At 69.9% G+C, this 57,671-nt stretch carries 48 protein-coding genes and 1 pseudogene (1 of these 49 running past the window's edge); 24 read left to right on the top strand and 25 right to left on the bottom strand.

Annotation, left to right across the window (positions count from 1 at the left end; genetic code table 11):
• From ACIBK0_RS36525 to ACIBK0_RS36515, 3 genes are all read left to right on the top strand, one after another.
• Positions 1-360, top strand: the 3' end of a protein-coding gene (locus ACIBK0_RS36525; protein WP_399089409.1) for a LacI family DNA-binding transcriptional regulator. 672 nt of this gene lie to the left of the window's left edge; only the last 360 of its 1,032 coding nucleotides appear in the window; its start codon lies beyond the left edge, outside the window; the stop codon is at positions 358-360.
• A gap of 710 nt (positions 361-1,070) precedes the next feature.
• Positions 1,071-1,424 (top strand): VOC family protein, encoded by a 354-nt coding sequence (locus ACIBK0_RS36520; RefSeq protein ID WP_399089406.1) that lies wholly within the window; start codon positions 1,071-1,073, stop codon positions 1,422-1,424.
• Between the two features lie 82 nt (positions 1,425-1,506).
• Positions 1,507-1,899, top strand: a complete 393-nt coding sequence (locus ACIBK0_RS36515) for a MarR family winged helix-turn-helix transcriptional regulator (protein ID WP_399089403.1) — start codon at positions 1,507-1,509, stop codon at positions 1,897-1,899.
• 9 nt (positions 1,900-1,908) lie between these two features.
• Here the strand turns inward: ACIBK0_RS36515 and pqqB are convergent, their stop codons facing one another.
• The 5 genes from pqqB to ACIBK0_RS36490 form a co-directional block, all read right to left on the bottom strand.
• Positions 1,909-2,817: a pyrroloquinoline quinone biosynthesis protein PqqB gene (pqqB, locus tag ACIBK0_RS36510; protein ID WP_399089400.1), complete on the bottom strand. Its 909-nt coding sequence runs from the start codon at positions 2,815-2,817 to the stop codon at positions 1,909-1,911.
• A gap of 60 nt (positions 2,818-2,877) precedes the next feature.
• Positions 2,878-4,005 (bottom strand): hypothetical protein, encoded by a 1,128-nt coding sequence (locus ACIBK0_RS36505; protein ID WP_399089397.1) that lies wholly within the window; start codon positions 4,003-4,005, stop codon positions 2,878-2,880.
• A 497-nt stretch (positions 4,006-4,502) separates the two neighbouring features.
• Positions 4,503-4,922, bottom strand: a complete 420-nt coding sequence (locus ACIBK0_RS36500; RefSeq protein WP_399089394.1) for an SseB family protein — start codon at positions 4,920-4,922, stop codon at positions 4,503-4,505.
• Positions 4,923-5,029: 107 nt separating this feature from the next.
• Positions 5,030-6,271 (bottom strand): acyl-CoA dehydrogenase family protein, encoded by a 1,242-nt coding sequence (locus ACIBK0_RS36495; protein WP_399089391.1) that lies wholly within the window; start codon positions 6,269-6,271, stop codon positions 5,030-5,032.
• Between the two features lie 594 nt (positions 6,272-6,865).
• Positions 6,866-7,465 carry a 2'-5' RNA ligase family protein gene (locus tag ACIBK0_RS36490; RefSeq protein WP_399089388.1) on the bottom strand — a complete coding sequence of 200 codons (600 nt, stop codon included), beginning with the start codon at positions 7,463-7,465 and terminating at the stop codon, positions 6,866-6,868.
• Positions 7,466-7,877: 412 nt separating this feature from the next.
• On the opposite strand from ACIBK0_RS36490, the gene ACIBK0_RS36485 reads away from it, so the two are divergent.
• Positions 7,878-8,066: a hypothetical protein gene (locus ACIBK0_RS36485; RefSeq protein ID WP_399089385.1), complete on the top strand. Its 189-nt coding sequence runs from the start codon at positions 7,878-7,880 to the stop codon at positions 8,064-8,066.
• Entirely contained in the window at positions 8,063-8,899 is an 837-nt protein-coding gene (locus tag ACIBK0_RS36480) for a hypothetical protein (protein ID WP_399089382.1), read from the top strand. The genes ACIBK0_RS36485 and ACIBK0_RS36480 overlap by 4 nt, the downstream gene beginning before the upstream one ends.
• 159 nt (positions 8,900-9,058) lie before the next feature.
• Here the strand turns inward: ACIBK0_RS36480 and ACIBK0_RS36475 are convergent, their stop codons facing one another.
• The 3 genes and pseudogenes from ACIBK0_RS36475 to ACIBK0_RS36465 form a co-directional block, all read right to left on the bottom strand.
• The gene (locus ACIBK0_RS36475) at positions 9,059-9,397 is read right to left on the bottom strand and encodes a DUF6348 family protein (RefSeq protein ID WP_399089379.1); all 339 of its coding nucleotides are present in this window, start codon (positions 9,395-9,397) and stop codon (positions 9,059-9,061) included.
• Between the two features lie 263 nt (positions 9,398-9,660).
• The gene (locus tag ACIBK0_RS36470; RefSeq protein WP_399089376.1) at positions 9,661-10,428 is read right to left on the bottom strand and encodes a class I SAM-dependent methyltransferase; all 768 of its coding nucleotides are present in this window, start codon (positions 10,426-10,428) and stop codon (positions 9,661-9,663) included.
• A gap of 159 nt (positions 10,429-10,587) precedes the next feature.
• A pseudogene (locus ACIBK0_RS36465) lies at positions 10,588-11,864 on the bottom strand (alpha-amylase family glycosyl hydrolase); the annotation flags it as partial.
• Positions 11,865-12,024: 160 nt separating this feature from the next.
• Here ACIBK0_RS36465 and ACIBK0_RS36460 point away from each other — a divergent pair.
• Positions 12,025-13,290 (top strand): alpha-L-fucosidase, encoded by a 1,266-nt coding sequence (locus tag ACIBK0_RS36460; protein WP_399089373.1) that lies wholly within the window; start codon positions 12,025-12,027, stop codon positions 13,288-13,290.
• Between the two features lie 336 nt (positions 13,291-13,626).
• Here the strand turns inward: ACIBK0_RS36460 and ACIBK0_RS36455 are convergent, their stop codons facing one another.
• Genes ACIBK0_RS36455 through ACIBK0_RS36445 form a run of 3 tightly spaced genes read right to left on the bottom strand, consistent with a single transcriptional unit; the run spans position 13,627 to position 16,426 of the window.
• Positions 13,627-14,334 (bottom strand): GntR family transcriptional regulator, encoded by a 708-nt coding sequence (locus ACIBK0_RS36455; protein ID WP_399089370.1) that lies wholly within the window; start codon positions 14,332-14,334, stop codon positions 13,627-13,629.
• Positions 14,331-14,924 carry a cysteine hydrolase family protein gene (locus ACIBK0_RS36450; protein ID WP_399089367.1) on the bottom strand — a complete coding sequence of 198 codons (594 nt, stop codon included), beginning with the start codon at positions 14,922-14,924 and terminating at the stop codon, positions 14,331-14,333. Before ACIBK0_RS36450 ends, ACIBK0_RS36455 begins: the two co-directional genes overlap by 4 nt.
• Complete coding sequence (locus ACIBK0_RS36445) at positions 14,921-16,426, bottom strand: purine-cytosine permease family protein (protein WP_399089363.1); 1,506 nt, start codon at positions 16,424-16,426, stop codon at positions 14,921-14,923. Before ACIBK0_RS36445 ends, ACIBK0_RS36450 begins: the two co-directional genes overlap by 4 nt.
• Positions 16,427-16,617: 191 nt before the next feature.
• Between ACIBK0_RS36445 and ACIBK0_RS36440 the strand changes: the two genes are divergently transcribed.
• Genes ACIBK0_RS36440 through ACIBK0_RS36425 form a run of 4 tightly spaced genes read left to right on the top strand, consistent with a single transcriptional unit; the run spans position 16,618 to position 19,734 of the window.
• Complete coding sequence (locus ACIBK0_RS36440) at positions 16,618-17,637, top strand: permease (RefSeq protein WP_399089360.1); 1,020 nt, start codon at positions 16,618-16,620, stop codon at positions 17,635-17,637.
• The gene (locus ACIBK0_RS36435; protein ID WP_399089357.1) at positions 17,634-18,422 is read left to right on the top strand and encodes a TIGR03943 family putative permease subunit; all 789 of its coding nucleotides are present in this window, start codon (positions 17,634-17,636) and stop codon (positions 18,420-18,422) included. Before ACIBK0_RS36440 ends, ACIBK0_RS36435 begins: the two co-directional genes overlap by 4 nt.
• 53 nt (positions 18,423-18,475) lie before the next feature.
• Positions 18,476-19,546, top strand: coding sequence for a GTPase-associated protein 1-related protein (locus tag ACIBK0_RS36430; RefSeq protein WP_399089354.1), 1,071 nt, complete (start codon positions 18,476-18,478; stop codon positions 19,544-19,546).
• Between the two features lie 14 nt (positions 19,547-19,560).
• Entirely contained in the window at positions 19,561-19,734 is a 174-nt protein-coding gene (locus ACIBK0_RS36425; protein ID WP_399089351.1) for a CsbD family protein, read from the top strand.
• 91 nt (positions 19,735-19,825) lie between these two features.
• On the opposite strand, the gene ACIBK0_RS36420 is transcribed toward ACIBK0_RS36425, so the two are convergent.
• On the bottom strand, positions 19,826-20,164 hold the full coding sequence (locus tag ACIBK0_RS36420) for a hypothetical protein (RefSeq protein WP_399089348.1): 339 nt from the start codon (positions 20,162-20,164) through the stop codon (positions 19,826-19,828).
• 374 nt (positions 20,165-20,538) lie between these two features.
• On the opposite strand from ACIBK0_RS36420, the gene ACIBK0_RS36415 reads away from it, so the two are divergent.
• Positions 20,539-21,243, top strand: a complete 705-nt coding sequence (locus ACIBK0_RS36415) for a GAF and ANTAR domain-containing protein (RefSeq protein ID WP_399089345.1) — start codon at positions 20,539-20,541, stop codon at positions 21,241-21,243.
• Between the two features lie 351 nt (positions 21,244-21,594).
• Here the strand turns inward: ACIBK0_RS36415 and ACIBK0_RS36410 are convergent, their stop codons facing one another.
• From ACIBK0_RS36410 to ACIBK0_RS36395, 4 genes are all read right to left on the bottom strand, one after another.
• The gene (locus ACIBK0_RS36410) at positions 21,595-22,974 is read right to left on the bottom strand and encodes a diacylglycerol/lipid kinase family protein (RefSeq protein ID WP_399089342.1); all 1,380 of its coding nucleotides are present in this window, start codon (positions 22,972-22,974) and stop codon (positions 21,595-21,597) included.
• Between the two features lie 36 nt (positions 22,975-23,010).
• Positions 23,011-23,439: a hypothetical protein gene (locus ACIBK0_RS36405; protein ID WP_399089339.1), complete on the bottom strand. Its 429-nt coding sequence runs from the start codon at positions 23,437-23,439 to the stop codon at positions 23,011-23,013.
• 33 nt (positions 23,440-23,472) lie between these two features.
• Positions 23,473-23,943 (bottom strand): SHOCT domain-containing protein, encoded by a 471-nt coding sequence (locus tag ACIBK0_RS36400; RefSeq protein ID WP_399089336.1) that lies wholly within the window; start codon positions 23,941-23,943, stop codon positions 23,473-23,475.
• A 137-nt stretch (positions 23,944-24,080) separates the two neighbouring features.
• Positions 24,081-24,743 carry an HdeD family acid-resistance protein gene (locus ACIBK0_RS36395; protein WP_399089333.1) on the bottom strand — a complete coding sequence of 221 codons (663 nt, stop codon included), beginning with the start codon at positions 24,741-24,743 and terminating at the stop codon, positions 24,081-24,083.
• A gap of 201 nt (positions 24,744-24,944) precedes the next feature.
• On the opposite strand from ACIBK0_RS36395, the gene ACIBK0_RS36390 reads away from it, so the two are divergent.
• Together ACIBK0_RS36390 and ACIBK0_RS36385 are read left to right on the top strand one after the other, a co-directional pair.
• Positions 24,945-25,532: a potassium channel family protein gene (locus tag ACIBK0_RS36390; protein WP_399089330.1), complete on the top strand. Its 588-nt coding sequence runs from the start codon at positions 24,945-24,947 to the stop codon at positions 25,530-25,532.
• A gap of 38 nt (positions 25,533-25,570) precedes the next feature.
• Complete coding sequence (locus ACIBK0_RS36385; protein WP_399089327.1) at positions 25,571-26,983, top strand: DUF2252 domain-containing protein; 1,413 nt, start codon at positions 25,571-25,573, stop codon at positions 26,981-26,983.
• Between the two features lie 8 nt (positions 26,984-26,991).
• Here the strand turns inward: ACIBK0_RS36385 and ACIBK0_RS36380 are convergent, their stop codons facing one another.
• The 4 genes from ACIBK0_RS36380 to ACIBK0_RS36365 all read right to left on the bottom strand — a co-directional run bounded on the left by ACIBK0_RS36380 (position 26,992) and on the right by ACIBK0_RS36365 (position 32,369).
• Complete coding sequence (locus ACIBK0_RS36380) at positions 26,992-27,189, bottom strand: hypothetical protein (RefSeq protein WP_399089324.1); 198 nt, start codon at positions 27,187-27,189, stop codon at positions 26,992-26,994.
• A gap of 130 nt (positions 27,190-27,319) precedes the next feature.
• Entirely contained in the window at positions 27,320-27,838 is a 519-nt protein-coding gene (locus ACIBK0_RS36375) for a hypothetical protein (protein ID WP_399089321.1), read from the bottom strand.
• 17 nt (positions 27,839-27,855) lie between these two features.
• On the bottom strand, positions 27,856-29,481 hold the full coding sequence (locus ACIBK0_RS36370; protein ID WP_399089318.1) for an MFS transporter: 1,626 nt from the start codon (positions 29,479-29,481) through the stop codon (positions 27,856-27,858).
• A 188-nt stretch (positions 29,482-29,669) separates the two neighbouring features.
• On the bottom strand, positions 29,670-32,369 hold the full coding sequence (locus ACIBK0_RS36365) for a LuxR C-terminal-related transcriptional regulator (RefSeq protein ID WP_399089315.1): 2,700 nt from the start codon (positions 32,367-32,369) through the stop codon (positions 29,670-29,672).
• A gap of 420 nt (positions 32,370-32,789) precedes the next feature.
• Here ACIBK0_RS36365 and ACIBK0_RS36360 point away from each other — a divergent pair, with 420 nt between their 5' ends.
• The 8 genes from ACIBK0_RS36360 to sbnA all read left to right on the top strand — a co-directional run bounded on the left by ACIBK0_RS36360 (position 32,790) and on the right by sbnA (position 48,729).
• Positions 32,790-34,898, top strand: coding sequence for a SpoIIE family protein phosphatase (locus ACIBK0_RS36360; RefSeq protein WP_399089312.1), 2,109 nt, complete (start codon positions 32,790-32,792; stop codon positions 34,896-34,898).
• 258 nt (positions 34,899-35,156) lie between these two features.
• Entirely contained in the window at positions 35,157-36,713 is a 1,557-nt protein-coding gene (locus ACIBK0_RS36355; protein ID WP_399089309.1) for a M1 family metallopeptidase, read from the top strand.
• A 228-nt stretch (positions 36,714-36,941) separates the two neighbouring features.
• The gene (locus tag ACIBK0_RS36350; protein ID WP_399089307.1) at positions 36,942-38,936 is read left to right on the top strand and encodes an N-acetylmuramoyl-L-alanine amidase; all 1,995 of its coding nucleotides are present in this window, start codon (positions 36,942-36,944) and stop codon (positions 38,934-38,936) included.
• 428 nt (positions 38,937-39,364) lie between these two features.
• On the top strand, positions 39,365-41,935 hold the full coding sequence (locus tag ACIBK0_RS36345) for a Pls/PosA family non-ribosomal peptide synthetase (protein WP_399089304.1): 2,571 nt from the start codon (positions 39,365-39,367) through the stop codon (positions 41,933-41,935).
• 110 nt (positions 41,936-42,045) lie between these two features.
• Positions 42,046-45,330: an amino acid adenylation domain-containing protein gene (locus tag ACIBK0_RS36340; RefSeq protein WP_399089643.1), complete on the top strand. Its 3,285-nt coding sequence runs from the start codon at positions 42,046-42,048 to the stop codon at positions 45,328-45,330.
• A 23-nt stretch (positions 45,331-45,353) separates the two neighbouring features.
• Positions 45,354-46,358: a TauD/TfdA family dioxygenase gene (locus ACIBK0_RS36335; protein WP_399089301.1), complete on the top strand. Its 1,005-nt coding sequence runs from the start codon at positions 45,354-45,356 to the stop codon at positions 46,356-46,358.
• A complete protein-coding gene (sbnB, locus tag ACIBK0_RS36330; protein ID WP_399089298.1) occupies positions 46,355-47,425 on the top strand; it encodes a 2,3-diaminopropionate biosynthesis protein SbnB in 1,071 nt (356 codons plus the stop codon). The genes ACIBK0_RS36335 and sbnB overlap by 4 nt, the downstream gene beginning before the upstream one ends.
• A gap of 218 nt (positions 47,426-47,643) precedes the next feature.
• A complete protein-coding gene (gene sbnA, locus ACIBK0_RS36325) occupies positions 47,644-48,729 on the top strand; it encodes a 2,3-diaminopropionate biosynthesis protein SbnA (protein WP_399089295.1) in 1,086 nt (361 codons plus the stop codon).
• A 149-nt stretch (positions 48,730-48,878) separates the two neighbouring features.
• Here sbnA and glpK read toward each other — a convergent pair whose 3' ends face one another.
• The gene (gene glpK, locus ACIBK0_RS36320; protein ID WP_399089292.1) at positions 48,879-50,393 is read right to left on the bottom strand and encodes a glycerol kinase GlpK; all 1,515 of its coding nucleotides are present in this window, start codon (positions 50,391-50,393) and stop codon (positions 48,879-48,881) included.
• Between the two features lie 39 nt (positions 50,394-50,432).
• On the bottom strand, positions 50,433-51,200 hold the full coding sequence (locus ACIBK0_RS36315) for an IclR family transcriptional regulator (RefSeq protein ID WP_399089289.1): 768 nt from the start codon (positions 51,198-51,200) through the stop codon (positions 50,433-50,435).
• 218 nt (positions 51,201-51,418) lie between these two features.
• On the opposite strand from ACIBK0_RS36315, the gene ACIBK0_RS36310 reads away from it, so the two are divergent.
• On the top strand, positions 51,419-51,823 hold the full coding sequence (locus ACIBK0_RS36310) for an ATP-binding protein (protein WP_399089286.1): 405 nt from the start codon (positions 51,419-51,421) through the stop codon (positions 51,821-51,823).
• Between the two features lie 80 nt (positions 51,824-51,903).
• Here ACIBK0_RS36310 and ACIBK0_RS36305 read toward each other — a convergent pair whose 3' ends face one another.
• A complete protein-coding gene (locus ACIBK0_RS36305) occupies positions 51,904-52,464 on the bottom strand; it encodes an FABP family protein (protein ID WP_399089283.1) in 561 nt (186 codons plus the stop codon).
• Positions 52,465-52,849: 385 nt separating this feature from the next.
• On the opposite strand from ACIBK0_RS36305, the gene ACIBK0_RS36300 reads away from it, so the two are divergent.
• Both ACIBK0_RS36300 and ACIBK0_RS36295 read left to right on the top strand, forming a co-directional pair.
• On the top strand, positions 52,850-53,437 hold the full coding sequence (locus ACIBK0_RS36300) for an RNA polymerase sigma factor (RefSeq protein WP_399089640.1): 588 nt from the start codon (positions 52,850-52,852) through the stop codon (positions 53,435-53,437).
• Entirely contained in the window at positions 53,427-54,182 is a 756-nt protein-coding gene (locus ACIBK0_RS36295) for a hypothetical protein (protein WP_399089280.1), read from the top strand. The genes ACIBK0_RS36300 and ACIBK0_RS36295 overlap by 11 nt, the downstream gene beginning before the upstream one ends.
• Positions 54,183-54,399: 217 nt before the next feature.
• Here the strand turns inward: ACIBK0_RS36295 and ACIBK0_RS36290 are convergent, their stop codons facing one another.
• Both ACIBK0_RS36290 and ACIBK0_RS36285 read right to left on the bottom strand, forming a co-directional pair.
• Entirely contained in the window at positions 54,400-55,311 is a 912-nt protein-coding gene (locus tag ACIBK0_RS36290) for a serine/threonine-protein kinase (protein WP_399089277.1), read from the bottom strand.
• A complete protein-coding gene (locus ACIBK0_RS36285; protein WP_399089274.1) occupies positions 55,308-57,170 on the bottom strand; it encodes an ABC transporter ATP-binding protein in 1,863 nt (620 codons plus the stop codon). The genes ACIBK0_RS36290 and ACIBK0_RS36285 overlap by 4 nt, the downstream gene beginning before the upstream one ends.
• Positions 57,171-57,671 lie beyond the last annotated feature (501 nt).

Here is a 57,671-nt window from a genome sequence, read left to right as displayed (position 1 = left end):
GCCGACGACCGCCTCGTCGTCTCCGGCGACTACAGCCGGGCGAGCGGCGAGGCAGGCGGCGAGCAACTCCTTGAGCGGGTCCCGGACATGGACGCCGTGTTCGTCGCCTCGGACCTGATGGCACAGGGTGTGCTGGCCGCACTGCACAGGGCCGGTCGCCGGGTTCCCGAGGACGTGGCCGTCGGCGGCTTCGACGACTCCCCCGCCGCGACCGCGTCCACGCCGGCCCTCACCACGATCCGCCAGCCCTGGGACCGCATCAGCGCCGAGATGGTGCGGGTGCTACTCGCCCAGATAGGGGGCGAGGACCCGGCGGCGGTGATCCTGCCGACGGAGCTGGTGCGGCGCGAGTCGACCTGACGGGCTCGGGGCGCGCCCTGCCACGGCAGGCTCAACCAGGGCGCGCCCGGCCGCGACCGACGGAGTCCGGTGCGCCCGTGGCCGAAAGACTCCGGCGCGCCCGGCCCGTGGCCACCTCACCCTGTGCGTCCGGCCCATGACCGAAGGATTCCCGTGCTCCCGGCCCATGGCCGAAAGAGTCCCGTGCTCCCGGCCCGTGGCTCGGACTTCGCGGCGCCGGGCCCGTGGCCGCCGCGCTCAGGGCGCGGTGGCCACAGCCAGGAACATCGGCTGTGCCCGGACCAGAGGGTCGGCCTCGGTGCGGGCGCACTGCTCGGCCACCGAGGTGTCCCGTTTCGCTCGGGCCACACGGCACCGGTGTCGGGCGCCCCGGCCAGAGCGACCAGGATCGATCGGAGGCACCGCCGCACCGCTGGACCCACGTCGGACGCGAACGCTCACCCGGCCACCCGGCCAAACGCCGGACCCTCCTCGGCGGGGAGGCCGAGGCCCTCCCCTCCGCATCTCCGCCGCTCAGGCAGCCCTCGACGTGATCGAGTGCGACCTCGGCTGCGAGCACGAGGACATCACCCGGTGCGCGCGCTCCCCGACCGGTCAGGATTCGAGAAGCCGGCAGATGCTCCCTCGCCCTAGCGTGAAGGTGTCGACGAGAGAGTCGTCGGCGCGACAGGAACATCGCACGCACTGGGCAGCATCACTGAGGAGTCGCCATGACCGCCGGAGTCAAGACCATCATCTATCCCGTCAAGGACCTCGCGCAGACAAAGGCGCTGTTCAGCACGCTGTTGGGCGTGGAGCCGTACGCGGACGAGCCGTACTACGTCGGCTTCAAGGACGCGGGCCAGGATGTCGGGCTGGACCCCAATGGCCATGCCAAGGGGATGACCGGGCCCGTCCCCTACTGGCACGTCTCCGCCATCAAGAACACTCTGTCGGCCCTGCTCGACGCCGGGGCCGAGTTGCTCCAGGACGTCCAGGACGTCGGTGGCGGCAGGCTCATCGCCTCGGTCAAGGACGCGGACGGCAACCTGATCGGGCTCCTCCAGGATCCCTCCGCCGAATAGGGCGGCCGGGCAGCAGCCCGCCGTATGCACCTGCACTAGTTGCACACTCAATAACTGGTCGGATCTCTGTTACCGTTCAGTTATGGCAGCGAAGACGCCCGGATCCCTCCTTGAAGACCAGTGGCGGGAGATCCTCTCGGTGCACGCGCGCACGATGTGCGAGATCGACCGCGCGCTGCATCCGCACGGCCTCGGAGCCAGTGACTTCGAGGTCCTGGACATCCTCGCCTCGGCCGAGGCCGCGGAGTCGGGCGAGCAGTGCCGGGTGCAGAACATCGCGGGCCAGGTCCACCTCAGCCAGAGCGCCCTGTCCCGCCTCATCGGCCGGCTGGAGAAGGACGGCCTGGTGGAGCGCACCGTCTGCCAGGAGGACCGCCGCGGAGTATGGGTCGCGCTCACCGAGAAGGGTCGCGACCTGCACTCCGAGGCACTCCCCCTGCAACGCGCCGTCCTGGCCCGCATGCTGAACGGCTAGAGCGGCCGGCTAGACCACGAACTCCGCGCCGTCCGGCAGGACTTCGACCCCGGCCCCGGTCACCCGGGCATGGGCGTCCGAGGCCTGATCGAGCAGCGGGTTCGTGTTGTTGAGGTGGGTGTAGATCCGGCGTGGGCCGGGATGCCGGGCGAGGGCGGCCAGGCTGCCGTGCGCCCCCGAGACGGGAATATGCCCCATCGCGGCCTGCCCGTCGGACGGCATCCCGCCCTGGCCGCCCGCGGCCGGCGCCGCCGTGCCCATCTCGTCGGCCGTGTAGAACGTGCCGTCGAGCAGCGCGCAGGTCGCCGTGGCGAGGAGTGCGTCCAGTACCGGTGTCCAACCGCCCAGGCAGGGCGCATAGACAAGCACGCCCCCGCTGGCCGGGTCCTCGATCCGATACGCCGTCACCCAGCGGGCGTCCGCGCCGGGCCCGGAGACGTACTTCGGAGCCTTGGAACCGACCGGGTGCGCACTCACCACCAGACCGCCGGCCAGCACGAAGCCGCCCTCGGTCAGGCTGTCCGTCCACGGCCAAGGGGCGTAGCGGTCGAGCATGGCGCGCAGCGGGGCAAGCGTGGCGAGGACGGGGGGCGCGGCATAGACCTTGAGTCCCGCGCCGCCCCGCAGAATGGTCAGCCCCATGGCATGGTCCGCCTCGGCGTCGGTCAGAAGCACGCCGCGTACCGGGGTGTCCCTGGACCCTGGCCCGGGTGCGAGCGCGGGCGTGCCGATCAGCTGCGTACGGATGTCGGGTGAGGCGTTGAGCAGCCACCAGTCACGGGAGTTGCCGCTGATGGCGGCGCACTCCTGTGTCCGCGTCGGCAGCTTTCCGTCGCGGGCGGCCGCGCACAGCGCGCAGGCGCAGTTCCACTGAGGGTAGCCGCCACCGGCGGCTGTGCCCAGCAGGACGACTTTCAACCGAACCCCACCCCTCCGTATCGGACCACTCCGGGGATCTTCCCGCCAGGACGGCCCGAACTACCCTGCGGAAGGGGGCAGTTCCGGTCGACCTTCGCCCGGACGACCTTCGCCCGGGCGCCGGTCCATCGGTCGCCGGGGAGGGATCGGGCTGGTGGCGAAGTCCCGCGGACCCGTCCACAGCGCGGGGACCGCGTCGCCTCGTCGGCACAACTCGTACGCGACCGTCTCATAGTTGACCCGCCAGCCGTGGAAGTGCGGCCAGGCCTCCTTCGCGGTCTGCTCGGCGGGGAAGCCCGCCCGCTCCACCATCGCCACGGCCGTCTCGAACTCCAGGAAGGACAGCCGGATCGGTGTATTGGGGCTGGGGTCCGTGTCGAACTCGAGGCGCAGCGAGCGGGCGATGTCGCGCAGCGCTGTGAAGCCCGCGCGCAGCACCAGGCGTGCCTCGGGCGGGGCGCTGTTCGGGGTGAGCGCCAGCTGCATGGCCGCCGCGTCCATGACGGCGACCAGGCCGACGATCCAGCTGCGGTAGGGCCGCGGCGAACGGAACGCCAACAGGATCGGGTACGTGGAGTGGCTCTCGCCGATGTCCGAGGCGAGCCGCTCCCAGGAGCGGTACAGCTCGGGCAGCGCGGTCTCGGTGTCGACCAGCCATTGCCGGGCGAGGATCTCCGGGCCCCAGGCGGGCTCTCCCGCGCGCGCCTGGAGAAGGGTCACCTCCAGTTCGCGGCGGTTGTAGGCGGCGTACAGGGTGGGCAGGTACGCGATCTGCAAGGCGATCACCACCGGTCCGATGGCCGCCGCCAGGAAGTCCACGACGGACAGGTGCAGCCGGTCGCCGCTGGCGAACCCGAGGGTGAAAAGGCTGGAACCGGCCTCCCGGACGGACTGGGTCCAGGACAGCGTGGACAGGGCGTGCAGCAGCAGTCCGAACCCGAGCAGCGCACCGCCGAGCCAGCTCGCGAGCATGCCGATCAGCATGAGCGGGGCCAGCCAGGTCTGCGCGCGGTCGTGTGCCTGGTAGCTGCCACCGGGAGCGGCGAGACGCAGCAGCAGGCGCAGCGAGCGCCACCAGCGGATCACCAGCGGGGAGTACAGCCCGCGGGGTACGACGAGGGTGCGCAGGATACTGACGAGAACCAGCGCCAGGAGCAGTCCGCCGGCCACGCCGGAGATCCATTTCATGCGGTCATTGTCACGCCGGTCGGGGCCGTTCTTCAGGCAGGGCGAAACGTGCCGGGACGCAGCGGCTGCGGTACGGCCTCGAGCGCGGCGGTGACCGTCGCCGGGTCCGCTCCCGGGCGGGCCAGCGACGTTCATCGGGATCGGCGTGGCCGAGGGCGCCCGTCGTACGGGGCGAGGCCGACGCGCTGCTCGCCGCCCGCCGCCTCGCGCCGCCTGCCCCTGGAGCGTCTCGGCCGTCCGCTGATCGAGGACTGGGGTTCCCCATCGCGGCACGGGCCTCTGAGCGGCCCCGGTCGGCGCCTCGGACCGGCGTTCCAGCGGGCACACGTCACCGGCGCCGCTGACCGGCTGCGGCGTCCGGACAGCGGCCTCGAATTACGGAAGAGCAACTTCGGTGCAATGGGCACCTGGTTTGTGATCACGGCGCCCCTCGGGGCGCCGGGGGATGAGCGGTGTCGGCGCCGTTCATCCCCGTCACGCGTGAGAACGGGCGGCCGTCAGACCTGTGGCCGGGCCAACAGCGTGCGTACGCCCTCGGAGCTCAGCGTCAGACCGTGCGGCGAGCTGGCGTCGATCGTGAGCGACAGATCGCCGGACGGCCACTGGGAGGCGAGCGCGCCGAGCGGCACCAGGCGATAGCGGGAGACGGACGGGAGCAGCTCGGCCATCTCCAGCTCCGATGTGAACACCGGCACCACCTGCTCGCCGCCCGGCTGGTCCAGGACGGGCAGCGCCACGGCCGTGGGGTCGGCGGCGGCCTCCTCGTCGGCATCGTCGGGCACGGGGACCAGCACGTCGCTGCCGGCCAGCGCGTCCAGGGCCGCAGCGTCGTCGGTGTTCTCGATGAGCGCGTTCAAGGCCTCCTGAGCCGGGGTCTCGCCCGTGGGCCGGTGGTGGTCGTTCGAGGGTGTGTCCATGGCAGATTCCCGGGTAGTGGCGGACGGGCCACCCGGGACACCATCCGTTCCCGGGCGCAACGTCCGTCGCGTACCCGTCCTGAGCCGGGGCATTCCTCGTGTTCGGTTCAGGGCAGCAGCGGGATGTCGTCCGACGGCAGACCGAGGCGGTCGCAGCCGACGCGCCGGTGGAGCGGCTCGGCCATGGTCGGACCGACATGGGTCCAGTACGTGGCCGCGTCCCGGAAGTAGCGCTGCATCCGCTCGCCGTCGCGCGCGTACCGCGAGCCCGCCGTGCGGAAGAGGATGCCCTGCAGCACGTCCCACGCCATACGCCCGGCGGTGAGGAAGACGAGCGCGAGCCGGTTGTCCTCGGCGGTGGTGAACGCGGCCTCGCCCGAGACATTGCGGCGGCACACCTCCATCCACTCCTCCGCGTTGCGTTGCAGCGCCGCCTCGGCCGTGTGGATCGCGCCCAGCGCCTCGCCCAAGTGCCGTTGGTAGTCGTGCAGTTCGGCGCGCGTGCGGCTCGGGTCCGCGATGAGCGGGCGTTCGGCGACGATCCGGGCGTACTCGTCCGCGGCCGCGTGGGCGATGCCGATGACGACGGCGGCCAGCTCCCCGTGGAAGAAGCTCGGTGCCCGTCCCGCGTACAGGGCGTTGCCGTGCAGCTTCGAGCCGGGTGTGCCGCCCTCGACGGGCAGGTCGAGCAGGCTCACCTCCTGGGTGAGGTGGGCCGGAACGCGCCCCTGGTCGATGCGGATGCTGTTGGATCCGCTGCCGCGCAGCCCCAGCACGCCGTGCCAGTCGTCGACCACCGTCCAGATCGCGCGGGGCGCGACGAACAACACGAACGGTCCCGGCGGATCACCCGGCTTCTCGGGGGCGCGCAGTGTCTGGCCGACGTAGTGCGTCGAGTAGGGGGCGCCCGACGCATACGTCCAGGTCCCGTCGAGTACGACGTGACCGTCGCCGTCGGGCCGGGCGATGCCGATCGGTACGACGGTGGAGGCGGCGCGGAAGTCTCCGTCGTCCCCGAAGATCTCGTCCTGCGCCCTCTCGTCGAAGAGGGTGGCAACCTGAAGGACATGAGCGGCGGTGAGGGAGAGGGCCCAGCCGGTGGAGGGACAACCGCGGGTGATCTCGGTGACCACACGGTAGAAGGTGGGCAGACCGAACTCGTATCCGCCGTACCGGCGCGGTTGCAGGATCCGATAGAACCCCGCTCGCAAGAAGTCGTCGTGGGTGTCCTTCGGATAGTGCGTCAACCGCTCGGTCTCCGCCTGCCGTTCGAGCAGGGCGGGCCGCATCTCCACGGCCCGCTCGATCAGTTCGCGTTCGGTGAGTCCGGTTTCGGGAACGGCGATCACTGTGCCTCCTGACGGTGGGGCCGTCCGTGCGCGCGCAATACGTGTGATTGAACACGTCAACCGCTGCGGTGTACCCACCGAATAGCGCCAAGTAGGTTGATCCGCCGGTCGATTGAAGCGCTTGCCTGCCAACTGCGGGGAGCGCAGGGGGAGACGTCGTTGCCAGGGGCAGCGGCTGGGCGACTGCGGGAGCCCTCCCTGCGGCGGTACGGGTCAGCCAAGCCGATCCGCCGCCACGGCTCGCCACGCTGCAGGCCGGTCAGCGTAATGGCGAGCACGGAGACAGTCATACCGCGTACGTCCCGGGTAACCGCCTGCAGGCGGTTGTCGAGCAGGTGCTCGAGCTTGCCCGCCAGGACCACGTGCGGGGTGGGGCACCGGCGCTGCGCGTGTAGCGGTAGCTCTGCCAGAACGGGGGGAGGTGCTGCCGATGGTGTGGCGGGCCTCCTCCCCGATGAGGCGGGCCGGACGGTGTTCAGCGGCTCCACGGCGACGAGTCGGAGTGGCCCTACTTCGTGAAGATCAAGAACTGGAACGCCGTGAGTCGGCTCCACGAGAAAGTCGTGCCCGATCAATGCGCACCCCGGGCCCACCTCAGCGGTCCGGCAGTCGGCGGGCCTCACCAGTGAGCAACGTGATCACGGCCCGGGGCTGCATGGACTCCTCGCCGCGCCGGGAGAGCAGGACCACCTCCTCCACCACGGCCGACAGTGTGCCGAGCCGCACGGCGCACTCGGCGGCCAGACGCTGCGGGTCCTGTGTACGGCCGAGGGACAGATGCGGGGTGAAGCGATCGCCACGTCCGCGGCACAGCGGGAACCGCAATGCCAGCCTCCTGTGGAGACGGACCCACGGCGCCAGGCCTGCCGCGGCCGGATCGAGCCACACTGTCGCGCCGTGCCGGTGGCGGAAGTACCGCACGCCGGCCAGACGCACGGTGAACGCCGGGCTCTCCGCCGCGGCGGCGGAAAGCAGCGGCACAGCCAGCGCGAACTCCTCCTCCGATACGAAGCCGAACAGCAGGTTCACGTGCGGCGGCCACCGTCGTACCTGCGGATCGTGCTCCCAGCGGATGTCCTGGATCGCCGGCCAGAGCTCCTGCGGCGGGAGCCAGGCCACCGCCGTCCTGGGCGTCTGCGCCACCTCGAGCGCGTCCACCGGCTCGGCTCCACCGAAACCCTGGTTTCCGTCCACGCTTCCATGGTCCCCCGCTGTTGCCCCGTCTCGGGGGCCTCTTCAGTTGTCAGTGGCAGCGTTACGGGTGGCCGGAGCAAGATCAGGCTCCGGCTTCGGTAGCCGCCGTCCGCAGGAGGGGTCGGCGTCCTCGGGCTCGGCCGGACGGCCGAGCTCCAGCCAGGAGTCGTCCGCGAAGCGGACGCGGACCACGGCCAAGCCTCGCGGCTGCCCCGTCTCCGCCTCGATGCGCGCCTTGTCGGCCCTGAAGCCGGCCGCCGCGGACCGGGCGACCCGACTTCCTCGCGATCGCCCGCACCGGCATCCGCTCGGGGCGCAGACAGTGGGGACGGCCGGTCCAGTCCGCTCGCGCCGGTGGTGTGCGAGCGGCAATTCGCTGGTGGGAGCGGGCAGGATGGCTGATGCTGTCTCGATGATTGCTCGTGAGTTCGCCATCCTGCTGGTCCAAGCGCAGTTGGAGCGCGACTACCGCAGGAAGCTTGCGGTGTACGGCAGTTCCGTCCGCGTGGTGGTGACCCACGTCAGGGAGCACGCGCTGGGCTGGATCATCTCCTGGCAGTCGAGGAATACCCGCACACACAAGATTCACGGCACGCCTTGACGGGCAACGGCCCCTACCTGGTGGACCAGGAGGAGGGCAGCCTGCACCAGATCGCAGTGGTGGACGCCGTGACCGCGGCCTGGGAGAACGACTACCTCACCCGCGTGAAAGGACAGCACCTGCCGGGACCGGTCGACGCACTGCACGACGAGCTGCGGACGATCGCCGACATGCACGGCACGGCCCACGCCCTGCGCCTGCTGCGCCGACGAGTCCCCGCCTTCAGCATCCGTCACGCCACGGCCTATACGACCGCGTTGAAGGCCGGCCTCGGCCCGCCCGCCGTCCTGCTCGCACTGGCCGTCGAAGCACTCCCCCGCCCCACTCAGCCTGCCACGTTCGGCGTACAGACCATCACCGGGCCCCACACGCCGATGGCAGCACCCTTTCCGGCACCCGTCCTGCCAAGCCTTGCCCCACATCGCCGCCGGCAGACCGCTCACCGGTGCGGAACGCGATTCGTGGGCGCCTTCCGCGAACTGACCGCCGACGTCCAAGCCCCGAGCATCCATGACGCCGCCGGGCTGGAGCCCCGCGCCCTCGAATCGGAGGTGGCCGCCTACCTCCGCGCCGCCTCCGTGCCGGCCGTATCCGGCTCGGTGGCCTACGACGTACTGCGCGACGACGGCACGATGATCTGCGGGCTCTCGCTGCACTCCGACGGAACGTGGTTCTGGTCCTCGGACCTGGCCTACTACGTCGAGACCTACCACCTGGCGCTCGACGACCGCTTCCTCGCGCACGCCGCCGCCTCCGGCTGGAAGCCACCGCAGCTCAGCCTCACGGAGCTGCTCGCCTTGGAAGAACAACTCGTTGAGGACGTCATCTCATAGGGCACGCCGAGCCGCGCACCCAGGAACAACACCGCTGATACCGACGGGTGGCTCTGTACGCGTCGAAGAGCGGCATATCGACAGCGGTTCGGGAGGCGCTGCGACGGCCGACCCGTGCCGAATGGTCATGACGTCGGGCAGCAGTTCGGAAGCCTCGGCTTATGCCGTGTGCGCCAGGACGGCGTAGGTTCGCGCGTAGGAGCCCCCCGTTTGTGGCGCGGCCAGTCCGCGCTGAGCAGCGCCGCCGAGGCTGGCTCGCCGGCCGTTGATCCGGACCTCGGCGGTGTCCTTGCCGTTGAAGGTCCCGAAGAAGAGCTTGATGCTCATCAGCTGCTGACGCGCGAGTCCCTCGGCGGTCACGGCCGGGGCGAGGTGCTGTCCGGGCGGTCGGTGTCCAGCACGACGGTGAGGTCGACATGGCCGTCGGACCCCTCGCAGCAGACGACGATGACGGCCGCCGGAGCCGCGTCGTCTGCCGCGCGTCGAGGACCGGGGCAAAAAAGCGTCGGTCGGCCACGCCGGCCAGTGTGCGCTGAACGCGCGGATCGGGCGCGGAACCCGATCAGCGCGTCGCGGACAACAGGGGTATCAGCTCAGCTGCCGGGTGAAGAACCGCAGCGAGCTGTCCAGCTCGAACAACGGGACCTCCTCACAGGCATCAAGTCGCCAGCCGGTGTGCCGAGTTCGTTCGAGTTGGCCGGCGCCCCTACCCCGCTCCCAGCGACATCGCTGCGCTCCGCTGCGCAAAGCGGTGGAATCACTTACTTGCCGGCGTGCGCCATGAGCAGCGGCTGGAAGAAGCCTGTCTCCTGCGGCATCCGCCACCTGGGGTCCACAAACCCCGCGTCGGCCACAAGGCCGGTCAGCCGGTCGCTGCCGAGCGCCCAGTAGACGGTCCTGCGGACCTGGACGCGCCATTCTCCGCTCGCCGGCAGGAGTTGGAAGTGCTCCAGGTCGTAGTGCTCGCCGTCCTCGTGCCAGTGCCAGAGCTGGAAGGTGACGGTCCGTTCTCCCCCGTCCGCGGGCCGATGGACCTGCGGAGGTGCCGAAGCGGGGCGGCTGCGCAGCAGTTCGTCATAGGGGCGCGTGCTGAGCAGCAGCAGGCCGGTGGGGCGCAGCACGCGGCGCATCTCCGCCAGTGCGGCATGGACGTCCTGCTCCGTCAGAAGATGGGGCAGGGCGTTGTCAGCGCAGACGACGGCGTCGAACCGGGCGTCGGGAAACGGGAGGCTTCGCATGTCGGCGGCGGCCGTGCGCAGCGTCACCTTGCGGTGGGCGGCCTCACGAGCGGCGCGGGCGGTGGCGCGGGGACTGAGGTCCGTCCCGGTGACGTGGTGCCCGCGCAATGCCAGGCCGATGGCCTGCGTGCCGATGCCGCAGGAGCAGTCGAGCACCGCTGCGCGGTCCAGACTGATCAGGGCGCCCAGGGCGTCGCCCTGCCGGCGCATGCTCGCGTCCCAGTCTGCGTAGATCAGGTGGTAGTCGTCGGCCAGTTCGTCGTAAAAATGTGCCACCGAAGTCTCGGGCATGGCCCAAGGCTACGGTGCCTTCGCCGGAGGCCCTGGAGATGTCGGCCACCTTGTGGTCGCCTGAACGCTCGCTGACGACCGCCGGTCGCATCACCGGGTGCTCCGACGACGTCAAGAGCATGCGGGGCCCGGCTCCTCGAAGTCCGGGCCCCCTCATGCCTACTTCAGGTACGGACCGTCGCTCCCGATCTTCCCGGGACCGTTCAGCACGTACACCCGGAGGTTGCCCTTGCCAGGTGCCGCCACGGACACCGTGCCGTTCGAGACGGTCTTCACGTCAGCGGTGACGGCGTCCGTGTAGGTGCCGTTGGGGATGCCGGTGTATGTCGCGTCGCCGGTGACCGTGACGAGCGCGAAGCTGTCCGTCGAGCCACTGGTGTAGGGGCGCTTGAAGGCCATCGAGCCGCTGATGCCGTCGGTGGAGTACTGGCCCATCTGGAGGGCCGGGATCGCCCGGCGGATCAGGCTCAGTCGCTGAAGGTGCTGGACCAGCGGCTGGGCCAGCGTCGTGGCGACCTCGCCGCTCGCCGAGCCGACCTTGCCGAAGTCCGCGGCCGTGACGGATCCGGCGAGATGGTCGCCGTAGTACGCGCGGCCGGTGGACGCCAGCGGGCAGGTCGGCCCGCAGTCGATCTGCTTGCCCTTCTGGAACTCGATCTCCGAGCCGTAGTAGAGAGTCGGGATACCGCGGAAGGTCCACATCAGCGCCATGTTCTCGGCCCAGGCGTCGGTGCCTCCGCTGTAGCGGGTGCTCGACTTGTTCGGACCGTAGTCGTGGCTGTCGACGTAGACGACGTCGTACGTGGCGTTGTTGACGGAGTCGTCGGAGTCCTTGCCGTTGCTGTAGGCGTTCTGCGCGTCGCCGAAGTTCATGTGCATGCGCATGTCGATGATGTTCATGCCGGAGAACTGGCTGTGGTCCGGGGTGTGATAGGTGTTGCCGCTCAGGAAAGCATTGGTCGACGTCGGCTGGTTGCCCGTGCCCAGCTGTTCCTCGTAGTCGTATTGTTCGATGGCCGCCGTGGCGTCGTCCGCGCTGTACTCCTTTCGCTCCTTCCAAGTGAAGAACTGCGCCGAGTGGTTCACGGAGCCGCGGTTCCACTTGTCGTTGACGAACGCGCCGACCTGGCCGAAGACGAAGAAGTTCTTCGCGGCGTCCGTGCCGAACTCTGGGTGACCCGGTCGTAGATGGCGGGCAGGAAGCGGCGGTTCCAGGTGACGCGAGGGATGTGCACGGCGGTGTCGACACGGAACCCGTCGACGCCCATGTCGATGTACTTGTCGTACGCGCCGATGAGGTAGTTCTGCACAGGCGTCGACTCGGTGTTGAAGTCGGCGAGGTCCTCATGCAGCCAGCAGGAGCGGGAGTCCTCGCCCTCCCAGTTGCCGATCCAGCACTGGTGGTAGTACGTCTTCGGGAACATTCCCGACGTGGGCGGACCTCGCCGACTTAAAAGGGCTTGCAGCGCGGAAGCTACGGGGACATGACGGCCGCGTAAAGACATCTCACAGCGGCCGGAGCCCAGGGTGAAAACGAACCAGTAGTGGTGACCGGCGCCCACGCGCGGAGCAAGTGCCGGCGCCTAGCTTGGGTCCATGCCGATGCAACCCTGGTTCACCGATGCCAAGCTGGGCATCTTCATCCACTACGGCATCTATGCCGTCGGCGGATGGGCCGAGTCCTGGTCCTTCTACACGGGCGAGGTCTCGCACGAGCAATACATGAAACAGCTCGACGGCTTCACCGCGTCGCACTACGACCCGGAGGCCTGGGCCGAGCTCTTCGCCCGTGTCGGCGCCCAGTACGCGGTGCTGACCACCAAGCACCACGACGGCGTCGCCCTGTGGGACTCCGCCCACGGCGACCTGAACGTGGTCCGGCACACCCCGGCCGGCCGTGACCTGGTCAGCGGATTCGCGGACGCGCTGCGTGAGCGGGGGCTGAAGGTCGGCCTGTACTACTCGCACTCCGACTGGAACCACCCCGACTACCCGAGCATCCGGCACGTCGAGCCCGGCGACGAGCACCCGAGCCCGTACTCCCACGCCGAGCCCGGCAAGGAGGACCCGGCCGCCTGGGAGCGCTACCTGGCCTACCGCGACGGTCAGGTCGGCGAGCTCGTCACGCGCCTGCGCCCGGACCTGCTCTGGTTCGACGGCGAGTGGGAGCGCACCGAGGAGCAGTGGCGGATGCGCGAACTCGCCGAGCTGATCCTCGCGGGCAATCCGGACACCGTCCTCAACGCCCGCATGCTCGGTTACGGCAACTACGCCACTCCCGAACAGGGCGTTCCGCTCCAGGTCCCGGACGGTCCGTGGGAGCTGTGCCTGACGGTGAACGACTCCTGGAGCTATCGCCCCAAGGACCGCGACTTCAAGTCGGTGCGCCAGCTGGTGCGCTACTTCACGGAGACGATCGGGATGGGCGGCAATCTGCTGCTGGGCGTCGGCCCCCGGGAGGACGGGACGATCCCCGAGGAACAGGTCGAACGCGTCGAGGGTCTCGGCACTTGGATCGCCAAGCACGCCGACGCCGTGTACGGGACGGTCGCCGGTCTGCCCGCCGGGCACCACTACGGCCCCAGCACCCTGTCCGCCGACCGGCGCACGCTGTACCTGATGTGCTTCGACGCACCGCGCGAGTCGATCTCGATCCGCGGCCTGCGCAACGCGGTACGCAGGGTGACCGTTCTTGGCACGGGCACCGAACTGGGCCACCACATCACCGGCGGTCTGGACACGGTACCCGGCGTGACCTGGATCGACGCCCCCGCCGCGGCGGACCTCGACGAGTACGCCACCGTGCTCGCGGTCGAGCTGGACGGGGAGCTGGACCTCTATCGAGGCACCGGGCGGGACTGAACGTGACGATGTGCCCTCGGAGGAGTCTCCGAGGGCCCATCCACGCCTTGCTCCTACCGGACTGCTCGCGCCGTCCGGGCAGGCGGCCACCCACCCGAGCCGCGCTTCAGCAGGGACTGTACGGCGCGGACGGCGGCGGGCGGTTCGTCGATTCCGGTGAGCAGCGCGGCCTCGCGGCGAAGCAGCACCAGTCGGCGCGCGCCATGAGCAACTCCGGTGTGGCCTAGGGGATTTCACGCCTCAGTGGCCCTGGTGGCGCGGCTGTGGAGGGTGCGGCTCATGGGTGCTTCCGTGCTGAGGCCCTTCCGGGCACTGGGGCCCGCTTCGGTGGCGGGGTCAGCCGAATTCCAGAGACATCTCGAAGTGGTCGGGGTCGAGCAGGCTCACGACATGTTCGACGAAGGAACCGTCGGCCGAGCGGCTGGTGCGCCGCGTGTCGAGGAACCAATCGCCCGGCGCGCGCCGCAATACCTCCGCCTCCAACGCGCCGATCCGCCGCCCGGCCAGCCGCTGCTCACCGTGGTCGGGGCGCAACCCGGCCCGCCGAGTCACCTCGGTGAGCGTGAGCTCGCCGAGCCCGTGCTCCGGCAGTTCCCGCACACCGGGGACGGGTGGCAGAAGGCTGCGCTCGTACGAGATCACGGAACCGTCCGCGACCAGCTCCCGGGTCTGCTCCACCCGTATGAACATGGCTTTGTTCAGGTCGAGTTGAGCGGCCAGCTCCTCGTCATGGACCGCCTCGACGGCGAGCGTCCGCACCCGCGTGTCCAGGCTCTGGACGGTCAGGGCGCGCGCCCTGCCGAGCCGGTCGTCCAGCGGGCGGTCGTCAAAGACGACGTACGAGCCCTTGCCCGTGCGGGTGGCGATCAGCCCCGCCTCGTTCAGCTCGGCGAGCGCGGCCCGCACCGTGGTACGGCTGACGCCGAAGCGCTGGGCGAGGGTGTGCTCGCCCGGCAACTGCTCCCCCGCCGCACGGTGTCCGCTGCGGATCTCCTTGGCGAGCACCTCGGTGATCTGCTGGTGTTTGAGCCGGACTCCGGTCATGACGAATCCATCGCGAGCACCTCGTCCACGGTGACGACGCGGATCAACGGTCGATACAGGTCCATCACATGGAGGGCCTCGGCATGCGCGTCGTCGTCAACGCCGGCGCAGGCGTCGGCCACCACCAGAACCTCGACCCCGGCGTCGGCGGCGGCGAGCGCCGTGGACAGCACACAGCAGTCCGTGCTGACTCCGGCCAGGACCAGGCGTCCGGCGACACCGACGCGCTCGGCCAGTTCGGGGGTCCACTTGCCGAAGGTGGCGGCGTCCACCAAGTGCGGTGCGTGCGCCGCGAATTCGTCCGTCAGCTCCCACAGCCGGGCCTGCGGCGGCTGCAGTGCGAAGGGCCACGCGTCGTAGTACGCGCGCCAGGCCCCAACGGGCTTTTCGGGGGCGAGGAAGCGGGTGAAGGTGACGTGGTCGCCGAAGGCCGGCAGCAGTCGGCGCACGCCTTCGGCTGCCTCGTAGAAGCGCGGCGTCGCCCAGGGACTGTCCGGCTCGGCGAACACGCGCTGCATGTCGATGACGGTGAGCAGGCCGCGGGGTGTGGCGGCACTTGCGAGGTCGGGGCGCGTGTGCGCGTCGCTCATGCGCTGAGCACCTCCTCGCTCGCCGTCGGGCTCGCGTCCTGGCGCTCCTGGGCGCGCACTCGGCCACGGCCGAGGGCCAGTGTGCCGAGGAAGCCGAGGGCGAACGCGAGCAGGACGCCGAGGTTGGCGTAGGCCCAGGCACCCGACCTGCCGCCGAGTCCGAACGGGTCGAGCAGATAGCCCTGCCACTCCAGCCAGCTCGCGGCCGAGTTGGTGACCAGGCCCCAGCCGAGCGCGGTGGCGGCGAGGGTGAGCAGCAGCGGCTGGAGCAGGACGTCGCCGTACCGGCCGCTCGTACGGAACAGATCTCCCTCGTCGTAGTCGCGACGGCGCATCGCCAGGTCGGCCAGCACGACCCCGCACCAGGCGGCGACGGGGACGCCCAGCGTGGTGAGGAAGCCGATGAACTGGCCGAGGAAGTTGTCGGTGAGGAAGACGATGTAGACCGAGCCCGCGATCATCAGGACTCCGTCGACGAACGCCGCCAGATAGCGCGGTACCCGCAGACCGGCGGACAGCAGCGCAAGGCCGGACGAGTAGATGTCCAGGACCGCGCCGCCGACCAGACCGAGCACGGCGACCACGGCGAAGGGGACCAGGAACCAGGTGGGCAGGATGGTGGTCAGGGCGCCGATCGGGTCGAGGGCGATGGCCTTGCTGAGGTCGTCGGAAGAGCCAGCGAGGAGCAGCCCGAAGACCAGCAGGAGGAGTGGGGCCACCGAGGCGCCGAAGGTGGTCCAGCCGATCACGCCCCGGCTGGAGGAGGAGCGCGGCAGATAGCGCGAGTAGTCGGCGGCCGCGTTCACCCAGCCCAGTCCGAAGCCCGTCATCATGAAGACCAGCGCGCCGATGAACTCCTGTGCAGTGCCCGCGGGTACGGCGCTGACGGTGTGCCAGTGGATGTGGTCGGCGACCAGCGCGATGTAGACGATCGTGAGCACTCCGGTGACGACGGTGATCACGGTCTGCAGCCGCATGATCAGGTCGAAGCCCATCACTCCGCCGACCACGATCAGCGCGCCGACCAGGATCAGGGCGACCACCTTGGTCTCGGTACCGCCACCCCAGCCGAGCCGCCCGAAGACCGTCGCGGTGGCCAGGGTCGCGAGGGCCGTGAGCACGGTCTCCCAGCCGACGGTCAGCATCCACGAGATCACCGAGGGCAGCCGGTTGCCTCGTACGCCGTACGCCGCCCTGCTGAGCACCATCGTCGGCGCGGAGCCGCGCTTGCCCGCCACCGCGACGAAGCCGCACAGGAGGAAGGAGAAGACGATGCCGACCACCCCGGCAGCCAGCGCCTGCCAGAAGGAGATGCCGAAGCCGAGCGCGAAGGCGCCGTAACTGAGCCCCAGGATGGAGACATTGGCCCCGAACCAGGGCCAGAACAGAGTCCGCGGAGTGCCCTTGCGCTCGGCGTCCGCGATCACGTCGAGCCCATGCGTCTCCACCTGGAGCCGACGGCCCGCGGGTCTGTTGTCGAGGGAGTTAGGTGAGTCCGCCATCGTCGACCTACCTGTCTGGACGTGTTCAGTGGAGCGTAGGAAGACCACTCCGAACGGTCAAGGGACGCGAGCGAACCGGGATCCGGCCCCCAGCGGTCGGGGCGCACGGTGAGAAGCTGTGCCCGAACCGGCGTACTCAAGGTCGAGGGGCACCAGCCACCGAGCCCTTCCCTACTGGAGGTACCTCACCCGTGACCATCACCAAGGCAGCTCCGCCCCCGGTCGACCATCGCGACGTGGACGACCGGCAGGGCCGGCGGGGTTGGCAGATCAACTCCCCCCTCGTCCTGACCATGCTGCTGCTCCTGGTGGTCGCGGCACAGGGGCCGGTCCGCCGGGCGCTGGCCGCGCCGGTGATGCAGAGCTGGATGACCGTCTTCGTGGCGGTGGTGATCCAGGCACTGCCCTTCCTCGTCCTCGGGGTGCTGCTCTCGGCGGTCATCGCGGTCTTCGTCCCGCCGTCGTTCTTCGCCCGCGCACTGCCGAGCAGGCCCGCTCTGGCGGTGCCGGTGGCCGGAATGGCCGGGGCGGTCCTGCCCGGCTGCGAGTGCGCCTCCGTGCCGGTGGCCGGGGCACTGGTACGCCGGGGCGTCACGCCCGCCGCGGCGCTGGCGTTTCTGTTGTCCGCCCCGGCGATCAACCCGATCGTGCTGACCGCCACGGCGGTGGCGTTTCCGCGCGAGCCACAGATGGTCCTCGCCCGGTTCACGGCGAGTCTGCTGGTGGCCTGCGCGATGGGGTGGTTGTGGCAACGCCTCGGCCGCACCGACTGGTTGCGCCCACCGGCCCGCCCGGCGCACGAGGGCCTCGGCAAGGGGGCGGCGTTCTGGGGGTCCGTACGGCACGACGTGATGCACGCCGGCGGCTTCCTCGTCGTGGGCGCGATGGCCGCGGCCACGCTCAAGGCCGTCGTACCGGCGAGCTGGCTGCACGCAGCGGCCGGTAACCCCGTGGTGTCGGTACTCGCCCTGGCGGTTCTCGCCGTGCTCTTGTCGATCTGCTCCGAGGCCGACGCGTTCGTGGTCGCGTCACTGTCCCAGTTCTCGCTCACCGCCCGGCTGGCGTTCCTCGTCGTCGGACCGATGATCGATCTGAAGCTCTTCGCCATGCAGGTCGGCACGTTCGGCCGGGGGTTCGCCCTGCGGTTCGCTCCCGCCACGTTCACGTTGGCGATTGTCATGTCGGTCCTGGTCGGGGCGGTGCTGCTGTGAACCGGCAGGCACAGGCGGCCGTGCTCTTCCTGGTCGGCGCGGCGGTGCTGCACGCCGGTGCCACGGATCTCTACCTGCGGTACGTCAAGGCCGGGTTGCAGCCCTTGCTGCTCGGGGCCGGGGTTGTGCTGATCGCCGCCGCGTTCGCCACGGTGTGGTACGAGTTGCGCGGGGCGCGCACGACCAAGCGGGGCCAACCCGAGGTCGACCACAGGGACGACCAGGGCGGGCACAAAGAGGAGCAGGACGAGCACGGACACGAGCACGGACACGCCCACCGCGAACCGCGTATCTCCTGGCTCCTCATCCTCCCCCTGCTCGCCCTGATCCTGGTCGCCCCGCCCGCCCTGGGCTCCTACAGCGCCATGCGCACCGGCACGGCCCTCCAGGCGCCCTTCGGCTACCCCGCCCTTCCCGCCGGCGACCCGGTCCCGCTCAGCCTCGTCGACTACGCCGGGCGCGCGGCCTACGGCCACGGCCGCTCCCTCGGCGACCGGCGGATCAGGATCACCGGCTTCGTCGCCCTCGACCGCGCCGGTACGCCGTATCTCGTCCGCATGGCCCTCAACTGCTGCGCCGCCGACGCCCAACCCGTCAAGGTCGGCCTGACCGGACGGATCCCACCCGTCCTCCAACCCGACAGCTGGCTCGAAGTCACCGGCACCTACACCGGCAAACGCGCCAAGGATCCCGTCAACGGAGGCATCATCCCGTTCCTCGACGTCAGCCGGGCCAGGCCGGTCGCGACGCCGCACGACCCGTATGACGAGAGCTGGAACAACTGAGGGGCTCGAGCGAAGCGACGGCGTGCGCAAGCCGGTCGTGGACAGGGCGGTCTTTGCGGCGGGGGCTGACGCCGCTGCCGGCCGCCGTCTTCACCGCGCTGACCGACGAGGGCAGACCCTCGGTGGTCGTGGTCGACAGCTCGGCGGACAGGATCGCGCACTGGTTCGCTGCGGTGTCGTATCCGCTGCCGCCCCCGCCGGCACGTCAACTGTCGTTTGCCACCCACCTGTTCCGGCCGACGCGCAGCCGACTCCATCTGATCGGCACGGTCCCGGAGGCCCAGGACGACTTCGGCGCGGACGACGAAGCGTCGTACGCCGTCTTCGGCTTCATCGAAGGCGCGTTCCCCCCGATCGTCCTCACGCACCCCCTGGTGCACCTGCTGGTACACGTCGGCGTCGGCTCCATCAGGCCCGTGTGGACCTGGACACGGGACTACACCCATGGGCGCGAGCGCGATCCGGGCGACTGGCACGCCCCGGTCGCCACCGCGGCGGCGGAGGGCGGCATCGCGCTCGACGGCCTCGACATCGAGGCGTTGATCGACTGGCTGGGCGACGCACACCATCTGGGGCCACTGCGGGCCGAGGTGGCCCGTTCGATCGACGAGACCCACCGGGCCCTGGACGACAGCCAGTTGGCGAAGCTCAGCGCTGCCGCGCTCGCGGGCGGCGCGCCGGACCTCCACCAGAAGCTGGAGGGCAGGCTGCACGGGTCCCGGATGCGTGCGTACATGACCGGCGTCGAGGACGCGGTACAGCCGGTGCCGATCACGGACACCGAGCAGCGCGCGCATGCCACCGCGCACTGGCGACGACTGCTCGCGGAGGCGGAGACCGCACGGCAGCGGGTACGGCTGCCGTGGGGCGGGGGCGCCCGCTGGGACCCGCCCGAGCCGCTGCTGACCGAGCAGACCGCGCAGCCCGCCCGCGAACTCCTCGGCTCGATGTCGACCTCGGCCGGCAGCACGGTCGAGCAACAACAGTTCCGAACCCCTGAGCCTCGCCCGAAATCGTCACGGACCGTGACGGATCCTGCGCACCACGCACCGGGCACCGGCGATCGGGTTTGGACCGGTTTTTCCCGGTCAGTCGTAGTCATGGATCGCACAGTCGAAGCGTGAGGACGTGATCCGCAGTGGCCAAGCACCAGAAGGCACGGGCCAAGACCGAGCAGGCCAAGGGCAAGACCAAGGAGGCCGCCGGGCGCACTGTCGGCAACGAGAGTCTGACTGCCGAAGGCAAGGCGGAGCAGGCGAAGGGTGACGCCCGACAGGCCAAGGAAAAGATGAAGGACATCTTCCGGCACTGAATAACCCAGAATGCAGGGCCCGCCGCGCGTTCTCGCGGCGGGCCCTGCACTGCCCGGGCGACCGTCCCGGGCCGCGCTCGTGCTGACGTGCTCAGGCCGTGAGGGCCGCCTGCCGGAGTGCGCTTGCCGGGGCCGGTGCACTCCGCAGGGCGGGGCGCACCGGGTACGTGGTCTTCGCCGGATCGACCACCGGGTCCCCCAGCACGATCCGGCCCGCCGCGTGCAGCGCGTCGCACTCGTCGGTGGGCAGGGCCACGTAGCAACCTCCCTGCCCGGCACCGGAACTCAGGGGTTGCCAGTAGCCGTACCGGCGACGGCCGTTGGCATGCACCGTGAGACAGACGGGAACGCGTTGCACGGTGATGAGACGCAGAACCTCGGAACCGCCGGGGCCGAGTGGAGCGGGCGTGCGCGGGAGGGCTCGGAGCATCGTCAGCGGGCTCCGTTCAGGGCTCGCTGCACGGCGCGGCGGTGGAGAGGGGGCGTCATGTGCGGGCGGGCCTTTCGACGGACGGGTTCGATCGCGCACCGCCGGGAGCGGTGACGTTCTCGCTGCAAGGACATTGTTCCGGAGGCCACTGACAACGCGGTCGGGCCCATCTCGCGGCGTTCCCGGGGGCCCACCGAACGGAGGGCGGCGTCTGTGCGCGATCACGCTGCTTGAACTTGAAACAACACTCGGCGGCCGCCCCTCCGCGGGCACCGTGCCCGAAGACGCGTGTTCGGCGCGGTGGGGACGCGAGGGTGGCAAGATGGAGTCGAGCGTGAGCGGCGCGGGCGCTTCAACGAATAAGCAGGTGGCACATGGCGCACGAGCACGGCGAGGTCTGGGAGCAATTCGCCGTCGCCCTCGCGGAAATGGCGCGGGATCTGCTCGCCCAGGACTCGGTCCAGGACACGTTGGACCGCATCGTGGATCATGCGACGGTTCTGATCAACGGGTGCGACGACGCCGGCATTCTCACCGTACGACGGGGTGAGGTGCAGGCCCTGGCGGCGACGAGCGACGTGGTGCGCCGCGCGGACCGTATCCAGCAGGACCTGGGCGAAGGCCCGTGCTTCGACGCCGTGACGAACCGTCAGCAGATCTACGCGATCGATGACTTGAGCCGACCGAATGAGCGCTGGTCCCGCTTCGTCCCCGAGCTGAGGAAACTGGGCATGGGGAGCATGATGGGGATTCTCCTCTTCACCGAGGACGACGAGCTCGGCGCGCTCAACCTGTACTCCCGGCAGCCGCGGGCCTTCGACGAGGCCGCTCGACGAGCCGGCTGGATCCTCGCCTCTCACGCGGCCGTGGCCTTCTCCGCTTCGCGTACCCACCAGCAGCTCGGCCACGCCCTGGAGACCCGCCACGAGATCGGCGAGGCCATGGGCATCCTCATGGAGCGCTACAAACTGACCGAGGACACGGCCTTCAAACTGCTCAAGAAGGCCTCGCAGGACCAAAACATCAAACTGCGCGCGATCGCCCGCCAGATCTGCGAGACCGGCGACAAACCGGGCTGACACCGACCCTCTCCTGACCGAGGCGGGCGCGACACCGGCACACCCCGGACGGCTCATCCGCCCCGGGCTGCGTGCACACCTTGCGCCGGTTCCCTGGGAGCGGCTGACAGCGCGTCGGTCCCGGGTCGATTCGAGGCCTCCGGGAAGCAACTCGCGGGTGCGTCGCAGGAGGGAAACGCGGCGACCGGGGTGACGCCCGCGCGGCACCCGGGTGCTGGGCCGGGCAAGGCTCGCCCGGCAGTTCCTGCTCGATCGCGCCGACGTATCGGTCCTGTCGGCCGACCCTGCCGCGGCGCAGTGATCCTCCGCGGCATATCCGCCGCCGTGTCATGCCGCGACGGCGCCTGCGCGTCAGGCGGGAGCCGGGGAGCGTCTTCTGCCCCGAGCCAGCGGGCCCAGCGCGATTCGTGTGACGCGCTGCCAGTCGGCCGCGGGTCTGCTCCGGGGGGTACCCGGGCGATTGCGCGGCACGCGGACCCGAAGCGCTCCCGGGGCGATCCGGCACACCACGGGTGACTGCAGCAGGACGTGTTCCCCGTCGATGCCGGCCGGGACGGTGTCCGTGTCCGCTTCGACGACCACCTCGTGAGCCGTGAGCCGCTGGAGGCCCGCGGAACGTCCGCCGCGCACCATTCGCGCCGCTTGGGCGGCGTTCTCGACCCGCACGCACAGCACGCCGAGCAGTCCGGAGTCCAGCCGCTCCCGGCGACCCGGCTGGGCCGAGTCGACAGCGCGCAGATAGGGGTTGTTGCTGACCAGCAGCGCCTGCAGCCCTTCGGCGCGGGCGGCGTCGGCCCGCATCCGCAGCCTGGGCGCGTCGGGACCGGTGAGGAGTCCCGGCAGGGCCTGCAGGGTCGTCTGCACTTTCGCGTCGCGGTAGGCGGGGTCGCCGACCACGGCCGCGTATGTTCCGAAGGAGGCGTTGTTGACGAACACTCGGTCGGCGGCGAACCCGAGGTCGACGCGGAGTTCGACGCCGTCGGCCAGCGCGTCCAGACCCGTCGCCGGATCGTCGCGGTCCAGGCCCAGGTCGAGGGCGAAGTGGTTGCGGGTACCGGCGGGAATCACCAGGAAGGGCAGGTCGTGACGCGCCGCCACCTCGGCCACCAGGGCCTGGGTGCCGTCCCCGCCCGCCACCGCCAGCAGGTCGGCTCCGTCGGCCACGGCCTGCTGGGCCAGTTCGGCCACGTCCTGCCCGCCGGCGCCGAGCAGGACGACACGGGCACCCACCGCCCGCGCCTTGTCGACCAGATCGAAACGTCCCACTTTGCCGCCGCCGGAGCGCGGATTCATGAGGATCCAGGGATGGTGGGGTGCCTCGGCGGGTTCATTCTCGCGTGCGGAATGGATCTGTCCCGGCGCCACGGCGATCCGGGCAGCCCCCATGGCCAGCACCCACAGGACCAGCGAGACAAGGGCCGGCCCCAGCATGCCGTATGCGCCGTACAGCGCCAGGACCGTGACCGGCGCGGTCAGGGACAGGACCACTCCCGCCACCCGCACCACACCGGTATGGGCCAGAGTCCACCACAGCCCGACGGCGACGAGGGCCAGTCCGGCGATGCCGACCAGCGCCCAGAGCACACTCCGCAGACCGGCTGCGACGAGCGCCACCAGGACGCTCGTCAGCAGGGCGAGCAGTGCCAGCCGCGCCCACCCGGCACGCCCCTGATCGGCGGCTGCCGTCGGGCGGCCTCCCGGCCCGCTCGCCTCCGTGCTGTGTCGTCCCACGTGGCGCCCTCAGCGCGGTTTCGGCTACTGCCGTTCTCACTGGACGGGCCTGGCGGACCCATCCTCCCGGGCCACGCACAGGGCCCAGATGACGAACCCCGAGAAAGCGATCATCACGATCGACCAGACCGGGGAGTACGGCAGGGAGAGGAAGTTGGCGATGATGATGAATCCGGCGATGACCACCCCGGCCACGCGCGCCCACATCGCCGTCTGGAAGAGTCCGAGACTGACGATCACGGCGACGGCGCCCAGAACGAGGTGGACCCAGCCCCAGCCGGTGAGGTCGAACGCGAAGACGTAGTTGGGTGTCGTGACGAAGACGTCGTCCTGGGCGATCGCCATGATGCCCCGAAGTAGGTCGAGTACGCCGGCGATCATGAGCAGGACGGCCGCGAAAGCCGTCAGGCCTTCGGCCCAGTGCCGCTTGGCCGGGTGCGCGTGCGCGGTGGGAGTCGTGGTCATCGTGCTGCCTCGTTTCAGTCTCGTGCGGTGTTCTCAGCCACCGGAGGGGGAGGTGCCTGCGCCCGCGCGTTGCGACGGGCTCGAGTCCTTCAGGACCAGTTCCTTCGCCCGGCGGAACTCCTCGTCCGTGATGTCGCCGCGGGCACGGATTTCGGACAGCTTGGCGAGTTCGTCGGCGCTGCTGGGCCGGCCCTCGCCGCCCTTGGCGGTCTCCCGGATGTAGCTGTCGAAAGCCGCCTGCTGCTCGCGCGCCTGCGCCACCTCCCGCTGCCCCATGTGCTTGCCACGGGCGATCACGTAGATCAGGACACCCAGGAAGGGCAGGATGATGACGAACACGAGCCAGCCGGCCTTGGCCCAACCGTTCAGCTTGTCGTCCCGGAAGATGTCGACGATGACCCGGAAGAGCAAGATGAACCACATGATCCACAGGAAGAACCACAGCATGGACCAGAAGACGCTCAGCAGCGGATAGTCGTACGCGAGGTACATCTGCGCGCTCATGTCTCTCCTCCGTCCCGGGCCTCGGCCCGGCAGCCGTTCTGTGCCGTCTTCAGCGTGCCCACAGCAAGGACCAAGTGGCCTCACCCGAGGCGGGTGAGCGGTTTTCCCGACCATGGCTCATGGGTGGTGCCCGTCCCTCAGGCCGCCTCGCCGCCGGCGTGCGGCTCCGCCACGCCGGACCTGCGCAGTGCGGCCCGCCACGCGAACGCGACCACCACCTCGACCAGGCCGAGCAGGACGAGCCACAGACCGAGCAGCCGGGTCAGCGCCCGGGCCGACTCGGTGGGCAGGGCCAGTACCACGACCCCCGCGAGGATGGCGATCACCGCGGCGCAGATGACGAAGCCGCGGTGCGGCAGATCCTTGGCGGCGATCGCTCCGTAGAGGGTGAGGATGCCGGACACCAGCCAGACGATCCCGACGATCAACGAAAGCGCGGCGATGGTCTGCAACGGGTTCCTCAGGCAGAGCACCCCGGCCAGGACGTACAGCACCGCGATCAGCAAGCCGGGCAGCCGTTGGCCGAGTTCGTCCCGGCCGAAGGCCGCGACGAACCGGAATGCCCCGATCACGAGGAGATACAGGCCGATCAGGACCGCCAGGACGTGCAGGGTCTCGTCCGGCCAGACCAGTACCAGGATGCCGGGCACGAGCGTGGCGACCGCGGAACCCAGGATCCACGTCCAGGAGCGCCCCAGTTCCGCCAGCACTTCCTCGGGGTCGCCCCCCGGCCCGGAGGCCGCCCCGTCGGGCATGTGTTCCGGTCCGGTACGCGGTGCCGGACCACGCGACACGGTCATGGCTCCTCCTCGCGCGATCGAGCAGATCGCTCCCGGACCGCCGACGGGGCGGTGTGTGGAGATCTCACCGCACCAGCATCCCGCCGACCGCCGGGTCACCGGGTCACCCCAGGCGGGTGATCCGTACGCACCGCCGGGGCGATGAGGTAGGTGCCGAAAGACATGCCTCGGCGTACTGGGGTCCGGACGAAGAGACACGAGATGAACGATCCAGCGGCTGCCCGCACGGAGCCCGCCCGGTCGGGGCGGGCGACGGATCGCGGACGAACGCGCCCGGGACTCTGGGCCTCGGCCGCGTCCCTCGCGCGATCCCTGTTCGTCGCGGCGGGCCTCGTCACCGCGTACTACCTGCTCCCCTTGAACGGGGGCAGCACGAGTGGCGCTTCGGCCCTGTTCGCGTGCGGTCTGCTGGCGGTCGTCGTGGTCTTCTCCTGGGAGATACGGGCCATCGTGCGCTCGCCCCATCCCCGTCTGAAGGCCGTCGAGGCCCTGGGCGCCACGCTGGCGTTGTATCTGGTGCTCTTCGCGAGCGCCTACTACCTGCTGGAGCATGCGGTCCCGGGCTCCTTCAGCGAACCGCTGACCAAGACGGACGCCCTGTACTTCACGCTGACCACGTTCAGCACCGTCGGGTTCGGCGACATCACCGCCCGTTCCGAGACGGGACGGGTGGTGACGATGCTTCAGATGGCCGGCGGGCTGCTGCTCGTGGGCGTCGCCGCACGGGTGCTCTCGAATGCGATCAGGGCGGGGTTGCTGCGCCAGGGCCGGGAGCCGCCGACGGAGTAGGGCTCCCCGGAACGAACAAACGGTCCAGGAGGATCGCCATGGCTACACCGAACGCCATCACGGCCGCGCTGTCACCGGCCGAGAGGGCGGCGTACGGCAGGAACGCGCGCACGCGCGCCCCGCGTTCGAGCCACGGCCGGTTCGACGCCGAGCGGGAACGGCCCGATCCCATTGAGGTGATCGAGCGCCAATCGGTCACGCGGCTGCCCGATTTGGTACCGATCCGCTACGGCCGCATGCTCGAGTCCCCGTTCCGCTTCTACCGTGGCGCGGCAGCGATCATGGCTTCGGACCTCGGGCCCCTCCCGAACACCGGCCTGACCGTGCAGCTCTGCGGGGACGCCCATCTGCTCAACTTCCGCCTGCTGGCCTCGCCCGAGCGTCATCTGGTCTTCGACATCAACGACTTCGACGAGACCCTGCCCGGGCCGTTCGAATGGGACGTCAAGCGTCTGGCGGCCAGCTTCGCGATCGCGGGCCGGGCCAACGGCTTCTCGGTCGAGGAGCAGAACGGCGCGGTGCGGACCTGCGTGCAGGCCTACCGGGAGCGGATGCGGAAGTTCGCCGCCATGCGCACCCTGGACATCTGGTACGCGCAGGACGACGCCGACCAATTGCGGGAGCTGCTGGCCTCATCGATGAGCAAGGAAGCCAGACGCCGAACCGCCGAGGCGACGGCGCGAGCCCGTACCCGCACCCGTCTCCAGGCCTTCGAGAAGCTCTCCCGGGTCACGGCCGAGGGCCTGCGGATCGCAGCGGACCCACCGCTCATCACCCGCCTACAGGATCTGCTGGCCGACCCCTCCGAGGAGCAGCGGGAACTTGAGACCATCCTGGACGAGTATGCGCGGACCCTGTCGTCCGAGCGCCGGCATCTGCTGCGCCGCTACCGGCTGGTCGACCTGGCCCGGAAGGTGGTCGGCGTCGGCAGCGTCGGAACACGCTGCTGGATCCTGCTCCTGCTCGGCAGGGACGACACCGACCCCCTGCTGCTGCAGGCCAAGGAGGCACAGGAGTCGGTCCTCGCCGCCCACCTGGACAGCGAACGCTACGACAACCAGGGCCGCCGTGTGGTGGCAGGACAGCGGCTGATCCAGACGACCAGTGACATCTTCCTGGGCTGGACCCACGTCACGGGCATCGATGGGCAGAGCCGGGACTTCTACGTGCGCCAACTGCGGGACTGGAAGGGCATCGCGCGGCCGGACACCATGGACCCCAGCCTGCTCCGCCTGTTCGCGCAGGTGTGCGGGGCCTGTCTGGCGCGAGCCCACGCCCGCTCCGGCGACCCCGTCGCCATCGCCGCCTACCTGGGCGGGAGCGACCGCTTCGACCGTGCGCTCACCGAGTTCGCCCAGGCCTACGCCGACCGGAACGAGCGGGACTTCGAGGCGTTGGGCGCCGCCACCCGCTCCGGCAGGATCCACGCCCTGAGGGAGCCTGTGCGGTGACGCTCGCGTCACTCCGGCAGCTGGCGCATCTCCAGGACTCGCAGACCCAGCGACTGGCAGCGGGCCAGCAGCCCGTACAGGTGCGCCTCGTCGACGACGGAACCGAACAGGATGGTCTGTCCGGACATCACCACGTGGTCCAGCTCCGGGAAGACACTGGTGAGCGTCTCCGACATGTGTCCTTCGACGCGGATCTCGTAGCGCATCAGCTGCTCTCCCCCGAGTGTCCTGGGACAGGCGGGCTGCACCCCTTCCCTGCGATCCTCCGCCCCGGCGCACCGCGCGGCCTCACCCCGTAGAGGTGATACGTCGGCCGGCACACCCGCTCCACCTGCGTCAATGCAGCAGGAGGAGCTTGAACAAGATGATCAGCAGACCGAGCAGCAAATTCACCGAGGCGGCGACCGCCACCAGGCGCCACGAGGCACCGGCCCGTCGTGCCGCGGCCGCCGACCAGCCCACCTGGCCCGCCACCGCGACCGTGAGCGCCAGCCAGAGAGCGCCCGATATGCCGAGGCCAAGGAGAGGGCTGACGGCCACGGCGGCGGCCGGCGGGACGGCGGCCTTGACGATCGGCCACTCGTCCCGGCACACGTGCAGCACCGTCCGGCGATCCAGGCTCTGCTGTGCCAGGCGGGCCCCGAACAGCTGGGCGTGCACATGCGCGATCCAGAACGCCACACCGGTGAGCAACAGCAGCAGCACCAGCTCCAGGCGTGGGTACGCACCCAGGGTGCCGACGCCGACGATCACCGAGGCTGCGAGCATGGATCCGTAGACGCCACCGGTGTAGTCGGCATGGCTCCGTCGCTCGACGGTGCGCGCTCGCGCCGCGACACGCTCGGTCTCGGACATCGCGACCTCCCTCGAAGTCAGCCGGGCGAACCGATCGCGTCGGCCGGGGCGCCGCCACCGGGTCGGCTCGGGCCGCCGGCCCTGGTCGGCAGATGCCGCGTGACCAGGAAACTGGCGAGCGTGATCCCCCCGGTGGCGAGGATCGCCGCCTTCAGACCGTCGAGCTGCGCCGACGCGTACGACTCCGCGAGGGCGTCGACCTCGGACGGCGGCAGCCCGGCTTGTTCGGCCGCCGAGCGCACCTGCTCGGTGGGCACGAAGGTGATCCCGGCTTCGAGGGCGACACCGGTCTGCCGGCGGGTTTCCTCCGACAGCCTCGGGTGGTCCTCCACCTGCGTGGTGAAGACGTGGGCCAGGGAGCCGATGAGTATCGATCCGATGAGCGCGGTGCCCAGCGCGGAGCCGAGGTTCTGGGCGGTGAACTGCAGCCCGCCGACCTCGCTGCGCTCCTCCTCGCCCACGCTGGACTGGACGACGTTGCCCAGCTGCGAGGCGAGCAGACCCATGCCCACGCCGAGCAGGGCCATGGCTCCGGCGAACTGCGCGTCGTCGATGACCGGGTCGATGGTGGCCAGCAGCCACACAATGGCGGCGGCCAGGGTCGCCAGGGCCCATCGGACCACTCGGCGCGGTCCGGCCACCCGCCCCAGCCGGGCGGCGATCATGGAGGCCGCGAGCATGGTGACGGACACCGGGAGCAGCCGCAGCCCCGTCTGGAAGGCGTCGAAGCCCTGAACCACCTGCAGGTACAGCGGGATGGTGAAGAACAGTCCGAGCAGAATGAGGTTCTGGCTCAGCAGGGACATCAGGCCGGACCGCAGCACCGGCTTGTGCAGCAGGGGCAGATGCACCAGCGGCTCGGCGCCACGGGCCTCCCGCAGCCGCTCCCAGTGCACGAAGGCGGCCAGCACGGCCAGCCCGGCGCCGATGACGAACAGGGTCGGCGCGAAGCCCAGGACGGTGAAGGGCGGGTTGCGGGGCTGCACCCATCCCCAGGTGCTGCTCTGCAGCACCCCGAGCACGCCCAACGCGAGCCCGCCCGCCGAGAGTGCGGCGCCGACCCCGTCCAGCCGGGGGCGCGGACCGGTCCGGGGGGATTCCGTGATCACCCGGTGGAAGCACAGCACGGCGATGACGACCACGACCTCACCGGCGAACACCAAGCGCCAGGTGAGGTACGTCGTCACCCAGCCGCCCAGCAGCGGGCCGACCGCGATTCCGGCCCCGGCGAGTCCGCCGATGACCCCATAGGCGACGGCCCGGTCCCGTCCGCGGTAGGACTCGGCCACGAGGGCCGCCATGGCCGGCAGCACCATCGCGGCGCCGAGTCCCTCGATGATCGACCAGGCCAGCGTGAGGACCCACAGGGTGGGAGCCACGGCGGTGAGGGCCGACCCGGTGCCGTAGACGACGAGACCGAGGAGGAAGAGACGACGTCGTCCGAAGATGTCCCCGAGCCTGCCGCCTATGATCATGAACGCCGCCATGACCAGCGCGTACAGCGTGATGACGGCCTGGATGGCGGTGACCTCGGTGTCGAAGTCCTCGACCAGTTGGCTGATGGACACGTTCATGACGGACGTGTCGAGGACCATCAGGAACTGGGCAGTGCCCAGGACGACCAGCGCCCGCCAGTGCGTCACGGTGTCCACCTCGCCGAGTCGGCCCGGGACGCCGGCGGAGTCGGCCGGGCAGCGACAGGCACCTGCCCTGCCGCCACCCCCATCGCATCCGAAGAAGCCGGCCGGCGCTTCACCCACCACGGGCGAGCCGGGCGGGTCGCGCCGGGGCCCGTCATGGACCCGCCCCTCCCTGTCCCTCAGAGGCCCCTTCACGGTCGTGGTGGCAGCAGCCGCAGTTCGCGCGCGCGGCGCACCGCGTCGTGGCGCCGGTTCACCGCCAGCTTTCGGTAGACGCTCTTGAGGTGGGTCTTGACCGTGTTCACCGACACATACAGATCGGCGGCGATCTCCTCCGTCGACATCATCTGGGCCAGCCGTTCCAGCACATCGCGCTCGCGTCCGCTCAGCTCCTCCACGACCGGCGCCGGTGACCGGTCCTCGGGCCGGGGCAGCCCACCGTGTGCGGGCGAACCGGGGGTGAGCCAGCCCGCGGCCAGCTCTCGCAGGGGCACCATGCCCAGCAGAGGCCGGATCCACGGTCCGGCTTCGAGGAACGGGCGCCGCAGTCGCTCACGGCGTGCCTCGTGGAGCGCCTGGGCGACGAGCCTGCGCGAGGTTGCGGAGTCCCCCGCCCCCTCGGCGGCCTGGGCCCTCACCAGCGAGGCCCGGACGGCCACCGCGGGGCCGCTGCGGCCCTCGGGACGTACTCTGTCGAGCAGTTCCATCGCCTCGATCGGTCTGCCCACGACGAGTTGGGCCCGTGCTGCCCCCACGAGACACGCCGGCTGGTCGTCGGGCACCGCCTGCAGCAGCTCGGCCGCCGTCTCCGGCCGGCCCGCCGCCAGGTGCGCGGCGGAGGCCACCAGCGCTGTCTGCCCCTGTGCCCAGGGGGAGACCACGTCGGCGGCGACGGCCGGTTCCACCGCTTCGAGCGCGGCGTGCGTGTCACCGCGGGCCAGCAGCAGACGCGCGGTGGCGATGGCTCGTCCCGCCTCCATCACCGGGTCCCGCATCGCGTGCTGCGAGTCCGCCGCCCTGTCGAGGAGGGCTCGGGCCTGCGCCAGTTCGTTGCGGTCGACGGCCACGGCGGCCAGGACCAGCAGCTCGATGCCGGAGCCGGATGCCTGAGGCAGGCTGAACCGCTCCGTCTCCGTCATCGCCGCCTGGGCCTTGCGCTCCGCTCTGCCGAGCCAGCCGTTCAGGTAGTCGATCAGGGCGAGATGGCCCAGGGACTCCTCGCGGGCAAGCGCGGTCGAAGCGCCCCCGGAGCAGCCGGCCGCCGCGGTCAGGGCGGCACGCGCGTCCTCGAAGCGCCCTGCCCACAGCCGCGTCGAGCCCAGGTGGGTCAGCAGCAGGGCAGTGAGTTCGGGATGTGCGTCCAGCAGGTGGGTGGGCACCTCCTCCTGAAGTTTCTCCGCCGCCTCCGCGGCACTCTCCGCCCTTCCGGGCGAACCCGTCAGGCGGGCCGCCAGGGCTTCCAGCAGGGCCCAGCTCAGCCCGGCCGCCGCCAGGCCGGGTGAATCGTCCCCTGCCGACGTCCGTTCCTCGGCCAGGCTCTGCTCGGCGTGCCGCAGATGGGCCTGGCCCCGGTCGAGGCCGCACCGGGACAGCTCGCGGGCCGCGCGGACGAGGTCCGTGGCGGTGCCCGTGGCCTCGGGCTCCATCCGCGAGAACAGCCCGGCCAGGTCGTCGCACTGCAGGCCGGTGAAGAGTTGACCGATGGCGAGGTCGTCGACGAGGGCACCGGCGGTGAACTCCCAGTCGCCCGCCGCGGCACCGTGACCGAGCGTCTCCGCGAGGGATCCGGAGCGCTGCAGCCATGTCGCGGCCCGCCGGTGGAGTTCGGGCTCCAGACCGGGAGACCGCATCCGCAGGTGGGCATGGAGGATCTCCCCGAACAGCGGGTGGAGGCGGTACCAGGCGTGCCCGAGGTGCTCGACGAACGCGTTCTCGCGGTGCAGCCCGGCCAGTATGGCCCCGGCGTCGGTGCGCTCCGTCAGCGCGTTCGCGAGCTCTGGACAGAAGCGCTCGAGGACGCTGACCCGCAGCAGCAGGTCCTGCGTCTCGGGGGACTGCCGCTTCAGCACCTCCGCCAGCAGGAAGTCCGCGACCGTGGTGCGGTCTGCCTCGAACTCCTTCAGATACGTCTCAGGATCCGGCCTCTCCTGCGCGGCGAGGGCGCACAGCCGTAGCCCGGCGGCCCATCCCCGGGTGCGCTCCACGAGCGCGCCCGCAGCGGGCACCGGAAGGCACAGCCCGTGCCGTTCCAGCAGCGCGGCCGCTTCCTCGGGAGTGAACGCCAGCTCCGCGTTCCTGATCTCCGTCATGTCGCCGGCTGCCCGGTATCGGTGCAGGGGCAGCAGGGGTTCCGTGCGCGTGACGAGGATCAGGCGCATGCCCCGCCCGGCGTGGTGCAGGACGAACTCCAGCTGCTCCGCGATCTCCGGGTCGGTCACCCTGTCGTACTCGTCGAGCACCACGATCTGGGGCCGGTCCCGGGTGCTCAGGTCGGCGGCGAGCCGTGCGAGCAGGGTGTGGTCCACGCGGTTCGCGTCCGCGGGGAAGCCGACCTCGGTGGGCAGCGGCACACCGGAGGCGCGCAGGGCCTGGAGCAGGTACGCCCAGAAAATTCCGCACCCTTGGTCCGAGGCCTCGGTGGTGAGCCAGGCGACGGGCCGGTCCCGCCCCGCGGCCCAGTCGGCGACCAGCAGGGTCTTGCCCGCACCCGCGGCTCCGTTGACCATGGTCAACGGGGTCAGCAGCGCCTGGTCGAGGTGCTTGACCAACCGCTCCCGCCGCAGGAATGTCGCGGGGCACTTCGGGAGGGCGAACCGCGTGCTCAGAAACGGATCGCCCTGGGGATCGGCGCGCGGCGTCGATTCCGGACCGTTGTCCTGCAACCCAGTCATGGCGCTCACCACCACTGTTCGTCAGGTCATGGGCAGCGCTCCTGCACTCAGCATCCCAGTGTTCCTTCGAATACGCGCGCCACATAGGGCCCAGTGGCCCCGACCGAAGAGCTGACAGGCCGCCGCCGTGCGACTCCCGTGGCCCTGCGGGACAGCCGACGCGGCGAGCACCGCCTCTCCGCAGTGGCCCTCGAAGTGGTCGAGCACCTCCTCCGGCAGGTCCGGGTCGCCGTCGGCGCGGTGAGCGGCGCGGCCACAGCCGAAGCGGGGCCGGCATGCCGGGGAGAAGCGGACCTTGCCACGAGCCACCCGCCTCGCCATCGTGTCCCGGCGCTCTGCGGGTGCGATCGCGCCGACCCCGAAGCACGCTGGAAGCACGCCCGGGACACGGGGCAGTGGTGCGCAGGACGGAGCTCGGAGGTGGTCCCCTTGGCGCCCAGCGATCCCGGCCGGCGAGTGGACGAGACGGCGGCCTCGATGCTGGAGGCGCTCTTCACCCAGTCACCGATCGGGCTCCACCTGCTGGACACCGACCTTCGGGTGGTAAGGATCAACACCGCGACCCCCATCATGCGTGGCGTTGACTTGGACGACCTGACAGGGCGCCCCGTATCCGAGGTCTACAGCCTCGTCGACGACGCCGACATCGAGACGTTGCTGCGCGAGGTGCTGGACACCGGAGTCCCTCTGCTGCAGCGCATCGTCCGGGCTCGTCTCAGCGGGGACCCGTCGCAAGAGCGCCACTTCGAGATCAGCGCGCTGCGCCTGGAGAACCCGCACCGGTCGGTGCTCGGCGTGGCGGTCACCGCGATCGACGTCACCGAACGGGAGCAGGCCCGCGCCCGCACCCGGGTACTCGACGCGGTGCGGCGGCACGTGGGACGCACCCTGGATCCGGCCGTGACCGGTGAGGAACTCGTCGCGAGCGTGGTGCCCGCGTTCGCCGATATCGCCATCGTGGAGGTGGTGGACGCCGTGATCCGTGGCGACGACCCGCCGCTGGCCCCGCTGCCCAAGGGCACGCCCCTGATGCGCACCGCGTTCCGCAGCGTCCGTGCGCGGCCGCCGCAGGCTCATCCGGTGGGCGATGTGCGCCGCTTGCCGGCTCCGACCCCCTTCACCCAGGCCCTGGCCGACCTGCGTCCGCGTGTGGTCATGCTCCATCCGACCGCCCGGTGGCTGGCCGTCGATCCCCCGCGCGCGGAGGCGATCCACTCGTCGGGAGCCCATTCCCTGCTCGTGGTTCCTTTGGCGTTGCGTGGCGGGGCCCTCGGCGTCGTCAGCCTGTACCGCACCGGAAACTCGCGCCCCTTCGACGAAGGCGACCGGGAACTGGCGGTCGAGGTGGCCACGCACACGGCGTTGTGCATCGACAATGCCCGGCGCTACATACGCGAGCACACGGTCGCCGCCACGGTCCAGCGCCAACTGCTGCCCCGCCGCCCGGAAACCCACGCGTCGTTGGAGACCGCCTACCTGTCCGTCACCGGCGCCGATCCCGGCGCCTGGTACGACACCATCGCCCTGTCCAGCGCCCGCACCGCCCTGGTCGTCGGCCAGGTGGCGGGACGTGGTCTGCACGCGGCAGCCACCATGGGGCAACTGCGCACTGTCGTACGCTCCCTGTCGGCCTTCGACCTCACCCCCGACGAACTCCTCGCCCGCCTGCACGACATAGCCGGCCAGCTCGCCGCCGAACGCGCCCATCTCCCGCTCGGCGATCCGCTGCGGCGCGAAACGCTCACCGCCGACTGCGTGTACGCGGTGCACGACCCCCTGACCGGGACGTGCACGATGGCTGCAGCGGGCCACCTGGCCCCACTCGTCGTGCGCCCCGACCGCACAGTAACCGGCTGCGGCACACCGGCCGGGCCGCGGCTGGGCACGACAGAGGGCGCGCCCTTCGCCGCCGTCGACGTCGCGGTGCCGGACGGTAGCGTCCTGGTGTTCACCAGTGATCTGAGACTCACCTCGTATCTCGCCGGTACCGCAAAGTCATTGTCGTCGGCGCCGGACTACCACGACCGTCCGCTCCAGGAGCTCTGCGACGCTCTCGTCTACGGACTCCCGGCAGAGCTGGGCGTCGGCAATGCCGCGGTGATCGTCGCGCGCACCCGGTCCTTCCCCCCGGACCAGTTCGCGGCGTGGCCACTGGACTCCGATCCCGCGGCCGTGGCCGTCGCCCGGAGTCGTACCGGCCGACAGCTCGCCGCGTGGGGCGTGGACGACGAGACCGCCTTCAACACCGAGCTCATCGTCAGCGAGCTCGTCACCAACGCCGTGCGATACGGAAGCCCTCCGATCGAGCTCCGCCTGATCCATGACCGCACCCTGACGTGCGAAGTGCGGGACGGCGGCTCGGCCGCACCGCGCCTGCGCCACGCCGGCACGGTCGACGAGGGCGGACGCGGCTTGTTCATCACCGCGCAGCTGGCACAGGCTTGGGGCACCCGTTACACGACTTCGGGCAAGACGATCTGGACCCAGCAGGCACTGCCCGGCGTCGCCGTGCCTGACGGCGCGCTCTGACCCGCGCGGACCGGAACGGTCTGATCCGGTGCGCTGATGCCTCCCGGCCGACGCCACGCGCTCCGCCCTCTCACCCATACGAGCGGGCGATATGCGGATATATTTCATGATAATAATCTCTGGCTGGCATAGTGCGGCCATGAAGATCACGACCGCCGGCAGCCGAGTCGGCCGAACAACGGGGAGCCCCGCCCGTCGAACGACCGGCCGCCATGTGCGGCAACCGATCACATCCCGCGACGCCCAGCGGTTCCTTCGGTGAAGGCGTCGTTCACGAGGCCTCTGAGGGGTCGTCGCCGCCGTGACCTTCCCGCCCGACGCACGGCTTTCGCCCTCGCCCTCACCACTGCCATCGGGATCACCGGCGCCGCCATCATCGTCGGCGCCCTCCCCCGAGGGGACCACCGCTCCCCCGCCCCCGGACCCTCCGCTGCCTCGTCCGGCGAGGACCCCTCCCCCGGCGCCGCGGGCATCGGCGATCCACTCATGCCGTTCGACGGCAACGGCGGCTACACGGTCCGCCACTACACGCTCGCCTTCGACTGGCGGGCACCCAGGACGCCGTTCGAGGCGACTGCCACCATCAGCGCCACCGCCACGCAGGCCCTGTCCCGCTTCGACCTCGACTTCGCGGGCAACACGCTGCACACGGTCACCGTCGACGGCGCACCGGCGACCGCCGCACGCGACGGCGACGAACTCGTCGTCACTCCCATGAAGCCCATCCCCCACAGCGGCAGCTTCACCGTGCAGGTCTCCTACACCGCCGACCCGACGCAGCAACGGCACCGCGGCGACGCGATCCAGGACTACGGCTGGGTGCCCACGTCCGACGGCACCGTGCTCTACGCACAGCCCGACGGCGCCAAGATGATCTTCCCGGCGAACGACCACCCGAGCCTCCGCGCGCCGGTCACCTTCCGCATCACCACCCCACCCGGCCTGACCGCGGTGGCCAACGGCCGGCTCGTCGAACGCGTCCGGCAACCCGACGGAAGGGTCCAGTGGACGTACGACACCGAGCAGCCGGTCGCGGCGCAGCTGGTCCAGCTGGCGATCGGGAAGTTCGCGTTCGTCGACAGCACCGGCCCGCACGGGCTGCCCGTCCGGGACGTGGTCCCCGACGACCTGGTCACCGACACCCGGGAATACCGCTCACTCACTCCCGAGCACCTGGCCTGGCTTGAACGACGCCTGGGCCCATACCCCTTCCGCCGCTACGGAGTGCTGGTCGGGGACACCGACCTGCCCGTGGCGCTGGAGACGCAGTCACTGTCCGTCGTGCCGAGGGCCGACCTGCTGGGCGACCGGGTCGACGCCGAGCGCAACCTCGTACACGAGCTGACCCACCACTGGACCGGCGACAGCGTGGCCATCAGGCGCTGGTCCGACCTGTGGCTGAGCGAGGGGCACGCCCGCTTCTACGAACGTCTCTACGCCGACACACACGGCGGCCCCGGCATCGAGGAGGCGATGCGAGCGGCGTACGAGCAGCACGACCAGTGGCGTCACGACGCCGGCGCGCCCGCCGAGCCCACCGAGCCGACCCTCTTCAAGCAGATGCGGTACGACGGCTCGGCGCTGGTGCTCTACGCCCTGAGGGAGAAGGTCGGCGAGGAGACCTTCGACCGGATCGAACGGTCCTGGGTGACGAAGTACCGGGGCCGGGCCGCCGGCACCCGGGACTTCGTCGTCCTCGCCTCCGCGGTCGCCGGCGAGGACCTGAACCCGTTCCTGACCCCGTGGCTCTACGGGTCGCACACTCCGCCCATGCCGGGGCACCCCGAGTGGCAGGTGGACCCGGTCCAGGACTGAGTCGTCGCACCGCCGGTCACGGCGGGCATCGCACAGTACGGGGCCGTGCGCCCGGGTCCGGCCGGAGCCGACGTGCTGCCGCCGACCGGGTGGCCTGTGCCGTGCGGCTGGTCCACCTCGGTGACGCTTGGCGCGACGTGGCGTGGCGGGCACGGAAGCGTACGAGGGGTGGCGTGAAGGGCAACTCCTTTGTCCTGGTTGCGACGAGCATGGTTGGAGACCCTTGCAATGAGAAAACCTGTCGTCCCCCGTACCCCCCGCCCCACCGTGTGCGGGTGCCGCCGGATCGTGTGCGCGACCGCATCCGCGGCACTCCTGCTCCCGCTGCTGCTCGGCCCGCCGGCCTTCGTCGACGTGGCGGCCGACCAACGCCTGCAGAAAGCTTTCACCGCCGCCGCGGACGAATACCACGTGCCGCAAAGCGTGCTCATGGGGGTGTCTTACCTGCAGTCACGCTGGGACTCCCATTCCGGCGCCCCGAGCGTCGTCGGCGGCTACGGGCCGATGCACCTGGTGGACACCCACCAGGCCCCGGCGACGCCGCCCCGCGGCAATGCCCAGCCGGACGCGGTCGCGGCGGGCCCGTCGTCCTCACGAGAGACGAACCCCTCGGACAGCGGCTTCGCGGACACGGCAGACCTACGACGGGCCGCCCGCCTGATCGGGGCCCCGGTGGGGCAGCTGCGCACGGACGCCGGGGCAAACGTGCGCGGCGGCGCCGCGCTCCTGGCGGCGACGCAACGACGACTCGGCAAGCCGCTCAGCGCCGACCCGGCGGACTGGTGGGAGGCGGTGGCACAGTTCCCCGGTACGGACGACGCCGCGTCCGCGGCGACGTACGCGAACGACGTTTTCGCGCTGATCCGGCGGGGCGCGCACCGCACCACCGACGCGGGGCAGCACCTCACCCTCCCCGCCAGCCCCGGCGTGCGCCCCCGCCCCTCTCCCAAGGACGCGGCGCGGTCGAAGGACGTCGAGTGCCCGGCGGAGCTGTCCTGCTCCTGGCTCAGCGCACCCTACGAAGCGATCGACGACGGTGGCGACTACGGCAATCACGACCTCGCCGACCGGCCCAGGGACCAGAAGATCGAGTACATCGTCATCCACGACACCGAGGCGTCGCTCGCGTCCATGCTCCTGACCGTGCAGGACCCGACGGAGGCGTCCTGGCACTACTCGATCCGCTCCAAGGACGGTCACATCACCCAACACGTCAGGACCAAGGACATGGCCTGGCACTCCGGGAACCAGTTCGTGAACGCGCGCTCGATCGGCATCGAGCACGAGGGATTCCTCAGGCAGCCGCACACCTGGTACTCGGAACAGATGTACCGGGCGTCGGCCCGTCTGGTGCGTTACCTGGCGAAGAAGTACGACATCCCGCTCGACCGGCAGCACATCTTCGGTCACGACAACGTCCCGTCCCCGACCGCCGACTCCATCCCCGACATGCACGACGACCCCGGGCCCTTCTGGGACTGGCGGCACTACTTCGACCTCCTCGGCGCGCCCCTGCGTGCCACGGGCGGAGCGAACAACGACATGGTGACGGTGCTGCCGGACTTCGCCACCCACAAACCGCCGTTCACGGGGTGCACCAAGAGTGGGGTGCTGTGTGCGCCGCACGGCTCCAGCGCCGTCCGCCTGTACACCGAGCCGGACGAGAGGGCCGCGCTGATCCAGGACCCGGGCCGGCATCCGGACGGTGAGGACTCCACGGAGGACGTCAACGACCTGGGGTCGCGGGCCTCCGCCGGCCAGACCTTCGCGGTCGCCGATCGCAGCGGCGACTGGACGGCGATCTGGTACCAGGGCCACAAAGCGTGGTTCAAAAACCCGAAGAAGCACCCGACCGCCGTCAGTGCGAGCGGCCAGATGGTGACTCCGAGGGCCGGCCTGAGCGAGATCCCCGTGTTCGGACGTGCCCTCCCGGAGGAGGACGCCTACCCGGACGACGTGCCGGAGCAGACCGAGTCGCCGCTTCCGTACAGCCTCCTCGCGGGGCAGCGGTACGTGACCCAGGCCCGCCTCGCCGGTTCCTATATCGACAGGTCGTCCTTCGGCGACACACCCAACCCGGTCGTGAGGGGCCAGGAGCAGTACTACGAGATCCAGCTGGGCCACCGGCTGGGCTACGTCCGGGCGAGCGATGTGGACGTGGTGCACTCATCGGCTACGGCAGGCCCGCCGCCAGAACACGCGGCGCGCCCTTCCGCGCGGTGACGGGGCACGGACCGGCGGTGCCGGCCGAACCGAGCCGAGGGGCTTCGCGGTCGCCACACGCTTGTCTCCGGATCAGGCACACGCCACTCGGATGCAGTAGGGCGCGACTCGTGCACAGCTCATCGCCGTCCCGCTGGGCGGGATCGCGGATGAGGAGTGAATCGGGCGGTGAGCGCTCGGCGCTGCCTGCGCCTGGGGTCCGGTGGCGAGAAGCCCCTGGCGCCGTCGAGTGCCACTGCTGGGCCAATGCGATCGAGTTCGAGTGGCAGCCCGACGATGGGCATTGGAGACTTAACACGGTTTTGGAACCCGAAAACAGCTCCCGAACTCATGACTTCCGGATAGCTCGCTCCGGACATCGAAAAGAGCGAGTACAGGGCGCCGACCGTAGTGGTCGAGTGCGCTCGAAAGTTCCTCAAGGAGCTCGCATGGAGGAGAAGTCCGTCGAAGTCCTGACGCCCGGGCCGAAGGGATCTGCGATCGACAAGCGCAGGCACACCGGGTCGAAGACCGGCATCGAGAAAGACCTCGCAGAGGTGCTGGCCGACGTCATATCCGTCGAGCGGGTGTCGGTCGACAGCCACTTCTTCGACGACCTCGGCGCCAACTCGTTGGTCATGGCCCAATTCTGTGCACGCGTCAGGAAACGGGCGGACCTTCCCTCGGCATCGATGAAGGACATCTACCGGCACCCGACGATCCGCAGCCTGGCGACGGGGCTCGCGGACGCGGCGCCCGCCCCTGACGAGTCGTCGGCCCCGGCGCCGACCGAGGTGGTGACACCGGGCAGCACTCCACGGTATGTCCTCTGCGGAACGCTGCAGTTCCTGCTCTTCCTGGGCTATTCCTTCCTCGCCGGATTTGTAGCCGACCGAGGCTACACATGGGTGTCCGCCGACTCGAATTTGATCGGCATCTACCTGCGATCGATCGTCTTCGGCGGCCTCGGGTTCATCGGTCTGTGCACCTTCCCGATCGTGGCCAAATGGCTCCTCGTCGGCCGGTGGAAATCGAGTGAGTTCCCGGTCTGGGGGCTCAAGTATCTGCGCTTCTGGACCGTCAAGGTGCTGATCCATGCCAACCCGATGATTTTCTTCGTCGGCAATCCCCTGTACGTGCTGTATCTGCGAGCCCTGGGCGCACGGATCGGCAAGGGGGTGACGATCCTCTCCCGCCATGTCCCGGCCTGCCCCGACCTGTTGACGATCGGCGCCGGCGCGGTGATCCGCAAGGACTCGTTCTTCCCCTGCTACCGGGCACACGCCGGACGTATCCAGACCGGCAGGGTCACCCTTGGCCGGGACGCGTTCATCGGCGAGAAGACCGTGCTCGACATCGACACATCCATGGGTGACGGTGCCCAACTCGGCCATACGTCCACGCTGTACAGCGGCCAGGCGATCCCGGACGGACAGCGCTGGCACGGATCCCCGGCACAGCCCACGGAGCACGACTACCTGAGAATCGAGCCGGCGAAGTGCGGCGCGCTGCGCCGGGCCGGATTCGGCCTCGTGACCGTGCTTCAACTGTTCCTCGTGTACGTGCCGCTGGTTGTCGGGGGCGCGTACATGCTGTTCAACCTGATTCCCGCGCTGCACAATCGCCTGGGCCCGGGCGCGGTGGGGTTCACGTCGCCGGCTCTCTACGCCGACGCGCTGATCCTGTCCTTCGTGCTGTTCTTCGGCTTCGTCGTCGTGGGCCTCGCTGTACTGTTCACCGTTCCGCGCCTGCTGAACGTGGTCGTCAAGCCGGACAAGGTCTATCCGCTGTACGGGCTTCATTACTCGATACACCGGGCGATCGGGCGCATGACGAACATAAAGTTCTTCAAATGGCTGTTCGGTGACAGCTCCTACATCGTTCACTATCTGCGCGGCCTCGGATACGACTTGTCCCGGGTCGAGCAGACCGGGTCGAACTTCGGCACGGAAGTACAGCACGAGACGCCGTATCTGGTTTCCGTCGGCAGCGGAACGATGGTCGCCGACGGACTCTCCATCGTCAATGCCGAATTCTCGAGTACGTCCTTTCGGGTATCCCGGGCCTCGATCGGGCCACGCAACTTCATCGGGAACAACATCGCCTATCCCTCCGGGGCCAGGACGGGCGAAAACTGTCTCCTCGCGACGAAGGTGATGATTCCTCTCGACGGCGAGGTCCGTGAGGGGGTGGGCCTGCTCGGCTCACCGTGCTTCGAGATTCCCCGGTCGGTCGAGCGCGACTCCCGGTTCGACCATCTCCGGAACGGCGAAGAGTTTCGCCGCAGCCTCGCCGCAAAGAACCGCTACAACATCCGCTCGATGGCCTTCTTCCTACTCGTGCGGTGGCTCTACTTCTTCGTGATCACGGTGGTCGCCCTCGCGGACGTCGATGTGTACGACTCTTTCGGGCATGTACTGATCGCCGCTTTCCTGGTGTTCAGTGCTGTGTTCACCCCCGTGTACTTCGTACTCGTGGAGCGCGGCATCGCGGCATTCCGCACGCTGCGACCGCAGTTGTGTTCCATCTACGAACCGTACTTCTGGTGGCACGAGCGCCTCTGGAAGGTGCCCGACGAGTACCTCAACGTCTTCAACGGCACCCCTTTCAAGAACGTGATCTGGCGGATGCTGGGTGTTCGGCTCGGCAGCAGGGTCTTCGATGACGGCTGCTATTTGACGGAGCGAACGCTCACCACCATCGGGAGCGATTGCACGCTCAATGCGGGAAGCAAGATCCAGTGCCACTCGCAGGAGGACGGCACTTTCAAGTCCGACCGCAGCACGATCGGCGTCGGCTGCACCCTCGGTGTCGGCGCCCATGTCCATTACGGCGTGACGATGGACGACGGCTCAGTGCTCGCCCCCGACTCCTTCCTGATGAAAGGCGAGGAAGTCCCGCGGAACGCTCGATGGGGCGGAAACCCCGCCGCAGAGATGCGAGATACCCCCCATCGGCCTGCCGCACTCGTCCAGAAAGAGGTGGCGGAACCGTCTCGGCCAACACCCCCGACCGGCTGAAGAACATGGCCGACCCGCAGATCAGCCGAGACAGCGGCGACGACTACGGCGCCGCCCCGAAGGGCGGCCCACAGCGCCGCGGCGACCGTGAGTGGTGGGGCAAGGATTCGATGGGAGTGCACGTGGAAGCCGACCGGGAGTTCTGGCGTCGTGAGCTCGTCGCCGGAGGGTTCACCGCCATACCGCGGTGGACGCTCCATCCGGTGACCGGCGTCGTCGACCACGAGACGACGGTCCCGGAAGACGTCGTAGAGCCGTTGCGCCGGCTCGCGGAGGACCTGACGGTCGCATTCGACTCGGTGCTGCTGGCCGCGCACGCCAAGGTGTTGGCCGCGCTGTCCGGTGAACGCGAGGTCGTGTCCGGCTGCGTCCCCGCCAAGGGCGACCGGCCGTTGCCCTGCCGGTTGACGACCGAGCCCGATTCGTGGCGGGCGCTCCTGCTGAGCACCCATCGCGCCGCGTCGGAACTGCTGTCGCACAAGGACTTTCCGGTCGACGATCTCCGGCGCGAACTGGGCCTCACCGAACCGCCCTTCGAGGCCGAGTTCGATCCAAGCGGCGTCGAGGGAGACCTGGCCGAGGACACCGTGCTGTCGGTGGGGTTCTCGGACCACGGCGGCCGGCTCGTGTTGCGACTGCGGTACCGGACAGACGTGCTCGACGCCGACTGCGCTGCCAGGATCGCCGGTTATCACGTCACCGCGCTCGCGCTGATCGTCGCCGATCCGGATGCCGCGCATGAGCAGCAGAGCCTGCTCTCCGCCGACGAACTCCGCTTCCAGCTGGAAGGGCTCGCGGGACCGCGCCGGGAGCTGCCCGATCGCCGAGTGCACGAACTCTTCGAAGAGCGGGTGAGGAAACACCCGGACGCCGTCGCGGCCGTACACGGCGAGCGGCAGTGGACCTACCGCGAGCTCAACTCCCGGGCCAATCGGCTGGCACGCGCGCTGCTGGCGCGCGGGCTGCACCGCGAAGGCGTGGTCGCGGTGGTGACCGAGCGCAACCTGGACTGGCTGGCCGCGGTCCTGGCGGTCTTCAAGGCCGGGGGCGTGTACCTGCCCATCGAGCCGCATTTCCCGGCCGGTCGCATCGCCACCACGCTCTCTCGCGCCGAATGCGCCCTGGTGCTGACGGAACACGGCAGTACCGCCACCCTCGACCACGCGCTCGACTCGCTGCCCGGGATCCGCACGCTCTTCGTCGACGCGGCCTACCAGGAGGATCACCCCGACGGTGATCTCGGCACCGATGTCACGCCGGATCAGCTCGCCTACATCTACTTCACCTCGGGCTCCACCGGAGAGCCCAAGGGCGCGATGTGCGAGCACGCGGGCATGCTCAACCACCTCTACGCCAAGATCGACGACCTGGAGATCTGCGAGGGACAGGTGGTCGCCCAGACCGCACCCCAGTGCTTCGACATCTCGCTGTGGCAACTGGTGTCCGCCCTCCTGGTCGGGGGGCGGACCCTGCTGGTGGAGCAGGAGGTGATCCTCGACATCCAGCGGTTCGTCGACAAGATCGCTGACGGCCGTGTCGCCGTCCTCCAGGTCGTCCCCTCCTACCTGGACGTCGTCGTGTCCTGTCTGCAGCAGCACCCCCGCGAGCTGCCGGACCTGCGGTACGTGTCGGTCACCGGCGAGGCGCTGAAGAAGGAGCTCACGCAGCGCTGGTTCGCCGCCCAGCCCGGGATCAAACTGGTCAACGCCTACGGGCTGACCGAGACATCGGACGACACCAACCACGAGGTCATGGACCGCGTGCCCACCGGGGACCGGGTTCTGCTGGGTCCCGCGGTCAACAACGTGCACGTCTACGTCGTCGACGAGCACCTGAACCCGGTGCCGCTCGGCGCCCCCGGCCTGATCGTCTTCTCCGGCGTCTGCGTCGGTCGCGGATACATCAACGATCCCGAGCGCACCCGGCAGGCCTACCTCGCGGATCCGCACCGTGCGGGCGCCCGGCTCTACCGGGGCGGCGACTACGGGCGCTGGCAGCCCGAGGGCAAGTTGGAGTTCCTCGGCCGCCGGGACACCCAGGTGAAGATTCGTGGCTTCCGGATCGAGATCGGCGAGATCGAGAACACCCTGCTGCGGGCCCCCGGTGTGCGCGACGGCGCGGTGGTGGTCGCCGAACGGGCCGACCAGAGCAAGCACTTGGTGGCGTTCTACTCCGGACCGCGGCCACTCGAGGTCGAGGTCCTGACGGACCAGCTCGGTGAGTCGCTGCCGGAGTACATGGTCCCGTCGGCCTTCCACTGGCGGGAAAGTCTGCCGCTGACGGCCAACAGCAAGATCGACAGGAAGGCGTTGCGGGCGCTCGCCGGAGAACTCGACGTCGTCCAGAACGACTTCCACGCGCCGCATACACCGACCGAACAGCAACTGGCGGCCGCATGGGCAAAGGTGCTCGGCATCCCGCAGAACCAGATCGGCCGGCGGGACCACTTCTTCGACCGCGGCGGCACGTCGCTGTCGGCAGTGAAGCTGGCGATCACTCTGGACCGTACCGTGTCCCTCAAGGACGTCACCGGCCACCCGGTGCTTGCCGACTTGGCCGTGCTGGTCGACGGCAGGTCCAAGCCGCGCCCTGGTCCGGTCGGCGCCGGGTCCGAGCAGCGCTCCGGGCTGCTCCAGCAACTGTCGGCACCGGACGGGGCGCAGGCCGCCCTGGTGTGCTTCCCCTACGCGGGCGGCAACGCGGTGAACTTCCAGCCGTTGGCCGGAGCACTGCAGGGCGGCGGGCCCGCGGTCTACGCCGTCGAGCTGCCAGGTCACGACGTGGCCGCCGAGAGTCAGCCGTTCGCGCCGATGACAGAGGTGGTCGAGCAGGTCGTCGACGAGATCGTCCGGCGTGGCCTGACCAAGGTCCTGCTGTGGGGCCACTCGTCGGGCACCGCGTTGGCCCTGGAGACGGCCGGAAAGCTGCAGAAGCGCGGAGTGGACGTCCAACGGGTGTTCCTTGGCGCGCAGTTGCTCGGCAACACCGTCGACCGGCGGGCCACCATCACGGAACTGACCGGGCGAAGCAACGCCGAGATCGCCGCGAAGCTGATGGCGGACGGCGGGTACACCGAGCTCGGTGAGCTGGATGCGCAGCACGCCGAGCACATCGGCGCCGCCTACCGGCACGACTGCGTGTCCGCACACGGCTACTTCGCCGACGCCCTGGACAGTCCACCGGCGCTGAAGCTGTCCGCGCCCGTCACCGTGGTCGTCGCCGCCGACGACCCGAGCACGGCGGACCACCGGCGCCATTACCGCGACTGGCAGCTCCTGGCCGAACAGGTCGACCTGCACGAACTCGCCGACGGCGGCCACTACTTCCCGCGCACCCGTCCGACGGAGGCCGCACAGGCCGTACTGCAGGCCGCCCCATTGTTCGCTTCTTCCTGAGTGGCAACAGAAAGGAAATCGAGATGTCGTCCCTGTCCACGGAGTCGCTGGTCGACGTGGAACTCACGCCCGGCAAACCTCCGCTCCTGCGGGTCGAGGCCGCCGGTGGCGCGCCGAGTTGGGCGGCCGAGCACCGGGACGCGCTGCGCGCTGTCGTCGCCGAGCACGGATCGATCCTGGTCCGCGGCCTCGGACTGCGCGACGCGGCCGGAACCGGCGCCGTCTTCTCGAAGCTGGCCACCCGCCTGATGGCCGAAAAGGAGGCCTTCACGCCCCGGCAGACTTACACCGACGGCGTGTACTCCTCATCGAAGTGGCCGCCGAACCAGCCGATGTGCATGCACCACGAACTGAGTTACACACTCGAGTTCCCCGGCCTGATGATGTTCGCCTGTGTGAGCGCGCCCACGGCCGGCGGGGCGACCGCGGTGGCCGACTCGACGGCCGTACTCGCCGCACTGCCCGCCGAGTTGACCGAGCGGTTCGAGCGGGAGGGCTGGCTGCTCACCCGCAGCTACAACGACGAGATCGGGGCGTCCGTCGCCGAGGCGTTCGGCACCGAGGACCGTGACGCGGTCGAGAGCTACTGCCGCGCCAACGCGATCACGTTCGAGTGGCAGCCCGACGGCGGACTGCGCACCACACAGCGTCGCAGCGCCGTGGTGCGTCACCCGGGCAGCGGCCGACGCTGCTGGTTCAACCAGATCGCGTTCCTCAACGAGTGGACGATGGCCCCCGAGGTGCGCGAGTACCTGGTGGACGTCTACGGCGCCGACGGGCTGCCGTTCAATACCCGCTTCGGCAACGGCGACCCGATCGGCGAGGACGTCGTACAGCTGCTCAACAGCGTCTACGAGGCCAACACCGCACGCGAGCCGTGGCAGGCCGGCGACCTGATGCTCGTCGACAACGTCCGCACCGCGCACAGCAGAGAGCCCTTCGAGGGTCCGCGCGAAGTGCTCGTCGCCCTGGCCGACCCGATGCGTCTGGCCGACTGCTCGCCGACCGTGGAGGTGACCGCGGAATGACCACCATCGATTCCACCGCGACGAAGTCCGCGACGGCCGCGCCGATGACCGTGCCGCCGTTCGCGGTGATCTCCGGTACCCAGGTCCAGCACGCACTGCGCGGACGCGAGAAACAGATCGTGGAGTTGGTCGAGGCCACCTACCGCGTGCACGGCGCCGGTGATTCGGTCAACCCACCGTCGTACTTCCTGCGTTTCCCCGACCGCCCGTCCTCCCGCATCATCGCGCTGCCCGCCTCGATCGGCGGGGACGTACGGGTGGACGGACTGAAGTGGATCTCCAGCTTCCCGGAGAACGTGCAGGCCGGGATCCCGAGGGCATCGGCCGTGCTGATCCTCAACGACCATGACACCGGCTACCCGTTCGCCTGTCTGGAAAGCTCGATCATCAGCGCCACCAGGACGGCCGCGTCGGCGGCAGCGGCGGCCGACTGGCTAAGCCGCGGCCGACCCCGCCCGACACGCGTCGGGTTCTTCGGAGTGGGCTTGATCGCGCGCTACATTCACACCTTCCTGGCCGGCACCGGCTGGACCTTCGACGACATCGGCGTCCACGACCTGTCCCCCGACAGCGCGGCAGGCTTCCGGTGCTACCTGGAGCAGTCGGGCGCCACCGCCCGGATCACCGTGCACGACAGCGCCGAGCAGCTGATCCGAAACAGCGACCTGGTGGTCTTCGCCACCGTCGCCGGTGAGCCGCATGTCGGCGACCCGTCCTGGTTCGCACACAACCCGCTGGTGCTGCACGTGTCGCTGCGCGACCTCGCGCCGGAGATCCTGCTCGCCTCGACCAACATCGTCGATGACGTCGAGCACTGCCTGAAGGCGAACACCTCGCCGCATCTGGCCGAGCAGCTCACGGGCAACCGGGACTTCCTGCACGGCACGTTGGACGACGTGATGGGCGGGCGGGTGACGGTGCCGCCGGACCGGCCGGTGGTGTTCTCGCCCTTCGGTCTCGGGGTGCTCGACCTGGCGGTCGGCAAGCACGTCTACGACGAAGTGGTCCGCGGCGGGCAGTTGCACGTCGTCGACGACTTCTTCCACGAACTGAGCCGGTACGGATGAGCCGGCCAGGAGCCCCGGAGGCTTGTCCAGGGCTGCCCCCAGGAGAGATCACCGGTCAAGTCGCCGCAGGTCAGGGCAGACGAGACAGCGGCCACTGATGCGATGCAGGGCCCCCCTCCGGTCCGGTTGGACACGGGCTCCCGCCCCCGAAGCGAGAACCCCGCTCACGGTCGGACGGACGTTCCGAAAGCGCTCTGCTCCAGATAGAGGAGACCATCGTGCCCGTCATATCCGTTCCCCACGATTTCAATGAAGAGGGGCTCTATGTCGACCTTCGGTCGATCTTCGGGCATGCACTCTTCCTGAAGTGTGAGGGCTTCAACTTCGCCGGCTCGATCAAGTTGAAGGCCGCGACCGAGATGGTGGAGACCGCGGAGCGGGATGGACTCCTGAAGCCGGATTCCATCCTGGTGGAGTCCTCGTCCGGAAACCTCGGTGTGGCCCTGAGCATGATCGCCGCGAGCAAGGGCTACCGGTTCCTGTGCGTGACGGACTCCCGCTGCAACCTGTCGACCAGGATGATGATGGAGGCCCTGGGCAGTCAGGTGCACATCATTGCGGGCCAGGAGGCCAACGGCGGCTTCCTCGGCGCGCGGATCGAGTACGTCCGCGCGCTGTGCGCCTCCGACGACCGGTACGTGTGGCTCAGCCAGTACACCAATCCGAACAACTGGAAGGCGCACTACCGCAAGACGGGGCCGGAGATCGCCCGCCAGTTCCCGAAGCTGGACGTGCTGTTCCTCGGAACCGGCACCGCCGGGACCCTGATGGGCTGTGCGCGCTACTTCCGGGACTGGCACCGGCCCGTACGGATCATCGCAATGGACAGCGTCGGCTCAGTGGCCTTCGGCGGAACCCCGGGACGCAGGATGATCCCCGGCCTGGGGATGAGCATGCGCCCGCCACTGCTCGACGAGTCCTACGTGGATGAGGTCATCCGGGTCGAGGAGGCGGACACCATCCGTGCCTGCCACCGTCTGGCCAGGCGTGGGTTCCTGTTCGGCGGCTCCACCGGCACGGTGGTCAGCGGCGCCATGGACTGGCTGGCCCGGCAGGACAACCGCGAACTCACCGCCGTGGCCGTCGCCCCGGATCTCGGCGAGCGCTACCTCGACACCATCTACCAGACCAACTGGCTGCACGATCTCTACGGCGAAGACGTGCTCAAGTCGGATGAGGTGCCCGCCGGTCCCTGGACGGCCTCCCCCACGCCCCCCGCACGGTGGGGCCGGCGGCTGGACCTGAAGAACGGCGACCGCAACGGCACACAGCACCCTCAGTTCCAGGATCGTAGGACCCGGTGAGCCGAGGACGCCGCGTTCGAGACAGCGCCGTGGCAACTCGCCGCGCCACGGCTCGTCCTGGATGATCCACGACGCGCACCCGGGCTTGCGACGGAGTTCGAACCCGGGACGCGCCGACCGCCGCTCGGCACAGCGGGTACCGCCCACAATCAGGTGGACCCCGGCGGTTTGATCCACCCCAGCGAACGCTCGACGGCTCGCTGCCAGTTGGCGTATTCCGACTCACGCCGCTCGGGGTCCATGTCCGGCAGCCACTGGCCGGCCCGGTGCCAGTTGCGGCGCAGGACTTCCAGGTCCGGCCAGTAGCCGGCGGCGAGGCCCGCGGCGTAGGCGGCACCGAGGGAAACCGTCTCGGAGACCATGGGCCGCACCACGGGCACGTCGAGCACGTCGGCCACGAACTGCATGAGCAGGTTGTCCGCTGTCATGCCCCCGTCCACCTTGAGCTGCTTCAGGGCGACCGAGAAGTCGGCGTTCATGGCGTCGACGACCTCTCGCGTCTGCCAGCCGGTGGCCTCCAGGACGGCTCGGGCCAGGTGTCCCTTGGTGATGTACGAGGTGAGGCCGACGATGACACCGCGTGCGTCGCTGCGCCAGTGGGGTGCGAACAGACCCGAGAACGCGGGGACGATGTAGCAACCGCCATTGTCCTCGACCGTCCGCGCGAGCGTCTCGATCTCCGGCGCGCTGCTGATCAGTCCCAGACGGTCACGGAACCACTGGACCAGCGAGCCGGTGACGGCTATCGAACCCTCCAGGGCGTAGACCGTGGGCTGACCCCCGATCTTGTAGGCGACGGTCGTGAGGAGTCCGTGCCGGGACCGCACGACATCGGTACCGGTGTTGAGCAGCAGGAAGCTGCCCGTCCCGTACGTGCACTTCGCCTCGCCCGGGGAGAAACAGGTCTGGCCGAACAGAGCGGCCTGCTGGTCACCGAGGGCGGCCGCGATACGGACGCCCGGGAGGACCGAGCGGGCATCGCCGTAGCCCTCGGCCGAGGACCGGATCTCGGGCAGCATGGGGCGCGGAACCCCGAAGAACGCCAGAAGCTCCTCGTCCCAGGTGAGCGTGCGGATGTTCATCAGCATGGTGCGGCTGGCGTTGGTGGCGTCGGTGATGTGCAGGCCGCCGTCCGTGCCCCCGGTGAGGTTCCAGATCAGCCAGCTCTCGATGGTGCCGAACAGCACCTCGCCGTCCTCGGCGCGCTGATCCAGTCCCTCGACATGGTCGAACAGCCAGCGGATCCGCGGCGCCGAGAAGTAGGTCGAGGGGGGCAGGCTGCAACGTTCGAGGAAGAATTCGTCTCCCGGTTGCTGTCTCAGGTCCTCGACGAGCGGTCCTGTGCGGGTGTCCTGCCAGACGATCGCCCTGCCCACCGGCGCACCCGTCCGCCGGTCCCAGAGCACCGTCGTCTCCCGCTGGTTGGCGATACCGATGGCGGCGATCTCTCCCGCGCCGACACCGGCTTCGGACAGGGCCTCGGGCACGACGCGCTGCAGATTGCGCCAGATCTCGACGGCGTCGTGCTCGACCCAGCCGGGCCGGGGAAAGTGCTGCTGATGCTCTCGTTGGGCGACCGACACGAGCCGCCCATGGTGGTCGAACAGGATGCATCGGGTGGAGTTGGTGCCCTGATCGATGGACATCACATACCGTTCAACCATGATCGGATCTGCCTTCCGATGTGTCGAGGAGGCGGGGGTTCACCAGCGAGCTGCTCCCAGGTCTCTGGAGATCGCCCGTGCGGCCTCGCGGAGCAGGGTGATCAGGCTCGGCCGGGGACGGCCCTGGTTGTCGCAGATCCTCTCCACCGGGCCGGACAGGCTGATGGCGCCCACCACGAGGCCGCCGTGTCCGCGGATCGGCGAGGCGACGCCGGCCTCGCCCATGCTCATTTCCTGGACCTCCGCGGCCCATCCGAGTTCCCGGATCTCGGCGAGCGCCCGGGTGAGTTGCTCCGGGACGACCAGGGTGTGCCTGGTGTAGGCCTCCAGCCCGGTTTCCAGGGCCGGTTCCAGGGGCGCGGTCCCGAAGGCCAGCAGAACCTTGCCGAGCGAGGAGGCATGGAGAGGCAGCAGCGAACCCACGTCCAAGGTCTGGAGCGTGTCGTCCGGCCGGAAGACATGGTGGATGACAAGGACGTTGCCCTCCAGGGGGGTGCCCAGGCGGACCGCTTCCCCGCTACGGGCGGCGAGTGCGTCGGCCCAGTTGATGGAGCGTGACCGCAGCTCATTGACGTCGAGGTAGCTGGTGCCGAGGTGCAGCAGGGCTGCCCCGAGCTGGTACTTTCCGGTCGCCGCATCCTGCTCCACGAAATCCACGTGCTGGAGAGTGCGCAGAATGCCGTGGGCGGTGCCCTTCGCCAGCCCGAGCGAGGCCGCCACCTCGCCGAGCCCGAGCCGACGTGGCCCGCCGGCGAGCAGACGCAGGATCGCCGCTGCCCGTTCGATCGACTGGACTGGGCCGGCCATGACACGAGCCTATTACCGCTGTGGAGGGTCCGCTTTACGTACAGGCGGGTACTTCACCACTGAATGACCGGAGACGTTCGGTAATGCCGACCGCCATTCATTGACCGGCCACTCTTCGCTTCATAACGTGCTCTCAGGCCCGGCAACGCCCGCTGGGGCCCGGGATCCGGCCGGCAGCGGTCACCGGAGGGGAGCACATGGCGGTACAGCTCAATACGATGCCTCGTCAGGCAGTCGCACACGTCATTCCTCTGCCGCATTTCGCCGGTGCCGTGTCGGCCGTACGCCGACGGGCGAGGGCACTCCTCGCCGACTGGAACGTGTGCCCGGAGATCGTCGAGGACTCACTCCTGGTGGTCACGGAACTGACCACCAACGCGATCGTGCACGCCTTGCCCCCGGCGGAGCTCCGGCTGACCTGGGTCCGCGGCGACGGGCTCGGCACGTTGCGCGTCGAAGTCACCGACGCGGGACGTGCACTTCCGGCCGGGCAGTCGCCCGCGGGATTCGACCCGGACGAGCACGGCCGGGGCGAGGAGATCGTCCACGCACTGGCGACTGGGCACGGCATACATGTCCACTCCGGCGGGGTCACCCGGTGGGCCGATCTCGTCGCGGCGTGAACGCGCGGCTTGTGAACCGTCGCACACGGCAGCACCCCGGTCCCGACCAAGGGACACCGTCGACTCGGGTGCCCGACCGGCTATGACACGTCCGAAGAGCTCAAGCGCCTGCGTCGCAGCCGTGCCGAGAGATGGTGCTGCATCGGCTGACCCACCGCCTCGAGGTCGTGGTTGAACGTAAGCGTGTCGCCGGTCAGCGCGTAGCGGCGGCGGGTGGCGTCGACCTTCTTGGCCGTGGGGGCGAGGGCCACCTCATGACTGGACAGATCGACCGTGCCGTCGGTCGCAAGGCCGACCATGATCTCAGCGATGCCGGTGGGTTGGGTGATCAGCGCCTCCACCCGGCCATCGGGCTGAAGCCGCCACCAGCCGCTCTCCCGGGCCGACGGACGCAGCGGTGCGTCATCGTCGTCGAGCAGCCAGGCCCTGGCCTCGTAGCGCAGGAAGGGACGGCCGTCATGACTGAAGGTCACTTCCTGGGCGTAGTTGAAGTCGCCGGAGAGCGTCGGGTACCCGCCCTGGCCCCGGCCGTACCAGGAGCCCAGGAGTCCGAGCACGGGCTGGAGCAGTGCGTGCGGCGCGGGGGCCTCGTCCGGTCGGTGGCTCTCGGGGTACGGGTACTCCGGTGCGGGGTCGAACACGGTGTGCGCTCCTGGGATCGGTGCCGGTGCCGGGTGGCAGCCTAGGACGTCGGTCCTCTCGGCGACGCGCACGGGAGGCTGCCTCCGGCCCGTCACCGTCGAGGTCGTCATCTGGCGCCAGGACGACGTGCCGCCCGATGACGCGGCATTGCTCCACCTCGCCGGGCAGGTGCTGCCGACGATCCCGGGCTGGTCCGCCGGCTGACGCGTCACCCGCGGTACTCGCCCGGGCCGAGGGCGGCGATCACGCTTCAGCCCCGAGAACGACGTCCCCCTCAGCACCTGCGTCCGATCGCGCGCCGCACTCCGAAGCGAGAAGAATCGGAGCATGAGCTTCCGCAAGGGGCGGGCAATCTCCTGGCGCGGGCGCACCGTATATACGGGTATGCAAGGGTTCCGGCTTTCGGTGGGCCGCCTTCCGGACGAGGCGCTGCTGTCCGGACTGGCCACCGGTGACCCGGAACTCGCCGTCACCTTCGTGCGAAGGTTCCAGCACACGGTCTTCGGTGTCGCCATCGCCGTCATCGGGGATCCCCAGCTCGCCGAGGACATCACCCAGCAAACGTTCGAGCGTGCGTGGCGTCATGCGCAGATGTACGACTCGCGCCGCGGTTCGGTGACGACCTGGCTGACCACCATCGCCCACAACCTCGCCATCGACACCGTCCGCTCGCGGCGGCCGGAACCGATGGCACCCGAAGACCTCGACGCCATCCTGGGCGTCGTCAGTGAGACTCCTGAGCAGCACGCGCTGGCCGACGAGGCGTCGTCCCGGCTGCGGGCCGCCGTGGCGGAGCTACCGCGCGAACAGGGCCGCGCCCTGGTGATGGCGGGTATCTACGGTATGACGGCCCAGCAGATCGCCGACCGGGAGGAGATCCCGCTGGGCACCGCCAAGACGCGTATCAGGACGGCGATGGGAAAGCTGCGGACCACGCTCACGTCTCCGAAGCGAGGCAATGATGTCCAGTGACGTGACCTGCGAGAAGCTGCGCCAGCTCGGCGCCGAGCTGGCTCTCGGTGTGCTGCCCGGCCGCGAGCGGGCCGGCGCGGTCGCCCACCTGGACCACTGTGCGGACTGCCGGGAGTACATCGAGCAGCTGACCCTCGTGGGCGATGGGTTGATCGGGTTGCTGCCGGGCAGCGAGCCGCCGGTCGGCCTCGAGACCCGGGTGACGCAGGCGCTCACGCAGGCGGCGTCGGAGCGCGAGGGGCGTCAGCAGGCCCGCGGGTCCGGCATCCACCGCATGGGCCTGGGCGGTCGCGCACGCCTGCGTGTCGCCTCAGCCGTGGCCGCCCTCGTACTCGCCGTCGGGTTCGGCGGCTGGGCGATCGGCACGGCGGTCCAGGAGGTCACGGCCGGCTCTTCCCAGTCCGCCCAAAACGAGGCGGGCCTGTTGGAGGGCGGACTGACCTCGGCCCAGGCCCCCGGCAGGCCGACCGGTGAGATCTACGCCCACCCAGGGCCCCCGGGCTGGATCTACATGAAGGTCAACCTCGCCGCGGCCGGTACTCCGTACAACGGGCAGGTCACCTGCCTGCTGGAGCACAGTGACGGCACCATGTTCCGCGTCGGCAACTTCACCCTGCGTGAGGGCTATGGCTTCTGGGGTGGTCCGGCCTCTGTCGACCCCTCGGCGCTCTCCGGCGCCCGGCTGACGTCGCCCGACGGCACCGTGCTTGCCACGGCCCGATTCGAAACGGGCGACGTGACGTGACCCGTCGGGCTCCGAAGCAGCCGGCCCGCTAGTGCCCCAGCAGGCAACGTTCGCCCCGTCGCGACGCCCGGCACGCCCTCTCGCCGCACCGGCCGAAAGCCCAAGTACATCCAGTACGAGGACTTCCGGCAGGCACACCGAGAGCACCCACCGGACACCGCTCCTTGACGGGCGAACGTTGCCTGCCGGGGTACTAGCGAGAGCGCCGTACCGGAGCTCAGTGCGCGGCGCGGAGCCCCTGGCCCGGCAGTATCGCGCCGAGTGCCGCGGCCAGCTCGGGGACCGTGGGCCGGGCCGAGGGGTCGTCGCGCAGGCAGCCGTCGATGGCCGCGGCGAGAACCCGTGGCAGGCGGCGCCGCGACGTGATCGGCGGGGCCGTCTCCTCCAGCTGCGGATACCAGTCGTCCCGCTCCCCTGGGGCGTCCTCGTCCTCCGCGTCCGCGCTCCTCGCGTCGTAGGGCTCATCCGTGATCTCGCCGCAGTCGAACGGCGCGTCACCGCCGGCCACCTCGTACAAGGTGATGCCGATGCCCCACACGTCGGCCGCGGCCGACAGCTGTCCACCGCGCGCTTGCTCCGGCGAGAGGTAGCGGAATGTGCCCACCCCGGGAGGAGCGATCCCGGGCGGCCGCGCCACGCTGAGGTCGAGCACCTTCGCGTGGCCGCAGTCCACCACGATGTTGGAGGGCTTGAGGTCCAGATGCAGCACGCCCTGACCGTGCAGGTAGTGGATCGCGGAACACAGCTGCACACCGAGCAGCGCCACGTCGGCGGCGCCCGGCCGGCGCCGCAACCGTTCGATGAGGTGGGACAGTGTCTCCCCGGTCAGCGTCTCCAGGACGACGAGCGGCTCGGGCGATTCGAAGGCCTCGTACGCGCGGACCAGGTGCGGATGGGCGAAGGTCCGCAGCCAGCGGCCCTCCCGCAGCAGTCGATCACGCAGCCCCGCCTCGTCGCGGAGGTCCGGACGCAGCATCTTGACGACGCAGCGGCAGGCACGGTCCTCGCTCCAGGAGTCGTACAGGTCCAGCCATCCCGTGCGCGCCAGGTGCCCCAGGATCTCGTAGCCCGGAACCGGACGGGTGCCCGGTGCCAGGGGCGGGGCCGATCCTGCCTGGGCATCGGTCATGACGGCACCGTTCCCGATGACGAGGAACCCGCCTGCGCGGGACTGGTCACGACGTGCAGCCGGTGGAGCCGGGCGTACGTCCCGCCGTGTACGAGCAGGTCGTCGTGCGGACCGGACTCGACGACCCGGCCGCGGTCGAGCACCACGATCCGAGTGGCGTCACGGACGGTGAGCAGGTTGTGCGAGATGACGATGGTCGTCCGCCCGGCCATGAGTCGGCGCAGCGGGTCCATGATCCTGCGGCCGGACTGCGCGTCCAGGCCGGTGGTCGGCTCGTCCAGCAGCAGTACGGGCGCGTCCCTGATCATCGCGCGCGCTATCGCCAGACGCTGGCGTTGTCCGCCGGACAGCGTCCGGCCGCGTTGGCCGACCAGGGTGTCGTACCCCTCGGGGAGCAGGCGGATGAACTCGTGGGCGTCCGCGGCGTGCGCCGCCGCGACGATCTCCGCCTCCGTCGCCTCGGGTCGGCCGTAGGCGATGTTCTCGCGCACCGTGCCGTGGAAGACGAGCGTCTCCTGCAGCACCACCGCGACGCTTTCCCGCACGTCGGACAGGAGCATCTTCCGCAGATCGCGGCCGTCGAGACGGACCGTGCCCTGCTCGGGGTCGTAGAAACGGAGCTGCAGCTTCGCGACCGTGGACTTACCGGCCCCGCTGGCCCCGACCAACGCCAGGGTCTCGCCGGGAGCGACGTGGAACGACACACCGGACAGCGCCCAGCGCGCCGTACCGGGATAGCGGAAGGACACGCCGTCGAACTCGACCTCGCCCCGCGCTCGGCCGATCCGCCGGGCGTCCGCGGCCTCGACGACCTGGGGGCGCTGGTCCAGCAGCTCGATGATCCGTTCCGCGGAGGCCGACGCGGCGTAGAAACTGTTGCCGAGGCGGGAGAGGTCGCGGATCGGGCTGTAGAGCTTGCCGATCAGCGCCAGGAAGACCAGCAGCCCGCCCAGCGTGAGCCGGCCCTGCGCCAGTTTCCAGGTGCCGAGCCCCATGACGGCGAGGGCGCCGGACACCTCGATGATCTCGACGAGCGGTCGGTAGACGGCACGGATCCGCGCCGACGCCATCGCGGCGCGGAACTTGCCGACGTTCTCGCGCTCGAAGCGGCGCTGCTCCCAGCTCTGCCGGTTGTACGCCTGGACCAGGGCCACGTTGCCCAACGACTCCTCGGCGACCGCGCTGAGCGAACCGCTGCGACGTCTGCGTTCCCGCGACGCCTGCTTGATCAGCCGGGAGAAGTGGCGGGCGGCGCCCCAGAACAGCGGCACGATGACGAGCGCGAGGAGCGTCAGATCCCATTGGAGGTAGAGGAGGAGACCGAGGAAGACGCCCAGCCGGATCACCTGGTAGAGCGCGTCCGCGACACCGGACAGCAGAAACGTCTCGACGGCGTCCACGTCACCCGTGACACGAGACAGCACGTCTCCCAGCCGCCGCCGTTCGAAGAATCCGAGCGACAGTCCCTGGACGTGCCGGAACACGTCGGAGCGCAAGGCCAGCAGGAACCGCTCGCTGACCCACGTGGACGTCATGTCGTCGGCGAACCCCAGAAGGCCGGAACCGACGATGAGCCCCAGGTAGGTCGGCGCGATCCAGAGAAAGGGTTTCAGATCTCGCGGGACGAGCACCTCGTCCACCACGATCTTGAAGAGCCACAGTTCGGCCGCGTCGACGAGAGGCCCGATCAGGCTGAAGAGGACAAGAGGGATGAGCCAGCGCCGACGACCGCGTGTGTAGGGCCAGAAGCGCCGGAACACCTCGCGCGGGGGCACTGGTGGCGCGGCCGCCACCACGGCATCGGCGTCCTCGCCCACTGACAGCAGACGCCGCAGAACGTGCCGTGGGATACGCACCATGGCAAGGGTCCGTCGTGGCTCGACGACGGAGTGGACCGGGGCCTACGGGCCCCGGTCTGCTCAGTCCTCAGTCGTGGTGACCGTGGTCACCGCGGTGACCGTGGTGACGAGAATTGTGATCGTCGAAGGAGTCACGACGATGGCGGCCGTGCCCCCTCATCGAGGTGTCGTCGTGCCTCGAGGTCGAATCCCTTCCGTGGTCACGGTGTTTGGCAGGAAAGAGATCACTGAAGATCGCCATTGCATTCCTCCCGCTGAAATTTCCCTCGTAGGAGATACGCGTCAAGGACGGAATGGGATGGCGTCTCGCGGCAAAAAGACGGATTACCTTCCAGGGATGCGGGTCTCGGGTGGGCAGCGGCGGAAGCGGAGCCATCCGTGAGCCGTGGGGCGGGGGGGGGCCGGCCCCCGGGCCGGTGTACGGGAGCCCCCCGGCCGGGGCGGGGTGGGTTTGGGGGGACACCACCTGTGAGGGCGCCAAAGATGCTGCGGGAGTCGGGC

The sequence above is a fragment of the Streptomyces sp. NPDC050564 genome (genome assembly GCF_044457265.1).
Lineage (GTDB): Bacteria > Actinomycetota > Actinomycetes > Streptomycetales > Streptomycetaceae > Streptomyces.
The sequence above is the reverse complement of the archived record's forward strand: the minus strand, read 5'-3'. Positions and strand labels throughout refer to the sequence as shown.

Bases quoted from the DNA above. Each gene is read 5' to 3' on its own strand.
- ACIBK0_RS36520 (WP_399089406.1), top strand. From the start codon at position 1,071: ATGACCGCCGGAGTCAAGACCATCATCTATCCCGTCAAGGACCTCGCG.
- ACIBK0_RS36515 (WP_399089403.1), top strand. From the start codon at position 1,507: ATGGCAGCGAAGACGCCCGGATCCCTCCTTGAAGACCAGTGGCGGGAG.
- ACIBK0_RS36505 (WP_399089397.1), bottom strand. From the start codon at position 4,005: ATGAAATGGATCTCCGGCGTGGCCGGCGGACTGCTCCTGGCGCTGGTT.
- ACIBK0_RS36500 (WP_399089394.1), bottom strand. From the start codon at position 4,922: ATGGACACACCCTCGAACGACCACCACCGGCCCACGGGCGAGACCCCG.
- ACIBK0_RS36485 (WP_399089385.1), top strand. From the start codon at position 7,878: ATGATTGCTCGTGAGTTCGCCATCCTGCTGGTCCAAGCGCAGTTGGAG.
- ACIBK0_RS36470 (WP_399089376.1), bottom strand. From the start codon at position 10,428: ATGCCCGAGACTTCGGTGGCACATTTTTACGACGAACTGGCCGACGAC.
- ACIBK0_RS36460 (WP_399089373.1), top strand. From the start codon at position 12,025: ATGCCGATGCAACCCTGGTTCACCGATGCCAAGCTGGGCATCTTCATC.
- ACIBK0_RS36455 (WP_399089370.1), bottom strand. From the start codon at position 14,334: ATGACCGGAGTCCGGCTCAAACACCAGCAGATCACCGAGGTGCTCGCC.
- ACIBK0_RS36450 (WP_399089367.1), bottom strand. From the start codon at position 14,924: ATGAGCGACGCGCACACGCGCCCCGACCTCGCAAGTGCCGCCACACCC.
- ACIBK0_RS36445 (WP_399089363.1), bottom strand. From the start codon at position 16,426: ATGGCGGACTCACCTAACTCCCTCGACAACAGACCCGCGGGCCGTCGG.
- ACIBK0_RS36420 (WP_399089348.1), bottom strand. From the start codon at position 20,164: ATGCTCCGAGCCCTCCCGCGCACGCCCGCTCCACTCGGCCCCGGCGGT.
- ACIBK0_RS36415 (WP_399089345.1), top strand. From the start codon at position 20,539: ATGGCGCACGAGCACGGCGAGGTCTGGGAGCAATTCGCCGTCGCCCTC.
- ACIBK0_RS36405 (WP_399089339.1), bottom strand. From the start codon at position 23,439: ATGACCACGACTCCCACCGCGCACGCGCACCCGGCCAAGCGGCACTGG.
- ACIBK0_RS36400 (WP_399089336.1), bottom strand. From the start codon at position 23,943: ATGAGCGCGCAGATGTACCTCGCGTACGACTATCCGCTGCTGAGCGTC.
- ACIBK0_RS36395 (WP_399089333.1), bottom strand. From the start codon at position 24,743: ATGACCGTGTCGCGTGGTCCGGCACCGCGTACCGGACCGGAACACATG.
- ACIBK0_RS36390 (WP_399089330.1), top strand. From the start codon at position 24,945: ATGAACGATCCAGCGGCTGCCCGCACGGAGCCCGCCCGGTCGGGGCGG.
- ACIBK0_RS36385 (WP_399089327.1), top strand. From the start codon at position 25,571: ATGGCTACACCGAACGCCATCACGGCCGCGCTGTCACCGGCCGAGAGG.
- ACIBK0_RS36380 (WP_399089324.1), bottom strand. From the start codon at position 27,189: ATGCGCTACGAGATCCGCGTCGAAGGACACATGTCGGAGACGCTCACC.
- ACIBK0_RS36375 (WP_399089321.1), bottom strand. From the start codon at position 27,838: ATGTCCGAGACCGAGCGTGTCGCGGCGCGAGCGCGCACCGTCGAGCGA.
- ACIBK0_RS36365 (WP_399089315.1), bottom strand. From the start codon at position 32,369: ATGACTGGGTTGCAGGACAACGGTCCGGAATCGACGCCGCGCGCCGAT.
- ACIBK0_RS36350 (WP_399089307.1), top strand. From the start codon at position 36,942: ATGAGAAAACCTGTCGTCCCCCGTACCCCCCGCCCCACCGTGTGCGGG.
- ACIBK0_RS36345 (WP_399089304.1), top strand. From the start codon at position 39,365: ATGGAGGAGAAGTCCGTCGAAGTCCTGACGCCCGGGCCGAAGGGATCT.
- ACIBK0_RS36340 (WP_399089643.1), top strand. From the start codon at position 42,046: ATGGGAGTGCACGTGGAAGCCGACCGGGAGTTCTGGCGTCGTGAGCTC.
- ACIBK0_RS36335 (WP_399089301.1), top strand. From the start codon at position 45,354: ATGTCGTCCCTGTCCACGGAGTCGCTGGTCGACGTGGAACTCACGCCC.
- sbnB (WP_399089298.1), top strand. From the start codon at position 46,355: ATGACCACCATCGATTCCACCGCGACGAAGTCCGCGACGGCCGCGCCG.
- glpK (WP_399089292.1), bottom strand. From the start codon at position 50,393: ATGGTTGAACGGTATGTGATGTCCATCGATCAGGGCACCAACTCCACC.
- ACIBK0_RS36315 (WP_399089289.1), bottom strand. From the start codon at position 51,200: ATGGCCGGCCCAGTCCAGTCGATCGAACGGGCAGCGGCGATCCTGCGT.
- ACIBK0_RS36310 (WP_399089286.1), top strand. From the start codon at position 51,419: ATGCCTCGTCAGGCAGTCGCACACGTCATTCCTCTGCCGCATTTCGCC.
- ACIBK0_RS36300 (WP_399089640.1), top strand. From the start codon at position 52,850: ATGCAAGGGTTCCGGCTTTCGGTGGGCCGCCTTCCGGACGAGGCGCTG.
- ACIBK0_RS36295 (WP_399089280.1), top strand. From the start codon at position 53,427: ATGTCCAGTGACGTGACCTGCGAGAAGCTGCGCCAGCTCGGCGCCGAG.
- ACIBK0_RS36290 (WP_399089277.1), bottom strand. From the start codon at position 55,311: ATGACCGATGCCCAGGCAGGATCGGCCCCGCCCCTGGCACCGGGCACC.
- ACIBK0_RS36285 (WP_399089274.1), bottom strand. From the start codon at position 57,170: ATGGTGCGTATCCCACGGCACGTTCTGCGGCGTCTGCTGTCAGTGGGC.